Source organism: Hafnia alvei (assembly GCF_900095695.1).
GTDB lineage: Bacteria > Pseudomonadota > Gammaproteobacteria > Enterobacterales > Enterobacteriaceae > Hafnia > Hafnia alvei_B.
Window position 1 is genome coordinate 1 of the sequence record NZ_FMIQ01000082.1, and the last position, 57374, is coordinate 57374.

Sequence of the window (57374 nt, forward strand, 5' to 3'; positions counted from 1 at the left end):
CAATATTTCCCCTGCCTAGATCGACGTTTAAAGTCACTGTATAGCTCCACCTCCAAAAACTCTACCGGCGGCTTACTCAGATAGATATAAATCGGGGGCATATCCGTACCTAGGAAAATCAGGATGTAATCCTCAAAATCCCCTTCAGTCGGCGCGGGATAGCTCTCGATATCGCTTCCGACCTTCTCCGGTATCGGCAGTACCGTTATGGACGATGGTAAGCTTGGGCTGCCTTGATGCCCCGTATTCGAAGGAATATCTAACTCTAGCTTGTCAGGGTTCCAGTAAATCGTAACCGGCTTTACCCCCTCTGTCGTAAACTCATACAGCCCAGTCTTCGTGTTGAGCTTCATCTCACGCACGGGGACTTCAGATAAACCGCTTTCCGTTGGTGTGTGATAGCCTTTCGGGGATAAACTCCCATGCCCATCATCCTCCCAACGAAAACGCACCCGTGTTGGCGCTTTGCCACCGGACTCTGCCAACTGAGCTAATCTCATTTGGTCGATGAAATCCTGCTCTCCGCTGTTAAGCGTTCGAGGCATCATACCGATAAGAGCCACCGCAATCGGCGCTCCCGCACCGGCAGCGGCAATTTCACCAAACGGAACCACGGCGCGAACAGCCCATGATCCCGCCGTAATGAAACGACCACCGACCCACTCAAGCGCCGCCGAACCTGATGGAAACACTGTGCTAGCCGCTACAGGCACGGCGACTGCCGGTGCTGCGGATGATGCTCCGCCAAAGAGCTTTTTGTACCACGGTTTTTCCGGCTCGGGAGGCGGTGATGCGGGCCGTTTCGCACTCTGCGCATGTTGCTCAGGTTCAGGCAACGGCACCGCGCGAAAATACCCCATCAGCGCAAAGTTCTCGTGCGTCTCCGGCCCCGTTCCTGCCTCGGTATTTCCTTCACCACGCTCTTGTGATTTGGCAAATACAGGCATAGAACGTTTTGCCTGCTCTTTCGCCTTATTCTCAGCCCGTTCAGCCGCATCTGCTGCTATCTTTGCGGCCTGCTTTTCTGCAGATTGCTGTGCTGGCGATAACCCTGCGCCAAGCCACTGCCCAAACGGGGCAATGATCCGGTTACTGCCAGAGGGACAGCCGCACAGAACAATTGCACCATCTACCGCCAACACCTTACCCATGATAATAAAGCTGGGCTCGCCCTCAATGACGCGCCCACGTTTGCCGCATTTTGGGCATTCCGTCGTACTATCACCAACCCTGATAACCGCATGACCGTAGACCATATATTGGCTGGTAGGCAGTGAAGCAATCAACTTTGCTCCGGTTGTCGTTTTGTCACAGGATAATGCCTTACCCTTACCCATAATGTTCGGTCGGTAGCCCATTACCTAAGCTCCACCAGAAAATCATCGGGCATTGCCTCTCCTAAACGTTTGATAATCAGCAGGCTATCCTGAGGCGTATTGATAATTTCATCACCATTATCTAAACCGCTGCCCACCAGCGCGGCTTGAACCTGTCCAAAGCGATGCTCTTTACCCGCTCCACTTGAAATCAGTGTCGTCGTACCATCAGGATAAATTACGCTATCGCCCACTTTTGCTAGTTGTACCGATGAACCATTTTTCAGATTAATCAGCACCCCACTCGAGGCTATTTTGACCGTTCCGCCGCCTCTGGTCTGGCTACCTTCTGCTGCAAAGCGAAAAATCCCGATGGGAGGATGAGCGCGAATATAGGCTTCCTGCTCTTGGATAATTGCCATGCTATCGTCACTTAGGGTTGATAGCGCTTCGTCGCTAAACGGCGATACATCAAGGTTTGAGAGTATTTCAGGTGTGAGCTCATTCGTGTACATCTGGGGGAGTTTATTGGTCGTCATGCAGCAATAGCCCTTATTAATGAATGGTTATAAGTTAAACATTACATTAAGAAAACTATCGGTGACTACAACGGAAGATCTGAAATTGCAGCATTTATTCAGCGATACTGGACTTATCCCAACCCAGCAATGATTAAATATTTTGCAGTGTTTGAGTTTGTACTCTGCTGTTTTGTCTCTGTAGTATTCACGCTTGAGACAGGTTCGAGCGCTACGGCCCTGCTTTTCATTAGCAATAAGCCATAGAGTCAAACGAAACATTCTGGAATAATGAAGCCGACGCAACAGGAGGTCATATGAGTTTCAATCTGGCAAATCTTCCTCAAGAAGAGATGGACAAAGTCAATGTCGACTTAGCTGCAGGCGGCGTATCTTATAAAGAGCGCTATCACATGCCGGTTATTGCGGAACTGGTTGAGCGTGAGCAGCCTGAACATTTGCGGACCTATTTTCGTGAGCGCCTGGCTTATTATCGCACCCTACGCATTGATACCCTGCCATACGAACCGCCAATGAAATAATGTCTGTCTAAGCTATTTTCCACCGGCCAAATCAAGCAAGCTGCCGGTGGAATAAGACGCCTCATCCGACAATAGCCAAACGATGGCTGCGGCAACTTCTTCTGGCTGTCCACCACGCTGCATCGGTAATGAGGCTTTTATTCGATCGACACGATTGGCCTCGCCTCCATCCGCATGCATTTCCGTATAAATAAACCCTGGCCGTACGCCGTTAACGCGGATCCCTTCCCCCGCCACCTCTACTGATAACCCTTTCGTCAGCGTATCCATCGCGCCTTTGCTGGCCGCATAATCCAGATATTCGAAAGGAGCACCACTTTTGGCTGCCGCAGAAGAAACGTTCACAATCGCTCCACCGCGCCCTCCGTGGCGTTTTGCCATCCGCTTAACCGCTTCTCGGCAACACAAAAAAGTCCCGGTCACGTTAATACGCAGAATCTGGTTAATTCTTTCTGCCGTTAAGCTTTCTATTGTGGACTGGGTTTGCAAAATCCCAGCGTTATTCACCAGCGCATCCAACCGTCCCCAATGTCGATCAATTTGGTTAAACATATCGCAAACGGCCATTTCATCCTCAATATTGGCGCAGAGCAGCAAACACTCTTGCCCCAAAGCCGCTATTTCAAGCGCCAGCGTCTGTGCGGCTGCATGGTTTTGAGAGTAATTAATGCACACGCGATAGCCACGTTTAGCGAGTAATAATGCCGTAGCCCGCCCTATACCGCGGCTGGCACCGGTCACGAGAGCAACTGGAGATGAATTCACAGCGATTCCTTGTTAAATTAATGTTCATCGCCAGTGTAGCTGAGGTTGAAACGGCTTCAAGTATGATGGGTATTATCATGGGTATAGAGGTAAACGCCATGATGTCGTAATATGTAGTAGACGGCATGTTGCTAATGAGAACGATTACCGGAGAACGAATGACGCAGAACGAACGCAATATTGCCCTAGTATGTGCGCTAAGCGAGTGGATAGAGCAGCATCTAGGCCGCGATATTTATCTAGATGAGCTGGCCCGCTACTCTGGATATTCACTGTGGCATATGCAGAAAATTTTTCGTGAAACAACCGGCATGTCCTTAGGCCGCTATATTCGCGAACGTAAGTTGTCTGGTGCAGCAAAACGTTTACGCCACACCGAAGAGTCAATTATCGATATCGCGGTGTACTACGGCTTTGCCTCGCAGTCACATTTCACCTATATGTTCCGCAAGCATTTCGACATTACGCCAACCAACTATCGGCTTCAAACCGACATTCAACTGTCTACTATTCAGCCCCTGCACGTGATGTATAAACAAAGCGCCTGAACTCACTGAGAAACAGCATCATGCAAACCTCGTTACGTCACGTTCTCGGCGCTGTTTTGCGCGATCGTTTACTGCAATTTCTCCTGCTTGCTGGCGTAATATTGGCCTGTTTTACGTCTTCCCCGCTGCGCGATTATCCTCACTGGATCGATTGGCCCACCATTACCACCCTGCTCGGGCTGCTGCTGCTGACGAAAAGCGTTGAGATGAGCGGCTATTTCGATTGGCTGGGGCGAAAAATGATGGCTCGCCTCAGCAATGAACGCACCTTAGCGCTGTTTATGGTTGTGGCTTCTGCGCTGCTTTCCACATTTCTTACCAACGATGTGGCCCTTTTCATCGTGGTTCCACTCACGATAACGTTAAAAAAGCTCAGCGCCTTACCCGTGACCCGTTTAATCATCTTTGAAGCATTGGCGGTCAACGTAGGTTCTTTGCTGACGCCGATTGGCAATCCACAAAACATTTTGCTGTGGAATCATAGCGGCCTGTCGTTCAGCGCCTTTATTGGACAAATGCTGCCTTTGTCTGGCGTGCTGCTGTTTCTGCTATTGCTGTTCACGCTGATGTTTTTCCCAAACAAAACCATTCGCCCTCTAGCCGATCGCCAAGACAGCTCACGCAAGCGCGGGCTATTGCTGGCCTGTGCGGTGCTCTATGGGGTGTTTCTCGTTAGCGTTGATTTAGGCTTGCCCTATCTCGGACTGTTAATCGTGCTGGTCGCCTTACTGTGTTTGTCTCCCAAAGTTATTTTGCTGGTCGATTGGGCGCTTATTTTCATTTTCATGGCGATGTTTATTGATGTGAAATTACTCACTCAGTTACCGGCGCTATTACCGCTAACTGAAAACATGCAGCATCTTTCAACGTTTGGCACTTACACGATCGGCATTCTGCTCTCTCAGGTTATCAGTAACGTGCCGGCTACCATTTTGCTGCTGGGTTTTATTCCTGCCACCACCACGCTGGCCTACGCCGTGAATATTGGTGGATTTGGGTTTGCGCTGGGATCAATGGCCAACCTCATCGCCTTACGCATGGCAAATGAAAAGCGCATCTGGCTGACGTTTCATCTATTTTCTATTCCCGCTCTTATCATCTCTGCGGCGCTTGGCTGGTGGTTAATCTAAACTGATAAGCACTGCGTGATTTTTAGGCTTTATTCCATTTGGTTATTGATAATCGCAGAATGTGATTTAGCAAACCGCAGACAATGGTTTAGCTTCATCATCAATAACGGAGCGCAATTACCTGCGTTTTTTTAAACAAATAATTAAAGTAAGACATTGGGATACCTATGAAAAAAATGACCTTGGCTCTGCTTGCAACCTCATTATTTGCTACCTCCGCACTGGCTCAAGCAGCCGATGATCTGGCGGCAATTAAGTCTGCTGGCGTGATGAAATTCGGAACAGAAGGCACCTATGCGCCTTATACCTACCATGACAAAAGCGGCAAGCTGGTTGGTTTTGACGTGGATGTCGCCCGAGCCGTGGCAGAAAAAATGGGCGTTAAGCCTGAGTTTGTCGAAGGTCGTTGGGATGGTTTGATTGCGGGCTTAAGCGCTAAACGCTACGACGCGGTCATTAACCAAGTCGGCGTTACCGACGAGCGTAAAGCCAAGTTTGATTTCTCTCAGCCTTATATCGGTTCTAAAGCGGTGCTGGTTGTCCGTGATGACAACACCACCATCAAAAGCTTTGCTGATTTAAAAGGCCAGAAAGCGGCTCAAAGCCTGACCAGTAACTATTCAAAACTGGCGACTAAAAACGGCGCAGATTTAGTGCCAACCGATGGATTCAACCAATCATTGGATCTGGTGTTAAGCGGCCGTGCAGCGGCAACGTTAAACGACAACCTGTCATTCTTGGATTTCAAAAAGCATAAGCCAGACGCGAAAGTTAAAATCGTCGCAACCGATGAAAATACCGAGAACTCAGCGATTCTGCTGCGTAAAGATCAGCCTGAATTAGTGAAAGCGGTAAATAAAGCGCTGGATGAAATGAAAGCTGATGGCACTTATAAAACGATTTCTGTACGCTACTTCGGTCAGGACGTTTCTCAGTAATCGTCTTTAACACTATAGCCAAAATAGTGACAAGCCTGCCTCTGTGAATCCTTAACTGGGTATCACTTCATGAGGCGGGCTGTTGTATTTAGGAAGACCGCTTTTGGACATACTGTTTTTAGACATATCGTTTTAAGGCATATTTTTTAGACTTACTGTATTAGGAGTACGGCATATGGCATGGCTACACAGCCTGACTGACTATATTCACGGCCTTGCCTGGCTACAGCTGATGATGGATTCGTTTTGGAGTCTGCTGTCTGCAGGACTGCAATTCACGCTGCCTTTAGCAATCCTCTCTTTTATTGGCGGGATTATTCTCGGCTTTATTACCGCATTGGTGCGCTTATACGCCCCAAAACCGGTCAAGTGGATTTTTGATTTCTACGTATGGGTTATTCGTGGCACGCCGCTGTTAGTACAGTTGTTCTTAATCTTTTATGGTTTACCGAGTGCGGGGATCACTCTCGATGCGTTTCCGGCGGCGCTGATTGGTTTCACGCTCAGCGTGGGTGCCTATACCTCTGAAATCATCCGTGGGGCGATTATCTCAGTGCCTAAAGGCCAGTGGGAAGCGTCTTATTCTATCGGCATGAGCAGTTCACAGGCCATGCACCGCGTGATCCTGCCACAGTCGGTATTCGTATCGCTACCGCCGCTGTCTAACTCATTTATCTCGCTTATCAAAGATACGTCACTGGCCGCGGTTATCACCGTACCTGAGATGTTCTTGGCGGCGCAGCGCATTGTTTCTGTCACTTACGAGCCGCTGATTTTATATGTAGAAGCGGCGCTGATTTATCTGGTATTCAGCACGGTGCTGGGAAAACTGCAAAACAAGCTTGAAGTGTATTACCGCCGCTACGAGTAAGTTTTTGTTATCAGCCCTACGCTTCCCAATTTCTGATTACGTTCATTCCGCATCACCTACCCCAAAGAAATAACAATTTTCTTTGGGGTATATTTTTTTCCTTTGCTTACATGATAAAAACTGAATGCCCCCTAATACGTCATGCAGTGGACGAAGATCCCGTCAGTAGCGCTTTGCAAACATTGCTAATAAATATCTATCAGATGAAATCCCTTCTATTTGTGTGTATAAAGAAACCTTACTTTTATCACTAATTGGAAAGAAGTTAGATGTTTTTTTTAAAAAACGGGATCGAGGGTTACAGGAAGGCATTTTGCTACAAAGGCGTAGCCAGTCGCCGGGCTTATTTCTTTTTTGCATTGTTTCAGTTGCCGATGTTTTGTCTGCTCGTACTGGCTTCATTTTATCTGAGCAGCATTTTTATGGTTAATTCAAACTTACAGATCATGCCAGGGACGGTAATACTGGCTGTCATCGGTTTTTTTATCGTCCTCGCTATTGGGATTTATACCTGGCTGGCCGGGCTTGCGTTCTGTGTCCGTCGACTGCATGACATTGGTTTGAGCGGATGGGTATTACTTATCCCAATTATTATTGCTTTTGCTATTGAGACTATCGGAGAAGGAGTAGGACCTATCGTTAACGGTGTTTTCCTCCTAGGGCTGATGCTGGCGAAGTCAAAAACAGATAATAATAAATACCAGTTTGATACAACTTCAAGGGCTAGAGATATTCCAAGTTGATACAATCATAAACTGCTTAATATATAGGCTATAAACTTGGCAAATCAGGTGCTGAACTACTAGGTGATAAGGTTGGGGGCTTATGATAAATAGTATCTTTAGTACCATTGAAGAACTCATTATGGCCGTACTTGCGACAATTGCTTTGCTATCGACATTACTTTGCTTTATCCAAAATCTGTCATCAAAAGAAACTTCCAAGAAACGTGTGCTTTATTTATGGCTAGATTCAATAAACTCCCTACTCAAGTATTGATCTATCGGGATGGCGGATTCCTTTTTCATAATAGCGTTGCTGGCAAGAGAAAGTGGGTTCTACACAAGAGATATGAACAAGGATGAGGTAAGATTCATCAAATCCCATCCTAAGGAGCAAACAAGATGGCTAAAACTGAAAGTGATTTTAGTCACAATGAGTTTTGCTTCATATGTTGCAGCCTTCGCTTTCTATTTGATGGTAATAAAAAAATGAATGTAGTAGCGCAATTATAAAAGGATCATGCAATGTCAATTAAGGGGGTAATTCGATGGGGTAGCATATTCATCATTATGTTCATATACATATGTGCTTTAGCGCTTATAATCATGGACTACGGCGTAACCTTAAAGTACGCAGACATAGATCAATATGAAAAAATTACAGCAATCAGATGCAATGCCATCGTTGAACAAGTATCTATAACTTTTGTTGAGATTACATATGTTGCATTTTTTGGGTATTTAATCTCCATCGCGTTAATTCTGCTTATTTTTAAAAAAGTACGTTAGATGTACAAAGACTACCAAGATTTCTGGCGGCCTTCACCTCTGTCACCCTAAGCCGTTTATCTTTTTCCGCTTTTAGAACACCTTAAAGTAGTATCAAACAGCAGCAAGAAAGTCACCTTCAACAAGGTGGCTAGGATAGAAACCCTCGAAACACCATGCCGCAGCAACAAAAAGAAAACCCGCCGTCATTTACCGAAAAGTCAGCAAACGAATCAAGCGGGTGCAAATGCATGAGAAACTCTATGTCGAAGTTATTCAACAAATGGATAATATCATTACACATTTAATTAACAATTTATCTTCATGATTTTGTGAGCAGGATCATCAAATTAAGCATTTGTGCCGTGCTAGAGCGGCTCTCTTTAGTCCGAATTAATATGTTCCTTACAGTAGCGGCGCTTATATGCCACCGGTGTGAGCCCAATCTGCTTACGAAAGATCTGCCTAAAATAGCCTACATCGTTAAACCCGCTACGTTCAGCCACTTCGGTTAATGAACACATATCATTTAACAGCAGCCTCTCTGCGCTGCTCACACGCTGCCGATGAATCGCCTCTGTTAAGGTCACACCAAACGTTTTACGAAATACTCGTCCCAAATAGTCAGGGTTACAAAACAGCTGCTCAGCTAATGATGCTGTGCTCATCGGTAAATGATACTGGGTTTTAATCAGCTGCCTAGCCTTATAGGCTAAGGCAACGCCTGAGTGGGTTATATTGGCATCATCCGGTAGCCCAGCCGATATTTGTTGTAGCATAAGCAATAATATAAGCGCTAATGCTGGGGATTGTTTTCTATTTTCTTGCTCACTAAGAAATTGGCGAAATAAAGAACTAATATATTGTGGTTCATGAGCCTTACAATGTTGAGGAATAGACAACAACGTCGCCGTTGAGCTATTACATCCATGTTTCATAGCCGTTTCGTTAATATCAAATGAATAGATATCAAAATGCAGCCAATAAAATTTTAGATCAAGCGGAAACGTCTCTAATCCGACATGGTGACACAGTGGTCTTAGCAGGAGAATTTCGCCAGCAGAAACATAAAAATCGGCATCGCCTTCACGAATGGCCAGCGTTCCACTCTCAACAAAAATCAACTCCCATGAGGAGAGTGTCCTTGCCGGATGAGCGCCCACGCCGCGTGAAATAAACAACCCACCGTTTTGTACCGTAAGTGGAAAATCAACAGTGACCTCAAGCATTGGCAGTTACCTGTGGATAAATTTGGCTTAGTCTAGCCTACAAAGACGCCACCCTCGTGTTTTAAAAATAGACTAACCGATCGCCTTCACACTTTTCTTATTAAGTCGGAATCGTCATCTTTTTATACTTTTCCCTCCCCTTGTTGCTCCCTATGCTCTGTGCCAGATTAATAACCGTCGACACCAGAAATAAACATAAAAAATAATGAACTCCCTAAAGTGAATAAATAAATTTATACCCAACATAATTCGAGTTGTATTGAGCAGCAAGTGAGCGCATCCCAATGAATCTTACTCAGGTAAGTCATTCAGGTGCACAAACACAGCGAACAAAAATGCAGCTTGAAGTATGGCGGGTATATTCACTTCGGCATGATTACGTCGCCAATATGCGAGGATTCAACATGACCGCTACGCCCATTAATCAAACTGATTTTGTCGCTAAAAATAATAAAGAATCACTGAGTATTCGGGAAAAAATTGGCTATGGCTTAGGCGATGCCGGCGGCACCGTCATTACCTGCCTCATCATGAATTTTCTCACCTTTTTTTATACCGATATTTTTGGCCTGACGCCGGCCTTGGTCGGCACGTTGTTCATTGCCCTACGCGTGATTGACGCCATCTCAGATCCGCTGATGGGGATTCTCGCCGATCGAACCCACAGCCGCTGGGGGCGTTTTCGTCCGTGGCAGCTGTGGATTGCTTTACCCATCGGCATCGTCGGCATACTGACCTTTACGGTGCCTGACGTCAGTATGAACATGAAAATACTGTGGGCGTTCATAACCTATTTTTTGCTCTCCATTAGCTACACCGCGATTAATGTGCCCTATTGTGCGCTGATAAACACCATGACGACCCGCCATAGCGAAGTCATTTCCTGCCAATCATGGCGCTTTGTGTTGTGTGGCGTCGCCGGTTTTCTGGTATCGGTTGGGTTACCTTGGCTGGTTAAGGTATTGGGGCAAGGCGATCAGGCGGCGGGTTATCAGTTAGGCGTCGGCGTACTGTGTGCCGTGGCCGTTGTCATGTTCCTATGCTGCTTCTTCTGGGTGAGAGAGCGGATCCCGCTGGCGTTGATGGGAAAATTTACCCTGCGCGAGCATCTGTCCGGGCTGCGCCGTAACGATCAAATGCTGCTGGTGCTCGTGATGTCATTCCTGCTGATCAACGTATTTAACCTACGTGGCGGCGGCTATATGTATTTCATCACTTACGTATTACAAGGCAGCACCGGATTTGCATCGCTCTTCTTCACCATGGTCACCGTTGCCTCCATACTTGGCGCGATTATTGTCAGCCCGCTGTCGCGCAAGTTTGACACCGTCCGCCTGTACTACGTCACCAATCTTATCCTCGCGCTACTGGCCGTTATTATGTGGTTTATCCCAACCGGCCCGCAATTTCAAACGCTGTGGCTCGCGGTGATCCTGGGGAACGGGATTATTCTCGGGTTCACCCTGCCGCTGCATTTCTCCATCATGGCTTTCGCCGACGACTACGGCGAATGGAAAAATGGGATCCGTTCTTCCGGCATGAACTTCGCTTTCAATCTGTTCTTTATCAAGCTTGCATGGGCATCCAGCGCCGGTGTTTTGAGCTTGGTATTCATCTGGGTTGCCTATCAACCGGGGATGGAGAATCAAACGCCTGCCTCGCTAAACGGCATGACTTCGCTCGAAACCTTGCTACCCGCTTTTTTCCATTTAGCGCTGGCTTTCGCTATTCGATTCTGCCGCCTGAATAACCCAATGATGAGCCGCATTGCTCACGATCTACACCTTCGCCATGCGGGTTAGACCTAATTTGCCATCTTTTTAGGAGCCGTAAATATGAGTTTTTTAGAAACCATTCAGTCCAACGCCACCGCGCCAAGTGTCTTAGTACAGGCTCAAGAACTGGATTTAAACCATGTGCACGTTAACGATCCATTTTTAGGCCAGTATCAACGGCTGGTTCGCGACGTGGTGATCCCTTACCAGTGGGATGCACTCAACGACCGTATCAGCGACGCAGAACCCAGCCACGCTATCGAAAATTTCCGCATCGCCGCTGGGCTAGAAAAAGGTGAGTTTTACGGCATGGTTTTTCAAGACAGCGACGTCGCCAAGTGGCTAGAGGCCGTTGCGTGGTCCTTGTGCCAAAAAGCCGACCGCGAATTAGAGCGCACCGCCGAGCATGTTATTGAACTGATTGAAGCAGCTCAGTGCGAGGATGGTTATCTCAATACTTACTTCACCGTGAAAGCGCCACAGGAGCGCTGGACGAACCTTGCCGAGTGCCATGAACTTTACTGCGCAGGGCATATGATTGAGGCCGGTGTGGCGTGGTTTCAGGCCACGGGCAAACGTCGCCTGCTTAACGTAGTTTGTCGACTAGCTGATCATATCGATAGCGTTTTCGGCCCCAATGAAAACCAACTGCATGGTTATCCTGGGCATCCTGAAATTGAGCTGGCCTTAATGCGTTTGTATGAAGTTACCGGCCATTCGCGTTACATGAAGCTCACTCAGTATTTTGTTGAGCAGCGAGGTGCTCAGCCACCACACCAGCCGCAACACTATTACGATCAAGAATATGAAAAACGTGGGAAAACCTCTTATTGGAATACCTACGGCCCCGCGTGGATGGTCAAAGACAAGGCCTATAGCCAAGCACACCAGCCGCTAGCGCTACAAGAAAGCGCCATTGGGCATGCGGTACGTTTTGTTTATTTATTGGCTGGCGTCGCGCATTTGGCCCGCTTAAATCACGACGAAGAAAAACGCCAAATTTGTTTACGCCTGTGGAACAACATGGTGCAACGCCAGCTGTACATTACCGGAGGCATTGGCTCGCAGAGCAGTGGTGAAGCCTTTAGTTCCGATTACGATTTGCCTAACGATACGGTATACGCCGAAAGCTGCGCGTCGATTGGTCTGATGATGTTTGCCAACCGCATGCTGCAAATGGAAGGCGATAGCCAATATGCCGATGTTATGGAACGCGCCCTTTACAATACGGTGCTCGGCGGTATGGCGCTCGATGGACGCCATTTTTTCTACGTCAATCCACTGGAAGTTCATCCGAAAAGCATTCCGTTTAACCACATCTACGATCACGTAAAACCGATCCGCCAGCGCTGGTTTGGCTGCGCCTGCTGCCCACCCAACATTGCGCGCATTTTAACCTCTATCGGCCATTACATTTACACCCAGCGCGACGATGCTTTGTATATCAATTTATATGTCGGCAATGAAACCACATTGGATAATGGGCTAAAAATATCGATAGCCGGCAACTATCCTTGGGATGAACATGTCAGCCTGAAAATCCGCACCACAAAGCCTGTTCGCCAAGCCTTAGCGTTACGGCTGCCTGAATGGTGCGCCTCTCCACTAGTTTTATTGAACGGTGCTCCCTGCGACGGAATGATTAAACGTGGTTATCTGCACATCTCGCGAGAATGGCAAAATAACGATCATATTGAGATGATCTTGCCGATGCCGGTACGCCGCGTATATGGCAATCCGCTCCTGCGCCACGTTGCGGGGAAAGTGGCGATCCAGCGCGGTCCGTTGGTTTACTGCTTAGAACAAGCCGACAACGGTGCTGAATTACATAATCTTTCCCTTCCCATCGATAGCACATTTACCCTGCTGGAAGGCCAAGGTATTTTCGCCCATAAAATGCTGATTCAGACGATGGGAACTCGCGTGGTGAGTGATAATGCCGCCCATCAGCCGCTGTATCGCTATGACTCTGCACCGGAGAAACAAGAACAGCAGAAGCTGACCTTTATCCCGTGGTTTAGCTGGGCTAATCGCGGTGAGGGGGAGATGAGGATATGGGTGGGGGAAAGATAGTTTATAGATGGTTAAGGGTTTTGACCGCTGATGCTGCTTATGTGCTTATGTGTTTATGTGTTTATGTGTTTATGTGTTTATGTGTTTATGTGCTTGCGGTGTAAGGTTTCGACCGCCTCTTAGCAACGGTATTCACATATAAATTAAGTCGAAGGCGTCCGATGAGAGCCCCGTTGCGCGGGGGCTCTCAACTCGCGCGCTTTTATCCGAGATGCCATCTCCGCTCCGGTTTGGTATCGCCCATCCCGGGCGCCCCAAACTCCACCGGTACATCCCTGTACCGGCGGCTCGTTCTACCAAAACCTAAACAGTTAAAAGAAAATAGAAAGATAGAAAGATAGAAAGATAGAAAGATAGAAAGATAGAAAATATCTTTGGTCTTTTTATCTTTGTTGCCTTTTTTTATGTTTAAAGAATGCATTTTAGAGCCGCCAGCAGGGATGCTGGTGGCAGGTTGAGGGCGCACAGGACGTGCGCTCCGAGACCGGTCGGACAAACGACTCGGTAAAAAGCGCGAGAGTCGAGAGGTTGCGCGCTGGCAACCTTTCGTCGGACGCCTACGCCAGCCGTCTCATAGAAACGCAAATGCTCACGGGCGGACGAAATCTTTCACCGCTCTCACATTAAAGATTCTATATACAAGGCGGCGTTGCTTGAGCCGCCTCACTCGAACGCCTACGCCAGCGGTTTCATGGAAACACATTTGCGCATGGGCGTTCGAAACCCTTCACTTCTCTCACATTAAAGATTCGGAATAGAAGTCGTACCACACCTTACCGTTAGTGCGCCTGTTCCTGCTGAGCAAACTTCAACTCAATCAGCGCAATCGCCTTTTGCACGCCGCGCTTGGTGACAGGGTCAATGCTGGCCTTGTCAAAATTAATGCTCTTCAGCTGGCTGGCCATTTTTTCGCGCACTTCGGTAGGCGCAATCACATCAATAACGTCTAAAATCTGCTTAATTACCAGCTGGCAGGCAACCAGATCGGACGCCAGTTCTTCACTCTCAGTCAGCATCTGAGACATACATTTTCCTTTTTAAATTCAAATTTGCTCGTGTGAAAATCAGCAGGAATTTTATTCCTGCGGGTTATTACATAAATGGCTTCGGATCGCCCGCGCCAACGCGCACCACTTCCGGCGAATCTTCGGTCAGATCAATCACCGTGGTTGGCTGCTGGCCTAAGAAACCACCGTGGATAACCAAGTCCACCACTTTACCCAATGAATCTTGGATCTCTTCCGGATCGGACTCCGCAAAATCATTGCCCGGCAGCATCAGCGTAGTCGACATTAACGGCTCGCCGAGCGCGGCCAACAGGTCCAGCGCAATCGGGTTAGACGGCACACGTAAGCCAATCGTCTTGCGCTTTTCGCTCATCAAGCGACGCGGCACTTCTTTCGTGGCCTTCAGAATAAAGGTGTAGTTGCCCGGCGTATTATTCTTGATGAGACGAAATGCGGTGTTATCGACAAACGCATAGGTCGAGATCTCAGACAGGTCGCGGCACACCAAGGTGAAATTATGGTTACTGTCTAACTGACGGATACGACAAATACGCTCCATCGCGTTTTTCTCACCCAGCATACAACCCAGCGCATAGCCGGAGTCCGTTGGATAGACGATAACGCCGCCCTTGCGCAGAACTTCCACACACTGACTAATCAGGCGCGGCTGAGGGTTATCCGGGTGAATATAAAAAAGCTGACTCATTGTAATTCCTCATTATTCAGGACGTTGTCGATAGCTCAGAACGATGAATTGTCTAAGTTACCAATCTCGCCATACAGGCTCAACGCCCGTCGGGAGCCACAATTTGCGGCCCAACTCAATCCACGCGCAGGGCTGATGAAAATCAGAGCCCTGCGAAGCTAATAGCGTAAACTGCAACGCGTAGGCAGCCAACTGCGAACGCTCATTCGGGGCTTGCTGGCACTGTGCGACTTCCATCGCATCGCCGCCCCAGCTTTTAAAATCAGCCAGCAGTCGTTTCAACCACTTATTGCTCAACTGATAGCGGCCCGGATGGGCCACCACGGCCAGTCCACCCGCATGGTGAATCGCAACGATGGCCTCTTCAATTGTACACCACTGAGGCGGAGCGTAACCGGTTTTACCGCGCGCCAGATAATGTTTAAAAACACCACCGACGTTGGTTGCATAGCCTTGCTCCACTAAATAGCGGGCAAAATGACCGCGCGTGATCTCAGCGCCATCGGCAATGCGCATAGCGCCCTCAAGCGCTCCGGGGATACGCGCTTTCTCAAGCCGCAGCGCGATCTCTTTCGCCCGCGCCTGACGGCGAGTCACCTGTTCGCTCAGCAGCGTTTGTAGCTCAGCGCTGTCAATATCGACGTTGAGCCCAACAATGTGGATTTCATGATTCTCCCACAGCGTTGAAATCTCCACGCCCGCAATCAGTTCAAGCTCAAGCCCTTGCTCAGCAATAGCTTGGCGCGCAGCAGGAATACCTGCCGTGGTGTCGTGATCGGTGATGGCCAACGTGGTCACCCCCATTTCTACAGCGCGAGACACCAACTCTGCGCTAGAGAGCAAACCATCAGATGCCGTCGTGTGGCTGTGCAGGTCAAACAGGGGTTGAGGTGACGGTGTCACATCTTCTGATTCAAGCAGTGTATCTTGCAAAATAGCCATCCTATTGCGGTATCTGGCGCTATCATACCTAGGATGCCTAGCCGAGCGCTAACCTATTCACCTAATTCCTAAATCATTCACTGACGCTACGCCCTTTTCTCGCATTTCACATGATTGAAATTTATTCATTTAAAAGGTGTTGACACATAACCATGAAACTAGTTTACTAGTACGCAGGTTCGGTGCTGCCCCATTCTTTTGTAGTACCAACAGCAAGTACCAGCAGAAAAGTACCGACAGAAAATTAAGGTGAATGAGATGCGTAAGATTTCTTTAAACAGTCAGTTTCTAAATCAGGTGCAGGCGTCCGCAATGACCCTTTCTGCACGTTGGTGGCGCGACTCATTCGGTTGGGCGGAGTAACTGTGTTACGGATATGAAATCCAGCACAATCCCGCCCGCACCCTGCGGGCTTTTTTATAGCCAAAATTCAGCAAAAAACGTTTTTAAACAACACTAGCGAACAAGCGGACATAATAATGAATTCGACAAAACCCACTTTGACCTTGTTAACGCAAACGGCGGCCTATCGTAACGATCCCACGGCGCTGTTTCACCTGCTGTGTGGCGCGCGCCCCGCTACGTTACTGTTAGAATCCGCCGAGATCGACAACAAACAAGATCTGAAAAGCCTTTTAGTTATCGATAGCGCCCTGCGTATCACCGCGATGGGCCGCAGCGTCACCCTTCAGGCGCTGACCGAAAACGGTCGTGGCCTGCTTCCGTTGTTAGACGCAGCATTGCCCGCAGACGTTGAGAACGAAATATCCCCAAACCAGCGCGTTCTGCATTTCCCTGCTATCGATACTTTGCAGGATGAAGATGCGCGTTTGAAATCACGCTCGGTGTTTGACGCACTGCGTACCCTGCTCACGCTGGTTATCGTGCCTGAACAGGAACGTGAGGCCATGTTTATCGGGGGGCTGTTCGCCTATGACTTGGTGGCGGGCTTTGAAAATCTCGCGGCGTTAAACAGCGATCAGCGCTGCCCAGATTTTTGCTTCTATCTGGCAGAAACCTTGTTGGTGCTCGATCACCAGCACCGCAGCGCTCGCCTGCAAGCCTCGGTATTTACCGAGAATGCCGCTGAGGCACAGCGTTTGCAGGCTCGTTTAGAGCAGCTAACCCAGCAAATGACGCAGGAGGCTGCGCCCATTACCCATCCTCGCATTGAAAATATGCAGCTGAGCTGCAATTTGAGCGACGACGCTTTTGGTGCCGTGGTCAGCCAAATGCAACAGGCCATCCGTATCGGCGAAATTTTCCAAGTGGTGCCTTCACGCCGTTTCAGCCTGCCGTGCCCTTCTCCACTGGCGGCATACCATACGCTGAAACACAGCAATCCAAGCCCGTATATGTTCTTCATGCAGGATAACGATTTCTCTCTGTTTGGCGCCTCGCCGGAAAGCGCGTTGAAATATGACGCAACCAACCGCCAGATTGAAATCTATCCGATTGCAGGCACTCGCCCACGCGGACGCCGCGCCGATGGCGAATTAGACCGCGATTTAGACAGCCGTATCGAGCTTGAAATGCGTACCGACCATAAAGAACTGGCGGAGCATTTGATGTTAGTCGATTTGGCACGCAACGATCTGGCGCGCATCTGTGAACCGGGCTCACGCTATGTTGCAGACCTGACCAAAGTCGACCGTTACTCGTTCGTCATGCACTTAGTTTCTCGCGTGGTGGGCACCTTGCGCCAAGATCTGGATGTGCTGCACGCCTATCAGGCCTGCATGAACATGGGCACCCTGAGCGGCGCACCAAAAATTCGCGCCATGCAATTAATTTCACAGGCGGAACAAACTCGCCGTGGCAGCTACGGTGGTGCGGTGGGCTATTTCACCGCACACGGTGATTTAGATACCTGCATCGTGATCCGCTCAGCCTACGTAGAAGACGGCATTGCCACCGTTCAAGCCGGTGCTGGTGTGGTTTTAGATTCTGTTCCACAGGCTGAAGCCGACGAAACCCGTAATAAAGCCCGTGCCGTGCTGCGAGCCATCGCCACCGCTCATCACGTGAAAGAGGTGTTCTAATGGCTGACATTCTTCTGCTCGACAATATCGACTCATTTACTTACAACTTGGTCGATCAGCTGCGCTCTAGCGGTCACCGCGTGGTGATTTACCGTAATCAAATTCCTGCCGATGTGATTATCAGCAAACTGGCTGAAATGGAGAATCCGGTCCTGATGCTCTCTCCAGGCCCAGGCACGCCGTCTGAGGCGGGATGTATGCCTGAGCTATTAACCAAGCTGCGCGGCAAATTGCCCATCATCGGTATTTGTCTGGGCCACCAAGCCATTGTGGAAACCTACGGCGGTCACGTGGGTCAAGCGGGTGAGATCCTGCATGGCAAAGCATCGCAGGTTGAACACGACGGCGAAGGCATGTTTGCCGGTTTGCCTTCTCCGCTGCCGGTTGCACGCTACCACTCACTGGTCGGCAGCCAGATCCCGCAAGGATTAACGGTCAATGCCACCTTTAACGGCATGGTGATGGCTGTTCGTCAGGATGAAGATCGCGTGTGTGGTTTCCAGTTCCACCCAGAATCCATTCTTACCACTCAAGGCGCTCGTTTGTTAGAGCAGACGTTGGCTTGGGCATTAGTCTAAATACGATAAATATAAACAAAATCAAAAGACTAACTTATAAAGAATTGACGGAGTAAACACCATGCAAGCCACATTGATCAAACCAACCATTTTTACGCATCAGCCTATTTTAGAAAAACTGTTCAAATCGCAGTCGATGACGCAAGAAGAAAGCCACCAGCTATTTGCCGCCATCGTGCGCGGTGAATTAGAAGACAGCCAGCTGGCAGCGGCGCTGATTAGCATGAAAATGCGCGGTGAACGTCCTGAAGAAATCGCGGGGGCCGCTAGCGCCCTATTGGCTGATGCTCAACCGTTCCCGCGCCCAGACTATGACTTTGCGGATATCGTAGGCACCGGCGGCGACGGCACCAACAGCATCAATATCTCTACCGCTAGCGCTTTTGTCGCGGCCAGCTGCGGCGCTAAAGTGGCTAAACACGGCAACCGCAGCGTTTCCAGCCGTTCAGGATCGTCTGATTTATTGCAAGCCTTCGGCATTCGCTTAGACATGAGCGCCGAAGATTCACGCCAAGCGTTGGATGATTTAAATGTCTGCTTCCTGTTTGCACCGCAGTATCACACTGGTTTTCGCCACGCGATGCCGGTTCGCCAACAGCTGAAAACCCGCACCATTTTTAACGTGCTCGGCCCACTGATTAACCCAGCGCGCCCGCCTAAGGCCCTGATCGGCGTTTACAGCCCTGAATTGGTATTGCCGATTGCTCAGGCGCTAAAAGTTCTGGGTTATAAGAATGCCGCCGTGGTTCACGGTGGCGGGATGGACGAAGTTGCCATTCACGCACCGACGCAGGTGGCTGAGTTAAACAACGGTGAAATCGAAAGCTATCAGCTTTCTCCGCAAGATTTTGGCTTACCGAGCTATTCGCTGAATGCGTTACAAGGTGGAACCCCAGAAGAAAACCGTGACATTCTGGCGCGCTTATTACAAGGTAAAGGTGATGCAGCGCACGCTGCGGCAGTCGCCGCTAACGTTGCTTTGCTGCTGAAATTGTTCGGTCAGGATAATCTGCGCCACAACGCGCAACTGGCACTGGAAACCATCCAAAGCGGAACAGCATTTGAGCGAGTGACCGCATTGGCAGCACGAGGCTGAGTATGTTGCAAGGTAATCTTTCCCCACAGAAGCAAGAAACCGTATTAAATCGCATCGTTCGCGATAAAGCCGTCTGGGTTGAAGCACGTCAATCCCAGCAGCCTCTGGAGAGTTTCCGCGGGAGCATTGGGCCGTCATCGCGTTCGTTTTACGACGCGCTAGCAGGCAACCGAACCGCGTTCATTCTGGAATGCAAAAAAGCCTCGCCGTCAAAAGGCGTGATCCGTGAAAACTTTAATCCGGTTGAAATCGCCACCTTATACCGTGACTTTGCTTCGGCAATCTCGGTGCTAACTGACGAAAAGTATTTTCAGGGCGACTTCGACTACCTGCGTCAGGTCAGCGCCACCGTTCATCAACCGGTATTGTGTAAAGACTTTGTGATTTCCGAGTATCAAATCTATCTGGCCCGCCATTACCAGGCCGATGCGATTTTACTCATGCTCTCGGTATTAGACGATGAGCAGTATCAACATCTGGCCGCCGTGGCTCACAGCTTAAACATGGGCGTATTAACAGAAGCCAGCAATGAAGAAGAGCTGGATCGCGCTATCGCCTTGAAGGCCAAAGTCGTCGGTATCAATAACCGCGACCTACGCGATCTGTCAATTGATTTAAACCGCACGCGCCAAATGGCACCGCGTCTGCCGCAGGGTGTTACCGTGATTAGCGAATCAGGCATCCATACCTACAGCCAGATCCGCGAACTCAGCCACTTTGCCAACGGATTCTTGATTGGCAGCGCGTTGATGTCTGAGCCTGATTTAAGTTTGGCGTTACGCCGCGTGCTGCTGGGTGATAACAAAGTCTGCGGCCTCACTCGCGCCGAAGATGCCGCCACTGCCTACAACGCCGGAGCCGTATACGGCGGTTTGATTTTCGTTGGCAGCTCGCCGCGCTACGTTGACATCACTCAGGCACGTGAAGTGATTGCCGCTGCGCCATTGAAATACGTTGGCGTGTTCCGCAACGCCAAACTGGAAACGGTGCGTCTCACCGTAGAGCGTCTCGCGCTGCATGCCGTTCAGCTTCACGGGGATGAATCACAGGAGTATATCCGCGAGCTTCGTCAGCTGTTGCCGGTTAACTGCCAGATTTGGAAGGCCATCAGCATCAGCGACCACATTCCTGCGCGTAATTTGCTGCATGTCGATCGCTATGTCTTCGATAACGGCAACGGCGGCACCGGCGAACCGTTTGATTGGAACCTGTTAGCCGGGAAAACGCTGGATAACGTCATGCTCGCAGGGGGTCTTAACGCCAGCAACTGCGTTCTTGCCGCGAAGCTCGGCAGTGCGGGACTTGATTTCAACTCTGGCGTAGAAACTGCACCCGGCATTAAAGATCAGCAAAAACTAGAAGCCGTATTTCAAACGCTGCGCGCTTATTAATTAAATCAATAATTAGGTTGGGACATACCATGACATTACTAAACCCCTATTTTGGCGAATTTGGCGGGATGTACGTTCCCCAGATCTTGATGCCAGCACTGAAGCAATTGGAAGAAGCCTTTGTCAGTGCTCAGAAAGATCCTGAGTTCCAAGCACAGTTCATCGATTTATTGAAAAACTATGCAGGTCGCCCTACTGCATTAACGCTGTGTCGTAACTTAACCAAAGGTACTAAAACCAAGCTATACCTGAAACGTGAAGACCTGCTGCACGGCGGCGCACATAAAACTAACCAAGTGCTGGGCCAAGCACTGTTGGCTAAGCGCATGGGTAAAACAGAAATTATCGCCGAGACAGGTGCTGGGCAACACGGCGTGGCTTCTGCGCTGGCCTGTGCCCTGCTCGGCCTAAAATGCCGCGTATACATGGGCGCTAAAGATATTGAGCGTCAATCGCCAAACGTCTTCCGTATGCGTTTAATGGGCGCTGAGGTTATCTCGGTGACCAGCGGTTCCGCTACGCTGAAAGACGCCTGCAACGAGGCGCTGCGCGATTGGTCTGGTTCGTACGACAAAGCGCACTACATGCTCGGCACGGCGGCTGGCCCACACCCATATCCAACCATCGTGCGCGAATTCCAGCGCATGATTGGGGAAGAAACCAAGGCGCAGATTTTAGGCTTTGAAGACCGTTTGCCTGATGCGGTTCTCGCCTGTGTCGGCGGCGGTTCGAACGCTATCGGCATGTTTGCAGATTTTATCGTCGAAGAATCAGTGCGTTTGATCGGCGTTGAGCCCGGTGGATTAGGCATTGAAACCGGACAGCACGGCGCACCGCTCAAGCATGGCAAAGTCGGGATCTACTTTGGTATGAAGTCACCGATGATGCAGACCGAAGAAGGCCAAATCGAAGAGTCTTACTCCATCTCTGCGGGCTTAGACTTCCCTTCTGTCGGCCCACAGCATGCTTATCTGAACAGCATTGGGCGCGCTGATTACGTGTCCATTACCGATGATGAGGCTCTGGATGCCTTCAAACGCTTGTCGCGTGAAGAAGGTATCATTCCGGCGCTGGAGTCTTCACACGCCTTGGCGCACGCATTAAAAATGATTGAGCAGGATCCAGATAAAGAACAACTGCTGGTGGTGAACCTTTCAGGCCGCGGCGATAAAGACATTTTTACCGTTAACGATATTTTGACTGCGCGGGGAGAAATCTAATGGAACGCTATCAACAACTGTTCGCTGAACTAAAGACCCGCAATGAAGGTGCTTTCGTTCCTTTCGTTACCCTTGGCGATCCCACTCCCGCGCTCTCTCTGGAGATCGTAAACACCTTAATCGACGCCGGTGCCGATGCGTTAGAACTGGGCATACCATTCTCCGATCCGCTGGCAGACGGCCCAACCATTCAGGACGCAACGCTACGTGCTTTTGCCGCTGGCGTGACGCCGACGCTCTGCTTTGAGCTGTTGGCTGAAATTCGTAAAAAACACCCGCAGATCCCAATTGGCTTACTGATGTATGCCAACTTGGTATTCCATAACGGAATTGACGAGTTTTATCAGCGCTGTGCCGAAGTGGGCGTTGATTCCGTACTGGTTGCCGACGTACCGATCGAAGAATCCATGCCGTTCCGTCAGGCCGCGTTACGCCACGGCATTGCCCCTATCTTTATCTGCCCACCGAACGCCGATGATGATTTGCTGCAAGGCATTTCCGCGCAGGGACAAGGCTACACATACCTGCTTTCTCGCGCCGGCGTTACTGGGGCAGAAACCAGGGCTCAACTGCCGCTGCATCATTTAGTGGCGCGTTTAGATGAGCTGAAGGCGCCTCCTGCGCTGCAAGGTTTTGGCATATCTGAACCTTCGCAGGTGAAAGAGGCTCTCGATGCCGGTGCCGCGGGGGCGATTTCTGGCTCCGCCATTGTTAAAATCATTGAGAAGAATCAGCACCAGCCCGATGTGATGCTGAAAAAATTACATGATTTCGTCAGTGGAATGAAAGCCGCGACTCGGCGTTAAGATAGCCGTATATAAACGCCGTATATAAACATAGCCTCAACAACCGTGCCGTATTCGTACCGCACGGTTTTTTTGTATTAGTAACGCTTACATATTGATAAGCCTGTTTTTTAAAAATGGATTATAGTAATTACGGATGACATGACGGCTAATCATTGGATTAGGTATTAAATCGGTCATTCTCACTATAAACAGCAAGGAGAGACATTGATGAAATGGGTTAAAGCGATTACCACTTTTTGCGCAGCGGCGATTTTTTCCGTTGCGTTGGCTGGCTGTGCGCCAACGGCCAAACAGGAAGGCACCGGCGGTTATATTGATGATACCGTTATTACAACTAAGGTGAAGTCTGCGCTATTGGCGGAGAAATCTCTCAAATCAACCGAAATCAGCGTTGAAACCTTCAAAGGCCGCGTTCAGCTGAGCGGTTTCGTTTCTTCTTCTGCTGACGCCAACCGTGCGGTTTCTGTCGCCAAAACGGTGAAAGGCGTTCGCGTTGTTGAAAACGATATGCGGGTTAAGTAACCGTTTTCGCGATCAAAAAAGGCGCTTAACGCGCCTTTTTATTGTCTGTAACTTTTGTCTGCTATCTGCGTCTGTAAAACTGACCGTTTTATTGACCCTGCTATACCCGTGATACTTCAAGCTGCCTACCCGTTGATTGCCCCCGTTCAAGTCGCTTGAAATATCTTGGGTATATACGCTTCTCGTTAGAAGCGATAGCCAACGGCAAACATAAATACAAATGGGTCGATGTGTGTATCGATGCTTTGCTTTTGGTTATTTCCATCTCTGAATTTGATGGTTGTATCAATATCCATGTACCACAGTGATGCGTTTATCATCCAGTCTTTATCAACCAAATAGTCCAAGCCCACCTGACCTGCTGCGCCCCAGGAATTATCCACGCTCAGATCGTGTAAACCTAAACTTTTGCCCGTGTTATTAAACTTCGCATCGTAGAAATTGGTGTAGTTAATACCTACACCGACATAAGGACGCAGCTTGTCTTCGGCCTTACCGAAATACCACTGAGCCATCAACGTCGGTGGCAATTGACGCGTCGACGCGATGTCACCCGTCGCCTGCAATCCCACCTTATGCTGGAACGGCGTTGCGCCCAGCAATTCAACACCAATGTTATCCGTGATTAAGTAGCTAAACGTTAATCCTAACTGGGTATCGTTATCGATCTTAAATCCGCCCAGTCCCATCACGTTATCACTGCTTTCCGTTGGACGTACCGTCGCGGTACCGGCACGAACAATAATATCACCCGCCTGATGAGCCATAGCGAAAGATGGTGCCAGCGTTGCTGCCACACATAGCGCAAGTGTAATTTTTTTCATCATCCCTTCCCTTTATATGGTTATCACTGCGTGCGGAAATATAACCAAAAAGGATGATGCGTGATCTAACACAGATCACATCAACGACATTGTTTTTCACAAAATGACATATATTAAACATGCATTAATTATATGATTTTACGTAAATTGATATGGATCAATTTTAACGAGTTATAAACATATCTCACGCATCTCAGCTAAGTTGATTGACGTAAAATTAACCTCGGGGTAGTTTTTCTGTTCCGATTGTTTTGGTTCGAAACCATAAGGAGTGGTGGGAAATCAAGATGAGTGACATGCCAACAATTCCAGCGATCTCACAGCATAATCCCTGCATCTCATGTGGTGCATGCTGCGGTTATTTCCGAGTGTCATTTTATTGGGCCGAAGCGGATGATGCCGGAGGCCTTGTACCGGCTTCGCTGACCGAACAGGTCAGCCCTTATATGCGCTGTATGCAGGGCACCAATACTAAAAAACCGCGCTGTGTGAACTTGCGCGGTGAAATTGGCCAACACGTCACGTGTTCTATGTATGAGAGCCGGCCCTCACCCTGCCGAGAATTTTCTCAATCCTAGGAGTTTGGAGAACGTAACGAAGCCTGCGAACGCGCCCGCGCCGCCTATGGGCTTGCCCCTCTGCCCTCAGCAAACGCCGAAGAAATCGCCAGTAAAATAGCGACGGGGTGCCACTTCCCCGGTTAACAGGGTACAATCGGCGCACATTGATTATTCTAAATCCCCTAATAATCTAAGACGGCTCCGATCCTGTAGCCGTTTTCTGTGAATTAGGGCGTCGTTGCAAATGCCAAGGAGCGCCTGCATGCCAATCACGGCCCGTACATTGTACCGTGACAGTTTTAACTTTTTCCGTCATCAGATAAGCACGCTGTGCCTGTTAGCGCTATTAACCGCATTTATTTCAGTGATCCTGAATCAGGCATTCACGCCGGGCGCAGACGATCTGAGTATTTTAGCCGGTGCCGACGGCACGCTAACGTCAGGTATGGGACTGCAAGAAATGGTGCAGCAGATGACACCAGAGCAACAAATGGTGCTGCTGAAAGTATCCGCTGCGGCCAGTTTCTCCGCGCTAATTGGTAATGTGCTGCTGCTTGGCGGCATGTTGGCGTTAATTCCATTGGTCTCCCAAGGACAGCGCCTTAGCGCACTGCGTGCGATTGGTACCTCTGCACCGATGCTGCCACGTCTGTTACTGTTAATGTTCCTGTGTACGCTAATGGTTCAGCTTGGTATTACCGCCTTTATCGTGCCGGGTATCGTATTGGCCGTTGGGCTGGCGTTAGCGCCGATGATTATGTCCGAAGAAAAAGTCGGCGTAATCAGAGCGATTCGCAGTAGCTTCCGCTTATCGTTCGCCAATGTGCGTTTAATTAGCCCAGCCATCATGCTATGGCTGGCGGCAAAACTGGCGCTGCTACTGCTGGTTGGCGTGCTCTCTGCGCTGCACCCAACCGTGGGTATGGTGATTATGGGTGCGCTGAGCAATCTGGTTTCCGCCATGCTGATTATCTATCTGTCTCGTCTTTATATGCTGGTGAGACAACCCGCTTAATCAATAACTGCTTAATCAATAACTGCTTAATCAATAACTGATAGCAAAATGGGAGCCACTGGCTCCCATTTTTTATGATGATGGTTTAGGGTTCTATTGGCGGTTGATATGGCATGCTCTTATCTTCAAGCGCCAGCACCTTAGTTTCGCTTGGCGGCGATGGTTCGCAGTTAACGCATTCGCTACTCTGAATAAACTTCAGCGCTAAATAGAGATCGGAAACAAACAACAGCCCTTTCTCTTCGCCCTTCGCTCGGTTTGCGCTGAACCAGCGTTTAAGATCGGTTCTTCTACCCGCTAAGACTAATTTGACGTTGCGCTGTTTTAAATCTCGTTTCAGTTCATCGATAGCTGAAATCACGCTGATATCGGGATAGGTAAAGCTAGCGACCGCATCAATTACCACCCAGCGCGGCTGGAAAGGCATGCCGTCAACCAAATTGAGGACTCGCCTTTTAAAATAGCTGACGTTGAAATAGGTTAGCGGCGAGTTAAAACGGTACATCAGCACGCCTTCGACGGCTTTAACCTGAGCCCCGTTGCCTAACGAATGGATCATGCCCTCTTCGTTCACGCCCAGTAGCTGTTCGGTTGGGCGAAACACGGTACGTAAAAACTGCAGCAGACCGAGTAAAACCGCCAGACCGATCCCCGGCATAACGCCGACTAACATCACGCTAGCAAAGGTAAACAGCGCCAAACGAAACGCCGGTGGATTGCGGCGACGCAGTTGAATAATCGTGCGGAAGTCCAGCAACGACCACGACGCATAAACTAACACCACGCCAAGAGCAGAAACTGGAATGTATTGCAGCGGAGAGGTAAAGAATAAAACTACCACGCCGATAACAATCGCCGCCACGATGGACACCAGCTGGCTTTTGCCACCGTTGGCATCGTTCACCGCCGTACGCGAGCTGGTGCCACTGATAGCAAAACCCTGAGACAAACCCGAGACTATGTTAGCTACGCCAAGCGCGCGGAACTCGGCATCGGCGTTAACCTCATAATTGTTTTTAGCGGCAAAGCTGCGCGCGGTCAGCATCAAACTCACAAAGCTAATCAGCGCTAGGTTAAGTGAAGGGATCACCAAGTCACGCAGCAAACCGGGTTGGAAGCTTGGCCATTGCACAATCGGCAAGCCGTCGCTGAATCCGCCAATCGTACGTATGCCGTGACGCGGTAATTCAAAGAGCCAAACCAGCAACATTGCGAGGCACATAGCGATGAGCGGCCCTGGCCAACTGGGGCGTAGTCGCCTCACGCCGATCAACACCGCCAACGTGAGCAGTGACAACAGCATGGTCGGCCAATGGCTTCCCAGCAAATCATACGGCAGCGAAAGCAAGCGTTCGATAAGCTCACGCGCTTTAGTTTGGAAGCCAAAAATTTTGCCTAACTGATCGACGATAATCGTTATTGTCAGACCGTTTAATAACCCGGTGAGAATGGGCCGCGACAGTAAATCAGCCAGCGCGCCAAGACGAAAACGGCTGGCGATCAAGCACCAACCGCCGGTCATCAGCGTCATCATGATGCACAGCTGCCATTGAAGCTCAGAGTTACCGGCGGCGAGCGGCGTCACAACCGCCGCGATCACCGCACAGGTAGCCGTATCCGGCCCCACGATGACCTGACGCGAGGAACCGAAAAGCGCATAGGCAATCATGGGGAACACGCAGGAATAGAGCCCAACGATAGCCCCAACGCCTGCTAAATCGGCGTAGGCAATCGCCACCGGCAAAGCCACGGCGGCAACCGAAAGCCCGGCACGAATATCACTTGTCAGCCACTCCCGCTGATAACCCATCAAGAGGGCTAAACCCGGCATCCAGCCGTTAATAAATTTCCATTTCATGTCGCTTACCTTCTTTACACGCCTGCTACATCATGCGTGTAAGCAACAAACTTATCAAGGTGATAGCAAGCATTATGCCATCTTGTAAGTATTTGCAAAAATAGCCGTCGTTGCATCCCACTCGGCGGCATTATGCGCGATAATGAAGGCAGGTACGCGTTAGGGTTTTAATGCCTCACCGCACTGAATCGGGTATAGTCGCTCGGTTAACTGATTTATGGACAGGTATATGAAGCAGCTTTTAGATTTTCTGCCCCTAGTAGTATTTTTTGTCTGTTACAAGCTTTATGACATTTACGTGGCCTCTGGCGCGTTGATCGCAGCCACTGCGGTAGCGCTAATCGTGACCTGGCTTAAATATCGTAAAGTAGAAAAAATGACGCTTATCACCTTCGTGATGGTCGCTATTTTCGGTACGCTGACGTTGGTATTCCATAACGATTTGTTTATCAAATGGAAAGTGACCGTTATCTATGCACTGTTCTCCATCGCGCTGCTGGTAAGCCAAATCGTACTGAAAAAACCGTTGATCCAACGCATGCTTGGCAAAGAAATTTCGCTGCCCGATATCGTGTGGTCACGTCTGAACGCGGCGTGGGCGCTGTTCTTTATGGCCTGTGGTATCGCTAACCTGTATGTGGCGTTCTGGATGCCGCAAAGCGTTTGGGTTGATTTTAAAGTCTTCGGACTCACAGCACTGACGCTGGTCTTCACGTTATTAAGCGGCGTATATATCTACCGTCATATGACTGAAGAACAAAAGCTCGGCAAATAAGGTTTTTCCTGAACGCAATCGGCTTCAGGGAAGTGGTAACTGAAAAGAATAAGACTGACATTTATGAACGAAAAACATCGTTTCCCTGAGGGAGAGCTTGTCCTTCGTACTTTGGCAATGCCAGCCGACACTAACGCCAATGGTGATATTTTCGGTGGCTGGATTATGTCGCAGATGGACATCGGCGGCGCAATTCTGGCAAAAGAAGTGGCTGAAGGACGTGTTGTTACCGTGGCGGTTAACGGTATCACCTTTTTAAAACCGGTCGCCGTGGGCGATGTGGTGTGTTGTTATGCACGCTGTATCCGCACCGGCCGCAGTTCCATTACTGTCAATATCGAGGTGTGGGTGAAAAAGGTGTCCTCTGACCCTATTGGACAACGTTACTGCGTCACTGAAGCCGTCTTTACCTACGTTGCAGTTGATGATGACAACAAGTCACGCACCTTGCCTGCGGGCAAAGAGAACTTCCGCGTTGGCTTCGACGATTAAGATCTTCGCGGCGATTTAAGCCTACAAAAAAGCCAGCCACACTGTGACTGGCTTTTTTATTGACCCTGAATCGATTATTGGATTTCAGTTTCACCCGACATGCGGAAGATAATCGTCTTAGTCAGTCCCTTCCCTTCACGACCCGTCGCAAAACGCCATTTCTTCAGCGCCTGTTTCACATCACGTTCAAACAAGTTGCGTGGCTCTGCGGAGATGATCTCCACGTTTGTCGTCCGCCCGTTACTATCAACGTCATAACGAACAACAACCTTACCTTCTAGTTTCAACGCAACGGCACGCGCTGGGTATATTGGCCTGACAATGCTTAGCGCCTGTGGGCCACTAGGTACTGCGGCAACCGCGGGTGCACTGGCGGTGTTGTTGCTCGCTTTCGTCGTTGATGTGCTGCTGTGCGTCGACGTGCTAGAGGCCGACGTTTCAGGCGACGTCACCGTGCGGGTTGGCGTCTCTTCACGCGGCTTTTCTTCAACCACTTTTTTCGGCTGAGGTTTAACGACCTCTTTCTTCACCGGTTTTGGTTTTGGCTTAATGACAGGTTTAGGCTCGGGCTTTGGTTCCGGCTTTGGCTCAGGCTCGGGTTTAGGCTCTGGCTTCGGCTCTTCTTTTGGCGGTGGCGGCGGAGCAGCCTCCGGTTTGGCATCAGGCTGAGGGATCGCGACAGGCGCCGGAGCGGCAAACATCGCAGGGTTAACCATTACCACATTGATCGGTTCCGGCTCCTCAGCGGGCATATGCAGCATTTCCTGCGCAGAGGCATACAGCAAACCAGCGATTAGCGTTGAATGCAACCCGATGGACAGCGTCGTTGGCCATGAAAGACGACGTGTCAGGAAAAACTTCTTCAGTGGTGATGTTTTCAGCGACAAAGTGTTAGCAACCTGGTTTGACGGATTGATTTAACCCAAATGTTCTTTACTCAATAAGCCGCAAGTTTAAATGCAAATAGCAATCATGTGCAATGTGCAAAGGCGCCCAGAGCGAAAGAAAACACCCAATTGGCGGATAAAACATCAACCGCACAAACTCCTTAACAGCAGGATAACAGCCTTATTGCACGCTACGCCCAGATGCCGTAACGTGATGTTGTTTGTATCACACTCTTTATACCAACAATCAGGATAGCCTCATGTTATATCTCATTTTCTCTCAGGATGTTCCCGACGCACTGGATAAGCGAATGACCGCACGCCCTGATCATTTGGCTCGCTTGCAGGTCTTACGTGATGAAGGACGTCTGCTGACCGCCGGTCCACTTCCTGCCATTGACTCTAACGACCCTGGTGCTGCCGGTTTCTTAGGTTCAGCCATCATTGCCGAATTTGAATCGTTAGAGCATGCCAAAGAATGGGCCGATGCTGACCCGTACGTCGCCGCTGGCGTGTATCAGGCGGTTACCGTGGTTCCATATAAGAAAGTATTTTAAAACAGAACGTTATTGCCAAATTCTGGATATAAAAAAGGCCTGCTTGCGCAGGCCTTCCTTAATTCAGAGAAGTGCATTTAGCGGGGCTACATGGAGATTCCATTGATAATGCTAAATGCGCTTTTCTGTCACAATCAAGTGATGCTGCGCAGTCTACCCTTAAACCTCGAGCCCCGCAACATCCTGATAATTAGTACTTATGAGTTATACAAATCGCTGATTCAAAAATGATGATTAAACCGTCAAAACGCTGAAAAAACGGGGTCTAATCGATGATAAAAGCAGCGTTTATCACTAGGATTTATCTATTTGTTTACAGCCTATTGCAGCTATTGATAAAAATGCCCGCCGGAGCCTAGACCTCAAACCACAACTCTGGCAGGATAGAACTCAAGGAAACACGGATAACTTATTGTTTATATAAGCCTGTTTTTTAGGTTGGATGATCCGGCGCGATGCTGGCAACCTTCTCCACCGCGCTAAGAGTCAAAAAATCGATATCGATTTATTACGGATGTTTCACTTTCACCGAATAATGAGGAATTCACGATTATGGCGACAACGAAAAAAGCGACAAAATCCCACATTGGTCTCGATACCAAACAATCTGCCAAACTGGCAGAAGACCTCAATAGCCTGCTCGGTAACTATCAAATTTTGTACATGAACGTACGCGGCTATCATTGGAATATCACCGGACCACAGTTCTTTGAACTGCACGTGAAATTTGAAGAAACCTACAACGATCTGCTGCTGAAGGTCGATGAGATTGCCGAACGTATCCTGACGCTGGGTTATCAACCGCGTCACGCGTTCAGTGAATATCTGAAAACAGCGGATATTAAAGAAGATACCAATGTGACCGACGATAAAGGTACGTTGAAAGGTCTACTGTCAGGTTATTCAATTCTGCTGACGCAGCAGCGTGAAATTCTGGCGTTGGCAAGCGAAGCCGGTGACGAAGGGACGTCTTCTTTGATGAGCGATTACATCAAAGAGCAGGAAAAACAGGTTTGGATGTTAAACGCCTATCTGGGCAAATAATCCCGCGTTAAGTTTTGCTCCAGCCCCGCAATGCGGGGCTGAATTTTTTCTACCACTCATAAGCCACAGAATACAGCAATGAACGATGATGCTGAATTTTGTGTAAGCGGCGAACACTATAGATGTGTCGGTTTCTGCGGGATTGGCCTTCTAACCAGCAACTGCGTCGACGGTGTACCTGACGCAACATACGCCAGCGCCCTACTTCATTTCTACTACGTCGCATGACAAACGTCTCTCTGGGTAAGTGCGCGGGCATTATAAACCTATAGTGATATTTGTCACACAATCGATTTGCTTTCTTCGTTTTAACCCGTCAGCACATGACAGACAAAAATTTGTCTCAATGTTACAACCTGTAAATTAATACGAAATTTAAATCGATGACTTTTATCCGCGAAAAGGTTTTACCTTTCAACAACAGTGCGTAAACTCAATAGAGATAACGCTTTTTTGCGAAAGGACAACTCGCCTTTATGACAACGTTTTATACCGTAATTAGCTGGCTTACGATTTTTGGCTACTGGTTACTCATTGCCAGCGTGACACTTCGCATTTTGATGAAGCGCCGTGCGGTTCCCTCCGCCATGGCTTGGTTGCTCATCATCTATATTCTGCCACTGGTGGGGATCATCGCTTACCTGTCATTCGGAGAACTTCACTTAGGGAAAAGACGTGCCGAACGTGCTAAAGCGATGTGGCCCTCTACGGCGCATTGGCTTGCCGACCTTAAAAGTTGTAAATCCATTTTTGCGACAGGCAACAGTGAAGTCGCCGCGCCGCTGTTTCAGCTGTGTGAGCGCCGTCAGGGAATTGCCGGCGTTAAGGGCAACCAGCTACAGTTACTGACCACCAGCGACGATACGCTCAAGGCCTTAATTCGTGATATCGAGCTGGCGCGCAGCAATATTGAGATGGTGTTTTATATTTGGCAACCCGGTGGATTAGCCGATCAGGTTGCCGAGTCGTTGATGGCAGCGGCGAGACGCGGCGTACATTGCCGATTGCTGCTCGACTCCGCTGGCAGTGTGACCTTCTTCCGCAGCCCTTATCCTGCCATGATGCGTAATGCAGGCGTTGAAGTTGTCGAAGCGCTGAAAGTTAATCTTATGCGCGTTTTCTTGCGACGCATGGATTTACGCCAGCACCGGAAAGTGGTTTTGATTGATAATTTTATCGCTTATACCGGCAGCATGAACTTGGTTGACCCGCGTTTCTTTAAACAAGATGCCGGCGTTGGGCAATGGATTGACGTAATGGCGAGAATGGAAGGCCCGGTAGCCACTACCATGGGCATCATTTTCTCCTGTGATTGGGAGATTGAAACCGGCAAACGTATTTTGCCACCGGAGCCTGAATATCATTCTCTGCCGTTCGAAGAGGAATCAGGACATACCATTCAGGTTATTGCTTCCGGTCCGGGTTTCCCTGATGAACTGATCCATCAAGCGCTGCTGACCTCGGTCTATTCCGCCCGTGAACAACTCATCATGACCACGCCTTATTTCGTGCCGAGCGATGATTTGCTGCATGCGATTTGCACCGCGGCACAGCGTGGCGTTGATGTCTCTATCATCGTACCAAAGAAAAACGACTCTATGATGGTAGGCTGGGCCAGCCGCTCATTCTTCACAGAACTGCTGGAGGCGGGCGTTAAAATTTACCAGTTTGAAGGTGGTCTGCTGCACACCAAGAGCGTATTGGTAGATGGCCAGCTTAGTCTGGTTGGCACGGTCAATCTGGATATGCGTAGCCTGTGGCTGAATTTTGAAATCACCTTAGTGATTGACGACGATGGCTTTGGCGCTGACTTAGCCTGTGTACAAGACGATTATATTGCCCGTTCTACTCTGCTTGACCACGCTGGCTGGCTAAAACGCCCGCTGTGGCAGCGCGTGGTTGAACGACTGTTTTACTTTTTCAGCCCATTGCTGTAAATAGCTTGGCTAATTGATGATGAGACAGTACAGGACACTCTTATGATGGATTTAGACAACCGACTCACCGAAGATGAAGCCTTAGATCAGGCCTACGATATTTTTCTTGAACTGGCCGTCGACAACCTCGACCCTGCTGACGTTATTCTGTTTAACCTGCAGTTTGAAGAGCGCGGCGCGGCTGAATTATTTGATCCTGCCGAAGATTGGAAAGATCACGTTGATTTCGACTTGAACCCTGATTTCTTCGTGGAAGTAGTGATTGGTCTAACCGATGGCGAATCAGAAGACATCACCGACGTGTTTGCTCGCGTACTAATTTGCCGCGAGAAAGATCACAAACTTTGCCATATTTTGTGGAAAGAGTAAGTTTCCACTGCACCACGCCAGTTAAAACGCACAGCTGAAGCTGTGCGTTTTTGTTTTAATCATGAGGCTGCTTGCTAAGCCGTTTACTGCAAAACTTGCAATACACCGCATCGTCGTCATGGCCCGACTTATGGCAGTGTTCACAATGACGTACGGTACGTCGACGCTGCAATACTTCGGTCATATGGGCCGTTAACACCCCGGTGGGGATAGCGATAATAGAGTAGCCGATCAAGATTAATACCGAAGCCAGAATGCGCCCCGCCGGCGTATGAGGGGTTATGTCGCCATAGCCAACCGTCGTCATGGTCACCACGGCCCAATAAACTGATACAGGAAGACTGGTAAAACCGTGCTCGGGGCCTTCGATCACATACATCACCCCACCAAATAAACACAACAGGATCATCACAAAGGTAAAAAACACCAATAGTTTTTTGCGTACGCCAACGATGCTGTCCCACAACAACGTCGCGGAGCCCATATAACGCAGCATTTTAAAGATGCGCAACACCCTTAAAACACGCATTAGGCGCAGCAACGTGACATATTCAACGGCCATGTGTGGGAAAAGAAGTAAACAATAGAGCGGCAGCGTAGTCAGCAGATCGACAATGCCCAAAAAACTCGACGCATATTTTTTAGACTTGGGCGTAGTCAGCAAACGAAGCAGATATTCAGCGGTAAATACCACCGTAAAAAACACTTCTAACTTTAGGCCTAAATCCTCACGCGCCACCAGCACACGCAAGGGTTTTGGATCGCCTGATTCCATAAACACCAGCACGACGCTGGCGACAGCCATGGTGATCCAAAAGAACTCCATTTTGCGCCCAAAGGCGGTGTGGGTATCGAATAAACTGCTATATAAACTCTGCCGCCAAGTGCTTTTTTCATGCCCGTCATGCTGACCTCAAAAGAGTTATTTGAGCGTAATCCCCCCACTTTAGCACCACAATATAACGCGATGGCTTTATATAAGTGTCACTAATGGTAAAACATTTCAGCATCCCGCCACACTTTGATGCCGCTATCAGAATAGATAGCGGCACGTTGCATGCTTAGCGGCCTAAAGCATGTTTCTGATTACATAGTGCAAAATGCCGTCGTTGCGGTAATAGGCCAGTTCGTTTCCGGTATCAATTCGGCAACGCGTTGGCACCACTTCACGTCGCCCATCGGCATAGGTGATCGTGACGTTAATCGTTTGTCCGGTCGTCAGATGTTGTAATCCACTGATATCCAGCGTTTCATCTCCGGCTAGGTTAAGCGTTTTGCGCGTTACCCCTTGCGGGAATTCTAACGGCAGAATGCCCATACCAATCAGGTTCGAACGGTGAATTCGCTCAAATGACTCGGCAATCACTACGCGAACACCTAACAGACGCGGGCCTTTTGCCGCCCAGTCACGACTCGAACCCGAGCCATACTCTTTACCGGCGATCACCGCGAGCGGCACGTTTTCCTCTTGATACTTCATCGCCGCATCATAGATCGCCATCTGCTGTTGGGTGGGAATATGACGAGTCACACCACCTTCTACGTCGGGCACCATTTCGTTGCGGATACGAATATTGGCGAAAGTTCCCCGCATCATCACTTCATGGTTGCCACGTCGTGAACCGTAAGAGTTAAAGTCTTTACGTTCCACACCGAGTCCCAGCAGGTAGCGTCCCGCTGGACTTTCCGCTTTGATATTGCCGGCAGGCGAAATATGATCGGTGGTCACCGAGTCGCCTAGCATCGCTAACACTCGAGCGCCGTGGATATCTTTCACCGGCTCAGGTTCTGCCTGCATGCTGCTGAAAAATGGCGGATGGCGTATATAGGTAGAGTCATCTTGCCAACCATAGGTCGCAGAACCCTGTACCTGAATCCCCTGCCATACCGCATCGCCGTCAAAGACCTGCGCGTACTCCTTGCGGAACATATCGGTTTTCACCATCTCAACCGCATTGGCGATCTCTTGACCGCTTGGCCAGATGTCCTTCAGATAGACCGGCTTACCCTGTGCGTCGTGCCCTAATGGATCGACGGAGAGATTCACGTTCATATTCCCCGCCAGCGCATAGGCCACCACCAGCGGAGGAGACGCCAGCCAGTTGGTTTTCACCAGCGGATGAATGCGCCCTTCAAAGTTGCGGTTGCCAGACAGCACCGCACCAACGGTGAGATCGCCCGCTTTAATTGCCATTTCTATCGGCTCAGGCAGCGGGCCTGAGTTGCCAATACAGGTGGTGCAACCATAGCCAACCAAATTGAAACCGAGGCGTTCAAGATAAGGGGTCAAACCCGCCGCATCCAGATAATCAGTCACCACTTTCGAGCCCGGCGCCAGCGACGTTTTCACCCATGGCTGCCGTGCTAATCCCTTCTCAACCGCTTTTTTCGCCAACAATCCGGCGGCCATCAGCACGCTAGGATTCGATGTATTGGTACATGAGGTAATCGCAGCAATCACCACCGCGCCATGCGCTAAGCGATGTTTCTCTCCCGCCAGCGTAAACTCTTCGAATTCCACGCGATTTTTTTGGCTGCTAATCTCAAGTTCTGTCGCCGCCTGAAAAGCCTGTGGAACCTTAGGTAACGGAACACGATCTTGTGGGCGCTTTGGCCCAGCCAAACTTGATTCAACCGTATTCATATCCAGCGACAGTGTACTGGTAAATACCGGCTCATCGCCGGCGTGACGCCATAGGCCTTGTGCTTTGCAATAGGCTTCAACCAGCGCAATCTGTTCTTCACTGCGCCCGCTCAGGCGCATATAACCTAAAGTCACCTCATCAACGGGGAAAAATCCGCAGGTAGCGCCAAATTCAGGCGACATATTACCGATCGTGGCGCGGTCAGCCAGCGGCAAATCGGCTAAGCCGTCACCATAAAACTCAACGAATTTGCCTACCACGCCATGTTTGCGCAGCATTTGCGTGACGGTCAGCACCAAATCGGTGGCGGTAATGCCTTCACGCAGTTTTCCTGTGAGCTTAAAACCGACCACGTCGGGGATTAGCATCGATACCGGCTGCCCTAACATGGCCGCCTCGGCTTCGATTCCGCCCACGCCCCAGCCTAACACCCCAAGACCGTTAATCATTGTGGTGTGGGAATCAGTCCCAACGAGCGTATCAGGGTACGCCATTCGCTGGCCATTTTGCTCTTCATGCCAAACCGCTTGCCCCAAATACTCAAGGTTAACCTGATGGCAAATACCGGTTCCCGGTGGAACCACACGAAAACGATCAAACGCTTTTTGTCCCCAGCGCAGGAAAATATAGCGCTCGTGGTTACGCTCCATCTCCAACTCAACGTTTTCACTAAAGGCTTGCTGATGACCAAAATGATCAACGGTAACAGAGTGGTCGATGACCAGATCAACGGGCGATAGCGGATTAACTCGCTCAACGTTGCCACCCAAGCGAGCCACAGCTTCGCGCATCGCCGCAAGGTCAACCACGGCGGGTACGCCGGTAAAATCTTGCATCAGAACGCGTGCTGGCCGATAGGCAATCTCTTTGTCGGCATGGCCGGTTTTCACCCAATCGACGATTGCCTGTAAATCCTCCAGCACCACGCTTTCGCCATCAAGGTGGCGCAGCAGGTTTTCCAGCAGAACTTTCATTGATTTAGGGAGTTGGCGGATATCGCCCAGCTGCTTTTCAAGCTCAGGCAAGCTGTAATAGTGATACTCGATATTCAGGGCACTCAGTGTTTTCTGACATTGCTGCGCGAGATGTGGCTGGCTCAGACGATGTTGAAGATCGGATGACATTGGCTTCTCCTTCCTTATCATGCTTTAAGCGGTGTTTCTCGGCGCTGGATACAATCGATGCGGTTTCATCTGGGAACGACACGCATGGCCGGAAACAATCTCCTGATAACGCTGTGGCTATCTTTAAAGATAACACAAAGAGATGGTAACGTTTTAGCAACATCATCCCATTGCTGCGATAGACGATGAAAAGGAAGAAATACGATTTTGATCACGAAAGGCAATTTAATGCTGATATCTAGCTAAATATTCAATAATAAGAAAAAAAAAGCCTCCACAAGGGAGGCTCTATATTTAGCATTGTCGCTGTTTAAAAATTATTGCTCACCGGCAACCATTGCCGCGTGACGCTGTTCCATTTTTTCGATGCGTTTTTCGAAATTCTGGTTAAATTCTTTTTTCTGTTCTGGGGTCAGAACATTATACATTTTGTTTTCCATCTTCATGCGTTCCAGCATCATATCGTTGCGCTCTTTGCTGTTAGCTTCGATTTGTGCACGCGCAGCGCTTTCATCAAATTTGTCGCTGGCGACCAGCTTATGCATATCTTTGAAATGATCGCCCATCATTGGTTTTTTGTGCTCGGAACGGAACTCTTTAGCGATGGTTTTCATTTGCTCACGCTGCTGGTCTGTCAGCTTCAAGCCTTCAAACATGCCGCCGTGGCGTGGGCCCTGCTTGCCCATCTGATGATGCATCATCATCGGTGCGCCGTCAGCCTTGGTTGCCACTGGAGCCGCAGGGGTAGTTGGTGTTGCGGTGGTTTCAGCGGCGTTTGCCATTGAAGCGCCAAAAGCCAGAGATGATGCCAACATTAAAGCAGTTAATTTACGCATAATTATGATTCCTCAAATAGTGTGTTCGTTGTTGCGTTGATGGAATTAAGTCTATAGGTCTAAATATATAGTAGTTACACGCTGAGTAAATAAACGAAAGGAGAAAAACCAAAAAAAAGGCAATTATGGAGAGAGTGTGAAGATTGAGGGTTTATTTTAAACACAACGCTAAGATAAACCTTAAAATAACAAATTCCGGCGTTTTATTCTAGCTCAGATTAATATTTACAGCCTCTGCGATGTTCTTTAAAGCGATGTTTATTATTGTTCAGAGCAACATAACGCTTTCACTTTTATCCCGTAGCACGCTTCTCTATGCAAATATTTTGCTACAGGCATGAATGGCTCTCCTCCCCCAGATATCGCGCTTTGTGATCCAGTAGCCAAATTCACAACACCGAATCCATAAAAACAAAACAATGTTTCATTTTTAATTGAATTACGTATCAGAAGGATCTAACATGCCTCCATCGACACGAACAGAGCCCCAGACTGTTCATGCCTGCCAAACACTCAAACGAATATCGACGAGGTGAAAGATGGAAGTCCGTCAAAGCATTCATAGCGACCATGCCAAGCAGCTCGACACCGAGGGTCTGCGCCGCGAGTTTTTAGTTGAAACCATTTTTGATGCCGATCAGTACACCATGGTGTATAGCCATATTGACCGCATCATTGTCGGCGGCGTTATGCCGGTGCAAAAAACCGTCGCTATCGGCGCTGAAGTGGGTAAACAACTCGGCGTGAGCTATTTCCTAGAACGCCGCGAACTCGGCGTTATCAACATCGGCGGTCCAGGCACCATCACCATTGACGGCGAATGCTATGAAATCGGCCATCGTGAAGCTCTCTACGTTGGTAAAGGCGCACGCGATATTGCTTTCGCCAGCGTAAACGCCAGCCAACCTGCAAAGTTCTACTACAACTGTGCACCGGCTCACACCACGTTCCCAACCAAAAAGATCACGCCCGCTGACGCCTCACCGCAAACGCTCGGCGATGCAAAAACCAGTAACCGCCGCACCATCAACAAATATATGGTTCCTGACGTGCTGCAAACCTGCCAGCTGTCAATGGGGCTAACCGAGTTAGAAGAAGGCAATCTATGGAACACCATGCCGTGCCATACCCACGAGCGTCGCATGGAGGTCTATTTCTATTTCAACATGGATGATGATTCCTGCGTTTTCCACATGATGGGTCAACCGCAGGAAACCCGCCACATTGTGATGCACAACGAACAGGCCGTCATTTCACCAAGCTGGTCAATTCATTCCGGCGTGGGCACCAAGGCATATACCTTTATTTGGGGAATGGTTGGCGAAAATCAGGTCTTCGACGATATGGACCACGTTGCTGTTAAAGATATTCGCTAAGCCCTAGCTCACTCATTTCTGCGGCTGCTTAATGACAACCAGCCGCCCTCAAAGGATATAAAACATGATTCTTGATGCATTTTCGTTGCAGGGTAAAGTGGCGCTGGTTACAGGCTGTGATACCGGTCTTGGTCAGGGAATGGCCGTTGGTTTAGCACAGGCTGGCTGCGATATTATTGGTATTAACATCGTTGAGCCAACTGAAACCATTAAACAGATCGCTGCGCTAGGCCGTCGTTTTTTAAGCCTTACCGCGGATTTGCGCGATACGTCGGTTATTTCCGATCTGGTCGCTCGCGCAGCCAGTGAGTTTGGCCATATTGATATTTTGGTCAATAACGCCGGTATTATCCGCCGTCAGGATGCACTGGAATTCAGTGAAAAAGATTGGGACGACGTGATGAATTTGAACATTAAGACCGTGTTCTTTATGTCTCAGGCCGTTGCCCGTCAGTTTATCGCTCAGGGCAAAGGCGGCAAGATCATCAACATCGCCTCAATGCTCTCTTTCCAAGGCGGAATTCGCGTGCCGTCTTATACCGCCTCTAAAAGCGCGGTGATGGGCGTGACCCGCTTGCTGGCCAACGAATGGGCGAAGCATCAGATTAACGTTAATGCCATTGCTCCCGGTTACATGGCCACTAACAATACGCAGCAGTTGCGTGCCGATGAAGCGCGTAGCGAAGAGATTTTAGACCGCATTCCTGCAGGTCGTTGGGGATTACCAGAAGATTTAATGGGCCCCGCGGTGTTCTTGGCATCACCGGCATCAGACTACATCAATGGCTACACGATCGCCGTCGATGGCGGCTGGTTAGCGCGTTAATTAATGCGTTTTCACTACGCTGGCGCCCTGCCAGCGTGGTTATTCTGTTTCATCCTGCATTGACACTCCCCGCGCCACGCCGTAACGTCCGCCTCAGCCTAAAGAATAATTGATAATCATCAGCGTGGGATCAATGTGAATACTCGTAACGCCTCTTTAACCGTATTAGCCGCAGGCAGTTTGCGTCGAGCGCTAACCCCTATTTTGTCTCAGTTTAGCCAGCGACATCATGTGAGCATCCATGCGCAATTTGGCCCAGCCGGATTGCTACGGGAACAGATTGAAAGCGGCGCTCAGTGGGATCTGTTTGCTTCTGCTAATCAAGAACATCCACAAACGTTGCTCGACCACGGATTAGCAAATAGCGTGATGCCTTTTCTGCGCAACAAGCTATGTTTAACCACCCACCGAGCCAGAGTATCGCAGACCACAAACTGGCTCGATTTGCTGACCGACCCGAGCATGATCGTCGGCACTTCTACGCCCGGCAGCGATCCTTCCGGCGACTATACGTGGCAATTATTTGATCGCGTCGAACAGCGCCGTCCCGGCGCAGGTGAGTTTTTGAAATCGCACGCCAAACAATTAGTTGGAGGGAAAGCAGGGTTGCAAGTCCCAGAGACGGAAATCGCTTCTGCATGGCTGATTCACCAAGGTCTGGCTGATGTTTTCGTCGGTTACGCACACTATGCACAATGGTTAGAGCACGACGCCGATATTGCGGCGGTCACCATCTCCGAGGCTGACAATATATTCGCCACTTACGCGCTGGCGCTGCGCAGTGACGCCGCTCAGCCACTGGCGACCTATCTATTATCAAGTGATATTCAGCAACAGTTTGTGAGCGCAGGGTTTGCGCTGCGTTAGTCCAAAGAAAGATCGAATATCGGGGTTAGCACCGACCGAGCTCCTACGGCAGATGGCACAGCCGCCAGCTCGACTCTGACCCCATAGGCCTTATGTAAATTATCTTCGGTGAGCATTTCCCTGCTGTCGCCATATACCCACCGCTGATTATCCAGCAATAAAAGGCACTTTTGCGCCACCAGCTGCGCATGTGCAGGATCGTGAGTGGTAAACAGAACGCTTATCTGACGCTTTTTCGCTAGTTGGTGGATCAAGCGTAATACCGCCTGTTGATTGAATAGATCCAAGGCCGAAGTGGGTTCATCTAAGATCAACATTTCACAGCCGGTGGCTAACGCACGGGCAATCATCACCAGTTGACGCTGCCCACCGGACAACGTTTGAAAGCTGAAATCGGCCAAATGCGCAATCCCCAGCGTACCTAACGCATCGAGTGCAATGCCTTCGTCTTTGGCCGTTGGCTGTTGTAGCAAACCAACGTTGCTCACTCTGCCCATCAAGACGATCTCAATAACCCGATAGGCAAAGGCGGAGGAAAACGACTGAGCAACAAAACCGATCGGCGCTCTGCGTGAAATGCCCCCGGCCAGAGGGGGAATAACGCCGGACAGCGTATTCAATAACGAGGTTTTTCCGCGCCCGTTGGCCCCAAGAATGGCCGATACTTCGCCACGGCGACAACAAAAACTCAGCGCGTCAAACAACGCCTTCTGATGGCCGAATTCAAGTTCATTCACGCTGAGCGCTATCTCATTCACCGTGCGATCTCCGTCGAGAGTGAATCAACAGCACGGCAAACAGCGGTGCCCCAATTAATGCGGTAATAATCCCCAACGGAATTTCGGCCGCGCTCAATGTGCGTGCTACATCATCAACCAAAACCATAAACCCACCGCCGAGCCAGAATGCTGCCGGAAGTAAGCGTCGATGGTCTGCTCCAACTAACAAGCGCGCAAGGTGCGGGATCACCAATCCTATCCAGCCAATCCCCCCGCTCACCGCAACCTGAGCGGCAACCAGCAATGCGCAGAGCAATAACACCCACCGACGCAAACCCGCAACCGAAACGCCTAGGGTGCGCGCATCCGCATCGCCAAGAGACAAAATGTTTATCCGCCAGCGCAGACGAAACAGTAAAAAACTGGCCACAGCGAGCGGGATAGCCATCATCAAAAGCTTGTGCCAATTAGCGGTAGCAAAGCTGCCCAGCAGCCAGAACACAATGCTCGGCAGCTTTTCTTCGGTATCCGCCATGTATTGCAACAGGCTCACCAGCGCAGAGAAAAAGCCACTGAGAATAATCCCGGAGAGAATCAGCATCAGGCGATTCTCATTACCGAGCGTTGACGCTATTGCATACACCAACACCAGAGCCAACAAACCAAAGGCAAAGGTCGAACTCATCAGCCAAAGCGGTGAAAGACCCAACAAAATGGCCAGCGTGCCGCCGAAGGCTGCGCCGGAGCTCACGCCGATAATATGCGGATCAACCAACGGGTTATGAAACACACCCTGTAAGCAGGCGCCGCACAGCGCTAATGCCCCACCCGCACAGCACGCCATCAAGATACGCGGCATGCGCACCGTCCAGATAATTTGCCCAGCCAGATCATGAGTTTGTAGCGGAGACATTAACGCATGCCAAACATTCACCGGTGAGATTGAATATTGCCCTACCCCCAATGAAAAGAAGGCGACAATCAATGTCGCCATCGGCAATAGCAGATTGATGCGTGGTTTATTCAGCAGAAGCATGTGGCGCAGCAACCCACGAAGTCCGGTAAAAACGCTGGTAATAGCCGTTGGCGGCTTTATTCATATCAATATCGGTGAAACGAGTCGGATAAAGCTTCTTAGCCATCCAAAGCTCTCCGATAGCTAACGCTTCAGGCATCGGATATCCCCACGCTTTGGCATATTCCGGCATGAGATACACCCGCTGATTTTTCACGGCATCAATGCCCTGCCATGCCGGATCGTTACGGATTTTATTAATCTCATCAGGATAGCGATCCTGCACAAAGATAACCTGCGGGTTCCAAGACAAAACCTGTTCAATCGAAACTTGCTTATAGCCCTTGATACTGGCTGCCGCGACGTTCATCGCCCCCGCATGCTGCATCATTAAGCCGGTATATTTTCCTGAACCATAGGTGGTTAAATCAGGATTTGCCATATAGACGCGCACTCGCTGGCTTTCAGGAATATCCTTCAAACGCTGAGCCACTTTTTCACGCTGAACGAAAGTGTAATCAATCAGTGCCTCACCCTGCGACTCACGATTAACGACGTTAGCGATAAGACGAATGCCATCCTGAAGCCCTTGGTTATAGGTCTGTTCTTCATTGGCCATCTTTGGATTCAGTTTATCCTGCTCACCCTGCGGATCACGGCGTAAAGAAACCGCCACCACCGGTATTCCCGCGTTCTCAATCTGGTTGATCATTTCCGACGGTGCATAGTTAGCTACGAAAACAACCTGAGGATGTTCCGCCAGCAGGCTTTCAATATTGACCTGCGTCAGATCGCCAGGCATCGGCAACGTGGCTAAACGTGAGGAAAAACGCGCAAACTCAGGGCCAAGCTGTTTTTTCCAGCTCGATAAAATCCCAACCACATCATCGGTGGCATCGAGCTGAACCAACAAATTAAGCGTTTGGTGTTGCAGAACCACCACCCGATTAACGTGATCGGGAATCGTTACCTGACGACCTAATTGATCGGTAACGGTACGGTCTGCTAAGGATGAAAAAGAAACCAGCAGCAACGATAGGCCACTGAATAGCGCACGGCTACATTTAGGCAATAAGAGGTTCATAGTTGAAGGCTAAAATAATGTTATATAACGAACTATATAACGAACCACTCTCTGCAAACAAGTTATCCCTTGGTTAGCCAAAACTTTGGCGCTTCATTTCACCGAACAATTCACGGTTGGTTTACTGAAAAATCATCTAATTTTCATATTGATATAAAACCTGAACAATAAAATAAATTTGTTCAGTTTTAGTTCATCTTTAAACATCCTACGATGGTTTTATCGGCGCTAGGAGGTTAAATATGAAGCAGATTTATAGATACTTAAACGAATTGAAAGCCAGCTACCAGCAAGAACATCCGCCCTATCAATTACCGTACGGGTTCTACCTCACACCGGAACAACGGCTGGAGATCTTGAAAGATATCTTGGCACCCTACAGCGAAGAAGAAGAGAAGTTATCAAAACAGAAGTTATCGGAAGAGAATAAATAAGGAAGGAAAGTGCTGTATCGAGAAAATCTAAAACCATAACCAAGCCGCAACGATGGAACGGTGCGGTTTGGCAATTAAGCTCACGCTAAACTACAGACGCTTACGTATTGCATTTTCTGCGCTAAACATCCACAGCTCAGGCTGCCGGTTAGGTGAAAATCGTACTTCATAACGATCTTTCAGCGGTGTTAAACGCCAGCTCATCAGCTTTTGATCGCGTTTCGGTTTCAGGAATCGACGCCAGCCTAATGAACGGGTTGCCTGACGATCGAGCATCCATGCCGCCGTTGGCGATAACGGCAAACGTATAAAGGTATCTTCAACGCTGATATCACAAATACACATACGACTCTTCCATAACGTAATAATTTTTCACTGATGATTTAATACCATCACTTGAACGAATTATCCCGTCAGGCCGCCTATAAGCCAAAGAGATAACCCATGAAATATGATACGGATCACAAATAACGAGAGGTGAAATTAACATCTCCGTAACCAACCACTCCCCAGCTCGACAACTCAACGCTAGATAAACCTTTCACTCACATATCGCTCACGGCGAATCATTGAACCGCTGTTGTATAGATTTGCAGAAAACGATGCATTTGAATGCATATAGGTCAATTCATTGATTAACACCGAGTATCATTTGGCATTTAATAACGCATCGCAACTATAACTATTTTAGTTATAACTGTTACTTATAATACAAAAGAGGACCTATGCATAAACAAATGATTAGTGCCGCCCTGCTGTTATGTTCAGCCACACTGGCTCACGCTAGCCCCAGCATTATTGCGCATCGAGGGGGAACGGGTGACGCACCAGAAAATACGATAGTCGCCATTAGCCAATCATTAAAAAACAACGCTGACGCCATTTGGATCACGGTTCAAATGAGTAAAGATGGGGTTATTGTGCTTTACAGACCGTCAGATCTCAAAAGTCTGACAAATTTGCAGGGGCCTATTTCATCACATACCGCAGCTCAGTTAAGCAAAGCAGATGCCGGTTATTTCTTTGAACAACCTTCATATCCGTTCCGCCATAAAGGAATTGGAATACCAACGTTAGAACAGGTGTTAAAAAAATGGCCGAGCACATTTTTCTATATTGATATCAAATCTCCAGATGCAGATCCTAACAAGCTGGCTCAAGCCTTAGAGGCTGTTTTACAAAAAACCAATAGCCTAACGCGCACCCGGGTCTATTCCACCGATGAAAAATACATTGATGCACTTCCTAGTGATATTGCTAAGTTTGTCAGTCGAGATAAAACCCGCACGATATTGGCAAACGTCACCATGAGTCACCAGTGCGATATCAATAAAAACGAGACTCAAGAACGCTGGTATGGTCTTGAATTAAAACGCGATGTCGAAGTGATTGAAAAGTATACTCTTGGCGAGGGCCGTTCCAAATCACGCCTAGAGTGGGATGAAGAGGCCATGAGATGTTTTCGTAGTGCTGGAGGTGCTCATATCATTTTCTTCGATATAAACACGCCAGATGACTATCGTAAGTCGATGCAATTAGGTGCTGATGGTGTTTTGGTTAACTCTCCAGCGAACTTCAACAAAATCAAACAAAATTAACCATCGGCAACCGCACTGGCGCTTTGCATTCGACCCAATGTCAACGGCCTAGCAAGAGCGCTAAGTACAGACGAAAAAAAGCCACCCATTGGGTGGCTTTTTTACAGAATTATGGTGCCGACTACCGGAATCGAACTGGTGACCTACTGATTACAAGTCAGTTGCTCTACCTACTGAGCTAAGTCGGCAAGTCTAGCGGAGCAACACTCCGCTTCCTTGGGGCGCAATATAGTATAACCGCGCAGAAACAATCAAGTATTATCAAAAGATTATTTACCAAGTGCTCTAAAAAAAGCCAACACGATGAATGCTTAATCAAACATGCCGATTATATCGCCACTTGTGCCAAAAATATTAAGCGGAAACTCCATGAGAACGCAGCGTAGCTATCTAAGAAGTGAAGGGCTGCACGCCCCAACGAACACCTCTCGCCCACACCCGTCGAACGCGGCCTTCCTTTTCTAACAGCGTCAGCCAATATCTCGCAACATATACTGAATCATCGCACTCATCAGCAATGTCTCGAGTCTTAGGCCACTCCATCACTGATAACGGCAGAGCTTCACTCCAGCTTTCCTTTGTATAGGTACTGGGACGACACATTTTCATTAATATATTAAAAACTGTTTCTTTTTTATTTTGGTTGGCTACTTTTATCGGCGCTGATTTCTGCACGGCTCTCTCTTTAACCCTGACGGTATGGGGACCGCTGTCAATGGATACTTCTTTTTTCCTCACAGGCAACTTCTTTTTACGATAATCCATAATATGCGACTCTTTTTGAGCAATATTGGGCGCCCAATGGTGCATTATATGAATGAGCTCCGCGCTGCTGGCCAAATTAAGCTTATTCATTACCGCTCGTTTATGGGCGCTAACCGTTTTCACATGCATTCCGCGAATATTGGCAATTTGCCCAAGTGAAAAGCCTCGATAGAAATACGTTGCCACACGCTCTTCAACATCCGTTAGCCTAACGGGAAAGCAAGAGAGACACATTTTCTCATCGGTTTCAGCTACATAGTTTTTATTACTTAGGATCGCCCACTGATGCTCAATTTTGTCTCGAATGCTCTCAATCGATTCAGTGCGACGAACAAAAACACACCCGCGTAAGCAATGAGGTAAATTTTTAACTTTAGGTTCATTCAAGCCATTACACACCGCAATGAGCAAACTTTTTGCTTTGCGTGATTTCATCTGAGGACGGCAAATTAGCTCTTCACCAGCATTAAAGCTGCTCACATAAATATCAGATAATTGTAGAGCCAAATCTTTAGGTATTTCATAGTTTCTATTCAGAGTTATACTCTTTTGTTGAGTGAATATATCCTTCAGAAGCTGCCATAAGCCCTCACTAAACACCTGATTATCGTCATCAAAAGCCACCTGCAATTCCATAAGTTCATTATTCATCATGCATTCCCACCTAATCTTAATCCATCGACCTTATTGTTATGACTGCTGAGTTCCGGCCAGAAATACCCTTGAAGAAAATCAGCGCCGGCTTCAATGGCTTGTTCACAGTGCAAAGCCGTTTCAATCCCTTCAATTAACGTGAGGGAGCAAATTTGTTTGCACCGAGCAATAAAACGCTTAAGTTCTGAGGGACGATCGGCCAAATGCCAAAACGTCTCTTTATCAATTTTTATTCCGTCCACCGCCCCGGCTAGATGTTCCATTGATGGCAGTAACGCTTGGGTGACATCATCAATCCAAACCGATACTGATTGATCACGCAAAGCCGATAAATGGGTATTTAAATGACGTCGTGACCTTTCACTAAGCCGTGGAATAACTTCAGGGTCTTGTAGCTCTACAACGCAGCGATTAAATAAAATATCCGGTGATTCACTTTCCTGAGTGGAATGAAATACATCTAGGTCAAGCATTAGTTTGCTGCATAAATCGACATTTTTAAGTATCTCTACAGGCAAATTACAAAAATAACGGTGAGGTGAATCCGTTTGCAGCCCAACCCACTCCTGTTGAGATTCAAATAACATCATCACGTCTTCCGACGTCGCCTGGCGAAAATAGCTTTCTGCTTGCGAGGGCGACAAAAAACGCGTCAACATCTCATAGCCAAAGACCTCCCCACTTTGCGCATCAATAATGGGCTGTAAACGCCAATTATCGTTCACAAACGAAAAATCCGTGGATTCTATTAAATTACTCATAATCAATTATCCTTAGACTATGGGGAAAAACGTTTATCTTTCGGATAAAGAAAATGAACCTCGGTAGATAAACGCGCCACTTCACTCTGCTCCCCAATAGCAGATAAAATAAGCATTCGGCTTTTATAGACATTTGGATCAATGCCATACTCTAAGTATTTTGATGACCACTCTAAATAATCAAACAATAAATGTGTTTTTTTCGTTGTGTTAAATTTAATCAAGTTATTAACCTGACGATCAAATTCAAGTCGCTCTCTAAACACCCATGGATTCAATAACGCCTGAGCGACTTTATCTATATTGATACGCGCCACCTCTTGCGGAGGCTGTGTGATTTGTACATTTTCGAACATCGTTAAAAGCAGCCCGCTTTGCAGCGCGGTGGTCATAAATAGCGCGGTGAGTCCTGCGATGACACCAACAGCTAATGTACCTAAACGCAGGAGCCACAACGATATCGTATAATCGGCGTGCTCAATTTTATGAAATGAATTTACTTCCTGAGGGTTAACCTCATTTATTTGTTTTTCATCAGTTCTGCAATAGCTCGCTTGGTCACATAGCGCAAGCAACAACAAAAAAACCATCCAAAGCGCGGCTGAAAGATAAAATGGATATTCGACTAAAGAATGCAATAATAAAGGAAGCAGTAATAACCACAGCCCCCGACAATGAAAAGAAGCATGAATCCTGTCGCTCAGCACGCTCTGCTGCCATAGCTTCCAGCCTGCAAATGCCAGAATACCGTAGGCTATGAGCATAACTATTCCCCCTTCCGCCCAACCGAACAAAATCTCATTGTGAGGATGGTTAATAACAACCGACTCCAATGATGTAACACCGGTTCGAATAAGGAAGTGGGCATACTCATAGCTAAAACTGCCTAACCCCCAGCCTTTAAGTGGATGAGTAAAGATCATATTGAGTGTTTCACTGAGCATCTGTACGCGATAGCTCGTCGAGTTTTCATGCAGCAGATCTAAACTCGCCGCCGGAGAGAGCCAAATCACCAGATTGGCCGTGGTGACCCCGGTAAATATCCATATTAAAGCGCGTAAATAACGGCGAGAATAAGAACGCCAATACAAGAGTCCAAACCCGCCAACAATGACAATTCCGTTAATAACGCCGATACGCGATTGTAAAAATATCAGCATAAATGGAACAGCGGTCATAACTACAGGGATATAAACGCGCCATCCCAGCGACAAAATGGCTGACACCTTAGGAAATACCGTCTGGTTATGCAGTTTTTTAGTATCAGTAGGTTCTAGCCATAAAAGGAGAGAAGCACCTAACCCAATATTCAAGCATGTTGCCGCGATATTGCGCTGAGCAAGAACGCCGATAGCTTCCGTACCATAATGAAACCACTCACCTGGCTGAGGCAAAATAATAAATAAATATACAATACCGACTATTGTTTGAATTAACGCAGCGGCAGACAAACCCAATAACACCACGCGCTGGTATAAAACACTCAGTTTTATCTGCAGGATTGAAAAATAGAAGACTAGCCCTGCCGCCACACCAAGCCACTGAGTAAAACCGCTCATCAACCAGTGTTCCGGCGTATAAAGCAACGGAATTCCCATTAACAGCGTTGCAGCACATAATGCATAGCTCAGCGGTGATATATATAGGTGAGAACTAGAATAACGAGAAATACATACAACCAGCACTAAAATTGCCATTACCGCCCACGCAATTTGATTACTCGGCAATAGCAATCCACTTCCCCCTTGAGAAGGGAAACGGATATGCATGATCAATGCTAAATACAATAAAATAAAGAATATCAAGATCTGACTTGCTTTTATTCTGAACATATTTTTACTCTGCATAAGATACTCAGCATATACATAATGTATACACAGGCCACTTAAATCCTCTTTTCATCGTTAGATGCAAAAAAATAAAATCGTGAAATAGCACCATTCTTTTAATTATGTGCATTCTTTTTAGGGGCTATTTTTCCTATATCATGAATATGACAATGCGTGTTTTCGCATAAAAAATTAAGCGACCGCTGCTCACCATAATCGGTAACAAAGACTAAAGATATTTTGTTTCCGGTAGTACTTACATTATCGGGAATAAACCCTCTTGATTTTGGTGAATACATCACGGATTCAAATGATATTGGTTTAGCGCTTTGACTCTCTCTGGCCTCAACGACAGTCAAGTAATAAGGAGTGACATTGTTAATTTCATACTTTTCCTTATTTTTATCAAGCGTTATATTTTCTAATCCTGGTAGAATTTCTTGCATTTTATCAACAACGATAGACTCAGGGCGGTAAAAAACTTTAAGTTTACTTTCCACTGCCAACATTACGCTATTGGGTTTGTTTGTTTTAGGTGGAATTTCCCTAAAATAAAAATAAAAAAGGCTCTCCTTATCGGTTGGTAATCCCACCGGCATTTCAGAAAATTGCAGCCGCACCTTCGTTTCACTGCCCGCCTCAATTCGCTGAATCGGTGGAAGAGATACAAGTGGCATGTTTATTTTTTTCCCAGAGGCATCTTCTATCCATGATTGAGCTAAATAAGGGGATTTATTATTCTGATTTGTAACCCGCAAACTAACCGCTTTATTTCCTTGATTAAATACAATCCGCGTACGATCAAGTGATAATGCAGCCTCAGCTTTATAAGTGAACATAGTTAATAAAAATGCACATAAAAAACAGGGGTAATTGTGACTCATAGCTTCACCTACACAATGACAGATAAAACAGGTTATCTATTTTTACGATGGAAATAATATGCTGCATGTCAAACACGTATGAAACTGTTTTTACGGGTAGCTCACGGATAAGATGCTGGTACCAGAAAAGTCTCCGCCATCCTGAGGAGGAGTGCCGGTTAGCTCCGCTTCTAAAGCCACGATATTACTTACTGCCGTGCCTTCTAAGGTTTCCCCTAATGGTTTTCCATCAGCAGTAAACTTGGCATTCATTCCGTTGTTGAGAGCAATAAAATCCAAGCCTCTCAGTTTAAGAACATATTTCATACCGGCTACTGAACAATCAATCTGTATATTTTCCTTACGCTTCGCGCCCTTAGCATCGGCCAGTTGTAGCGTGCCGAAATCAAACGTTATTAATGGATCATGCAATGCACACCATTGATTAACGGGTGGCAACCCCAGACAACTTACGGCAAAATTAGGCGGTGTAGCACGGGCCCCCTGCCACTCACTCCACAAATGTGATACGCCAGAAGATCCTCGATAAACACTCGGAGCTAAAGCTGCATCAACGCATTCCTGACCATTTACGCCACCAAAATGCTTCACCGTAAACGAACTCACGCCGAAATTTGTTGTGTCTTTTAAAATATTTCGCCACTCCGTTCCCCTTTTCCACTCGCTAACATAGGAAGAAGGGATATCATTCGGGTTTGCGGTAATGGTTCCCGCGCCGTCATTATGGCGATGGGTAACAATAAACACGCATGAGCCAGATTCGCATGCCGTAGGAATTTGATCTAGTGTTGAATTGTCAGGTATTGTTGGATAACCAAAATGAAGCACATAGGTCGCCGAATCGCTACCGGTTATCGTCACATCGGCGCTTTCTATTACTGGCCATTTGTAGCTGACAGCATTCACGCCTAAGTTTGCTAGCCCCAGAAATATAACAAACACCCTGCTTATTATTTTAATATTTTTCATCTTCTTCACTCGTACTCCAACTGAAACTCGGCGATGGCGGTAAAGTCGCCCTCAACTATTGTTCTGTTCTCAATACGTTTTGAATTACCTTTTAAATACGCTTGAAAGGTTAAAACGTTGTCGCTCTGATCGTGCAAAAAATATGTCATCCCGGTATTAATCGGCATTGCAACGGCGGTGCCATCTTGAGTGGAGGCTAAACCAATTGCGACCCCCTCAGCCTGGCCTTTTATGCGCAGATAGCCGGGGTCCTCAGGATCATCATCTCCGATAAGTGATACTTTTACCTTTGTACCTAATGAGAGATCGCACTCTTTTAGTATGAGATTAAAAGCGATTGGCGCCGTCACCGGGTTATCCGAGTGTATATAGAAAAATGTCTTCTCGCGCTGTCCGAACTCTACGTCTTGTGTTTCACTTTCGGTGGAAACAACACAAGGATCTTCTACCAGTTCTCCGTGGAATACGGCATTCACCGGAGATGCATCAGACTCCGCAGTGCGACGTGTTATTTTATCCATAAATGATAAATCATTGTTCGCCTGAAGGTCTGTTACATTAAATGCCGCCATAGCAATGAATATTGTGCTCAGCATGAATTGTAAAACACGTTGGTATGTCAGATTATTCATAGTACGCAACCATAGTCGCCATGACGGTAAATGGTTTAGCCTCTAACGTCTTATTGGGGTCTTCTTTCACGGGTACGGCTTTAATACGAAAAGTCTGTGTTTTATCTATTTCAACCTCAGTATTCAGCGGTAGCTCTTTATTTTGATGTTCATCAAATAGCGCAATATTCAGGTTGTCCACATCTGTTTTTATTACATGAGATTGAGTCGCGCTAACGGCCTGACTTCTAATTTTCAAGAACAAGCGCGCATTAATATCTTTGTCACACTGAATTGGAATGTCTAGACTCACCGCATAGCGGATACCGTCAATACGCTTGATCCCCATCCGCTGAAAGTTAAAATCCAACGCGGTTTTATTGTTAATATAACAAGGTACAGAAATGATCTTACCGTGCAGATGAGCTTTGGTACTATCCGCCCGAGCGCCCCCCGTTAACAAACAATAGAATATCATTAAAAATATTACTTTTACGACCGGCATCAGATTTTCCTTTTCATTCCTTTACTCGTATTTAGCACTCAGCACCAGATCCGTCGAAAAATCCCCAGCATCTAATGTGGCATTATTCGTAGAGTTATTTATTAGTGTTGCTTTCAAAATAAAGCTCATTGAATTGGCCCCAGCAACACCTATATCTTTAATCGGCTGTCCTAAAGGAAGTTCGTTGCCGTTGATACTATTCGTTAACGCAATGCCTAGGTTGGGTAAACCGCTATCGACAATGTTGTCGGCGGCGCCAGCAAGGTGCGAGCCGTTAATCGTCAGCGAGAGTAACTGAGTAGGTAGCGTCGCTGAGGCATAACAGCTAACGTCTACCCGTTGCTCAACCGCGTGATTGATTCCATCAACCTCTTGAGCCACAACGTCCTTAAAGTCAAAATCAAGATCTGCACTATTGCTAAACGTGCAGGGAATTTCAATCAGCTCGCCAGAAAATGATGCCGTAATAGCATTGACCGATGAGCTAAATATTAAAACAATAAAGCAAATCGCTATTCTCTGGCAGAAATTAAGTTGAGGTCTTAATCTATTCATCATGAGTACACCTCTAATACTTTATGGGAAACTCGTTTCTAGAATGACACTGGCAGAGAACGCCCCGGTCTTAAGCTCCGTGCCTGGCTTATAGTTTATCAATTGGGCAGTTAATGACATTATGGTGCCATCTGTAATTTTGATGGGCGAATTTATATCCACTTCCGTATCATTGTAACTTGCATTAAAAAATGCGACACCTAGCCCTGAATCATTAACAGCTATCGCATTTGTGATAGAAGGAACAGGGTTTTGGCTTGTCACGGTTAAAAATAGCTGTGCCGTTGGTGAATAGTCGCAAACAAATTTTAAATCATGTGCTATTTTCGTTTTATCTGTTCCCACATCACTCACCACAACCTTGCCAAACTCATATTTTATGTCTTTATCATTATTGATATGGCACGGTGGCTGGACAAAAATCTTCCCCTTAACTTCAACAGTAGCGGTGTCTCCCTCGTCGGCATATCCGAAGATAGGCGCTAATAGCAAATTTAATATCAACATCGTAGAAAATACTTTTGCATATTTTGTATTTCGTTTCACTTGGCCCTCCCTTTGATATATTAATGGTATCCCAGCGTAAAATTCATCAGTACATTGAACTTGCCTTCTTTTAAAGGCATTTCCGTTCGCTCAAGCATTGCGTATAGCACCATATCGGTATTTCCCTGCGACATGATCAGACCGCGACTATGCTCACCGACTCGCAGCTGTTGATGTTTACTATCCTCTAACCGAAGTGCTACGCCTTTCGCCTCACCTTTGACCTGTAATAAATGCAGGCTATTGTCAGCCTCATTACCGTTAATTGTCATAAATGCCACCTGCTGGTCCGGTAGGCTATATAGCGTCTCGTCATGTTCATCGTCTTGCACATGATTTGACACCATGCCACAGTCTTTCAGTTGAATATGAACAGCAATCTCAGGTGCACGGTCGCCTATTTTCTGTAGGCGATATCGCGGAATAGTACCCAAATTCACCGTCTGTTCCGCTGACTCCATACTGAGATAACAAGGCGATTCGGTTAATTCGCCGCTGACGTCAATCTCACCATGCATGCCTTCTACGAACCAACCATCAATCGGCGCAGACTCTTTTGCTTGAACGGGCTGATTATTAAAGCCACATGCTAAAAAACACAGCAGTAATCCCATTCTTAAACCGGAATGATTATGTTGCCATCCCATTGTTATATCCTTGGCTGATACTCATGTTTAATTCTGAAGGACAGCAGCAAGCGTTATTCGCTGTTTTCAGCGGGTCATTATCGCTTTTATTCTTGATGCGGTTCCGCATGGCAAACATCACCCTGACACCGATATTTCAGCGTTGGTCGTCCGCCATAATCGTTGATATACGTCATGTAAGGAGAATCATAATGATGCGCCTGAACTTTCACCGTGGATTTTGGTGCAATCATTACCGCTTTGAAATCTTTAACTAACCCTTTCGGCGTGCCGGATAATCCAATAACCGTTACGTAAAACGGCGTCGGATTGTCAACTTGATAACCACTATTTATCTTGGTCAGTACCAATTTATCTTGCCAAACATCGCCAGATTTCGGCGTTATACTGCTCGGCCGATAAAATAATTTAATCTTAGTTTGTAGCGCTACCTGCATAACATTCGGCTTGTCGCTGCGCGGTGGTATCTCTCGTACATTGAAATAAAACGCAGACTCACGATCTTGTGGCAAGGCACTTACACTCGGCAAACTGCTAATGCTGATTTGGCTTTTTGTTGCTGGTTCTACTCGCTGAACCGGCGGCACAGCAATCAGTGGCCCAGTGATACGGTGACCCTCCAGATCCTCCAGCCAAGCCTGCGCTAAATAAGGTAAACGTGGATTGTCGTTACGGATTGTCAAAGCAATCGCTTTTTCGCTTCCATCAAGAATGGCCCGAGTACGATCTAACGCTATTGCGGCGTAACCTGCTTGAACGCTCAGCATTAAAGCCCCGCCCAGTGCTACGCTATACATTATTTTCATGCTTCATTACTCTTTTTCAATTTGTGCAGGCTAGACAACTCACCTGTTATTTCACCACGAGTACACAGGTACTCACTTGTTCGCATTGATAATTTCACTATTTTTTTCAGACCAGTATTTCTCTATGCCACTGGAGTTCATCTCGTCTGGTACTACTTCACTTCTTCATTCTTACCAACTGCTTGGCACGGCAATAACAGACTAGATAGCGTGTCCAATTTATTGGGCAACGTGACCTGGCACTGTGTCTGGCCATCCCATTTCACGTCTAACGTTTCATTGGCCTGTAAACCGGTCAACCATGCCTGACCGCTATCCGCCACCACCGCTATTTCGCGCCCTTCGCGGCTAAAAACGCTCGCGCCAAACGGTGGATGACGGCCATCTTCCATGGCCAACACCACCATCGCTTTCGCACCTTGAACCACAGAAAACTTGCGATAACCTATCGCTCCGTCGGTTAGTGAAGACTCAACCACGGATTGATTGGCCTCAATATCGTCTGGCATCGTCGTGAGATCTAAGCTGGTTGTATTTCGGTAGAAACTGCCAACATCAGCGATAACACCAAGGCCAAACATATTGGTATGAACGCGGCCGTTATTGACCGGAACACCGGAAACTTTGCCGGTATCAACCATCAAACGCGTTGAGCCATTGCCGCCGTCCGCGTGGAGCGCCGCACCTTTCGCCGTGGCAGTCAGCCCTCCCTGCAGGGAGAGTCCAAGGGAGGTATAGTTATTTTGGCTATAGCTGGCATTCGCCGTCATCTCTGCGGCATCGCCGTGGTGGGTAAAATAGCCACTCCCTTGTGTACTGGTGCCATTCGCGCCCCCCATCGAGTTACCCGCAGAAAGGCGATAATTATTATTGTTGTCTATACGGTCGTAATAACTCGCGGATTGGGTATAGGTTTTATCGTTATACTGTCCGGTATAGCTTACTGAGGCCGTGCCCCACGGGATGCTCATGCTCAGATAGATCACATCATCATTGTTACCTTCGTATTGACTACGGGTCGCCGAAATCATGAGTGATGTGCTTTTCAGTGGGCCTAAATCAAAATACGTACTCGCCGACAGGCTATAGCGATCGTCAGCCGACTGATCCCAATAAGTCTGATGGCTATATGATCCATAGAGACTTAAACGCAAATCATCAAAGCCCTTACTGGCTGTAATGGTGTAAAGCTCTTTATTATTGCCAGTGCTGCCGTCACGATATTTAGCGTCAAGAAATTCCCCCATCGACATAAAGTTACGTTCGGAAAAACGGTACCCAGCAAAAGTAATTTCGCTGTTAGTGCTATCAAAGCGTTTGGAATAACTCACTCTCCAAGATTTACCCTGTTTTTTTACTTGGTTCGGAAGTTGGGCAAAGGATTGCGTAATATCCGCTGATAGTGCGCCTAGAGAATAGAGATCGCGACCAATCCCCAACGCCGCTGAGTTATAATCACCAGCAATAATTGAGCCGCCATATAATGACCAGC

The 57374-nt window shown here is 48.1% G+C and carries 56 protein-coding genes, 1 tRNA gene and 3 pseudogenes (1 of these 60 running past the window's edge); 28 read left to right on the plus strand and 32 right to left on the minus strand.

Annotated features, from left to right (window positions below):
• Positions 1-1358: S-type pyocin domain-containing protein (locus BN1044_RS21845; protein WP_072310459.1), on the minus strand; the 1358-nt coding region annotated here is incomplete at its 3' end.
• The gene (locus BN1044_RS21850) at positions 1358-1855 is read right to left on the minus strand and encodes a PAAR domain-containing protein (RefSeq protein ID WP_072310460.1); all 498 of its coding nucleotides are present in this window, start codon (positions 1853-1855) and stop codon (positions 1358-1360) included. The genes BN1044_RS21845 and BN1044_RS21850, both read right to left, overlap by 1 nt.
• A gap of 296 nt (positions 1856-2151) precedes the next feature.
• Here BN1044_RS21850 and BN1044_RS21855 point away from each other — a divergent pair, with 296 nt between their 5' ends.
• Positions 2152-2376 (plus strand): DNA polymerase III subunit theta, encoded by a 225-nt coding sequence (locus tag BN1044_RS21855; protein WP_072310461.1) that lies wholly within the window; start codon positions 2152-2154, stop codon positions 2374-2376.
• A 12-nt stretch (positions 2377-2388) separates the two neighbouring features.
• Here BN1044_RS21855 and BN1044_RS21860 read toward each other — a convergent pair whose 3' ends face one another.
• The gene (locus tag BN1044_RS21860) at positions 2389-3141 is read right to left on the minus strand and encodes an SDR family oxidoreductase (protein WP_072310462.1); all 753 of its coding nucleotides are present in this window, start codon (positions 3139-3141) and stop codon (positions 2389-2391) included.
• A gap of 158 nt (positions 3142-3299) precedes the next feature.
• On the opposite strand from BN1044_RS21860, the gene BN1044_RS21865 reads away from it, so the two are divergent.
• The 5 genes from BN1044_RS21865 to BN1044_RS21885 all read left to right on the plus strand — a co-directional run bounded on the left by BN1044_RS21865 (position 3300) and on the right by BN1044_RS21885 (position 7371).
• A complete protein-coding gene (locus BN1044_RS21865; RefSeq protein WP_025796861.1) occupies positions 3300-3689 on the plus strand; it encodes a helix-turn-helix domain-containing protein in 390 nt (129 codons plus the stop codon).
• A 20-nt stretch (positions 3690-3709) separates the two neighbouring features.
• Positions 3710-4819: an SLC13 family permease gene (locus BN1044_RS21870; protein WP_072310463.1), complete on the plus strand. Its 1110-nt coding sequence runs from the start codon at positions 3710-3712 to the stop codon at positions 4817-4819.
• Positions 4820-4986: 167 nt separating this feature from the next.
• Entirely contained in the window at positions 4987-5757 is a 771-nt protein-coding gene (locus tag BN1044_RS21875; protein ID WP_040044839.1) for an amino acid ABC transporter substrate-binding protein, read from the plus strand.
• A gap of 175 nt (positions 5758-5932) precedes the next feature.
• The gene (locus BN1044_RS21880; protein WP_072310464.1) at positions 5933-6628 is read left to right on the plus strand and encodes an amino acid ABC transporter permease; all 696 of its coding nucleotides are present in this window, start codon (positions 5933-5935) and stop codon (positions 6626-6628) included.
• Between the two features lie 269 nt (positions 6629-6897).
• Positions 6898-7371, plus strand: coding sequence for a DUF805 domain-containing protein (locus BN1044_RS21885; RefSeq protein ID WP_072310465.1), 474 nt, complete (start codon positions 6898-6900; stop codon positions 7369-7371).
• A 1130-nt stretch (positions 7372-8501) separates the two neighbouring features.
• On the opposite strand, the gene BN1044_RS21900 is transcribed toward BN1044_RS21885, so the two are convergent.
• Positions 8502-9347 carry a helix-turn-helix domain-containing protein gene (locus BN1044_RS21900; protein ID WP_072310468.1) on the minus strand — a complete coding sequence of 282 codons (846 nt, stop codon included), beginning with the start codon at positions 9345-9347 and terminating at the stop codon, positions 8502-8504.
• Positions 9348-9751: 404 nt separating this feature from the next.
• On the opposite strand from BN1044_RS21900, the gene BN1044_RS21905 reads away from it, so the two are divergent.
• Together BN1044_RS21905 and BN1044_RS21910 are read left to right on the plus strand one after the other, a co-directional pair.
• Complete coding sequence (locus BN1044_RS21905; protein ID WP_072310469.1) at positions 9752-11149, plus strand: MFS transporter; 1398 nt, start codon at positions 9752-9754, stop codon at positions 11147-11149.
• A 33-nt stretch (positions 11150-11182) separates the two neighbouring features.
• Positions 11183-13195 carry a glycoside hydrolase family 127 protein gene (locus BN1044_RS21910; protein WP_081329649.1) on the plus strand — a complete coding sequence of 671 codons (2013 nt, stop codon included), beginning with the start codon at positions 11183-11185 and terminating at the stop codon, positions 13193-13195.
• 202 nt (positions 13196-13397) lie between these two features.
• Here the strand turns inward: BN1044_RS21910 and BN1044_RS23640 are convergent, their stop codons facing one another.
• From BN1044_RS23640 to rnm, 4 genes are all read right to left on the minus strand, one after another.
• Entirely contained in the window at positions 13398-13661 is a 264-nt protein-coding gene (locus BN1044_RS23640) for a hypothetical protein (RefSeq protein WP_168780280.1), read from the minus strand.
• A 313-nt stretch (positions 13662-13974) separates the two neighbouring features.
• The gene (locus tag BN1044_RS21920) at positions 13975-14220 is read right to left on the minus strand and encodes a DUF2766 family protein (RefSeq protein WP_004093204.1); all 246 of its coding nucleotides are present in this window, start codon (positions 14218-14220) and stop codon (positions 13975-13977) included.
• A gap of 67 nt (positions 14221-14287) precedes the next feature.
• Positions 14288-14908 (minus strand): L-threonylcarbamoyladenylate synthase, encoded by a 621-nt coding sequence (locus BN1044_RS21925; protein WP_040044834.1) that lies wholly within the window; start codon positions 14906-14908, stop codon positions 14288-14290.
• Positions 14909-14965: 57 nt separating this feature from the next.
• Positions 14966-15850 (minus strand): RNase RNM, encoded by an 885-nt coding sequence (rnm, locus tag BN1044_RS21930; protein ID WP_072310470.1) that lies wholly within the window; start codon positions 15848-15850, stop codon positions 14966-14968.
• Between the two features lie 479 nt (positions 15851-16329).
• On the opposite strand from rnm, the gene BN1044_RS21935 reads away from it, so the two are divergent.
• The 7 genes and pseudogenes from BN1044_RS21935 to BN1044_RS21965 all read left to right on the plus strand — a co-directional run bounded on the left by BN1044_RS21935 (position 16330) and on the right by BN1044_RS21965 (position 23508).
• Positions 16330-17892, plus strand: a complete 1563-nt coding sequence (locus tag BN1044_RS21935; protein ID WP_072310471.1) for an anthranilate synthase component 1 — start codon at positions 16330-16332, stop codon at positions 17890-17892.
• Positions 17892-18465: pseudogene (locus tag BN1044_RS24330) on the plus strand (glutamine amidotransferase-related protein); the annotation flags it as partial. The gene BN1044_RS21935 and the pseudogene BN1044_RS24330, both read left to right, overlap by 1 nt.
• Before the next feature lie 105 nt (positions 18466-18570).
• Positions 18571-19566 (plus strand): annotated as a pseudogene (trpD, locus tag BN1044_RS24335) (anthranilate phosphoribosyltransferase); the annotation flags it as partial.
• Positions 19567-19568: 2 nt separating this feature from the next.
• Positions 19569-20957, plus strand: coding sequence for a bifunctional indole-3-glycerol-phosphate synthase TrpC/phosphoribosylanthranilate isomerase TrpF (gene trpCF, locus BN1044_RS21950; protein ID WP_072310473.1), 1389 nt, complete (start codon positions 19569-19571; stop codon positions 20955-20957).
• A 29-nt stretch (positions 20958-20986) separates the two neighbouring features.
• Positions 20987-22177: a tryptophan synthase subunit beta gene (gene trpB, locus BN1044_RS21955; protein WP_072310474.1), complete on the plus strand. Its 1191-nt coding sequence runs from the start codon at positions 20987-20989 to the stop codon at positions 22175-22177.
• Positions 22177-22983 (plus strand): tryptophan synthase subunit alpha, encoded by an 807-nt coding sequence (gene trpA, locus BN1044_RS21960; protein ID WP_040044829.1) that lies wholly within the window; start codon positions 22177-22179, stop codon positions 22981-22983. The genes trpB and trpA overlap by 1 nt, the downstream gene beginning before the upstream one ends.
• A gap of 210 nt (positions 22984-23193) precedes the next feature.
• The gene (locus BN1044_RS21965; protein ID WP_025796889.1) at positions 23194-23508 is read left to right on the plus strand and encodes a BON domain-containing protein; all 315 of its coding nucleotides are present in this window, start codon (positions 23194-23196) and stop codon (positions 23506-23508) included.
• 185 nt (positions 23509-23693) lie between these two features.
• Here the strand turns inward: BN1044_RS21965 and ompW are convergent, their stop codons facing one another.
• Positions 23694-24332 carry an outer membrane protein OmpW gene (gene ompW / locus BN1044_RS21970; RefSeq protein WP_072310475.1) on the minus strand — a complete coding sequence of 213 codons (639 nt, stop codon included), beginning with the start codon at positions 24330-24332 and terminating at the stop codon, positions 23694-23696.
• Positions 24333-24628: 296 nt separating this feature from the next.
• On the opposite strand from ompW, the pseudogene BN1044_RS21975 reads away from it, so the two are divergent.
• Both BN1044_RS21975 and BN1044_RS21980 read left to right on the plus strand, forming a co-directional pair.
• A pseudogene (locus BN1044_RS21975) lies at positions 24629-25036 on the plus strand (YkgJ family cysteine cluster protein).
• Between the two features lie 118 nt (positions 25037-25154).
• Positions 25155-25907 (plus strand): YciC family protein, encoded by a 753-nt coding sequence (locus BN1044_RS21980; protein WP_025796895.1) that lies wholly within the window; start codon positions 25155-25157, stop codon positions 25905-25907.
• A gap of 85 nt (positions 25908-25992) precedes the next feature.
• Here BN1044_RS21980 and BN1044_RS21985 read toward each other — a convergent pair whose 3' ends face one another.
• Positions 25993-27765, minus strand: coding sequence for a SulP family inorganic anion transporter (locus BN1044_RS21985; protein WP_072310476.1), 1773 nt, complete (start codon positions 27763-27765; stop codon positions 25993-25995).
• A 229-nt stretch (positions 27766-27994) separates the two neighbouring features.
• Between BN1044_RS21985 and BN1044_RS21990 the strand changes: the two genes are divergently transcribed.
• On the plus strand, positions 27995-28540 hold the full coding sequence (locus tag BN1044_RS21990; protein WP_072310477.1) for a septation protein A: 546 nt from the start codon (positions 27995-27997) through the stop codon (positions 28538-28540).
• Between the two features lie 63 nt (positions 28541-28603).
• Positions 28604-29032 carry an acyl-CoA thioester hydrolase YciA gene (yciA, locus tag BN1044_RS21995; protein ID WP_072310478.1) on the plus strand — a complete coding sequence of 143 codons (429 nt, stop codon included), beginning with the start codon at positions 28604-28606 and terminating at the stop codon, positions 29030-29032.
• A 74-nt stretch (positions 29033-29106) separates the two neighbouring features.
• On the opposite strand, the gene BN1044_RS22000 is transcribed toward yciA, so the two are convergent.
• The gene (locus tag BN1044_RS22000; RefSeq protein ID WP_072310520.1) at positions 29107-29784 is read right to left on the minus strand and encodes a TonB family protein; all 678 of its coding nucleotides are present in this window, start codon (positions 29782-29784) and stop codon (positions 29107-29109) included.
• Positions 29785-30179: 395 nt separating this feature from the next.
• Here BN1044_RS22000 and BN1044_RS22005 point away from each other — a divergent pair, with 395 nt between their 5' ends.
• Both BN1044_RS22005 and BN1044_RS22010 read left to right on the plus strand, forming a co-directional pair.
• Positions 30180-30476, plus strand: a complete 297-nt coding sequence (locus BN1044_RS22005) for a YciI family protein (RefSeq protein WP_025796906.1) — start codon at positions 30180-30182, stop codon at positions 30474-30476.
• Positions 30477-31028: 552 nt separating this feature from the next.
• Positions 31029-31520: a Dps family protein gene (locus tag BN1044_RS22010; RefSeq protein ID WP_072310479.1), complete on the plus strand. Its 492-nt coding sequence runs from the start codon at positions 31029-31031 to the stop codon at positions 31518-31520.
• Between the two features lie 49 nt (positions 31521-31569).
• Here the strand turns inward: BN1044_RS22010 and BN1044_RS22015 are convergent, their stop codons facing one another.
• On the minus strand, positions 31570-31746 hold the full coding sequence (locus tag BN1044_RS22015; protein WP_071603101.1) for a YciY family protein: 177 nt from the start codon (positions 31744-31746) through the stop codon (positions 31570-31572).
• Positions 31747-31996: 250 nt separating this feature from the next.
• On the opposite strand from BN1044_RS22015, the gene cls reads away from it, so the two are divergent.
• A complete protein-coding gene (gene cls / locus BN1044_RS22020; protein ID WP_072310480.1) occupies positions 31997-33457 on the plus strand; it encodes a cardiolipin synthase in 1461 nt (486 codons plus the stop codon).
• Between the two features lie 45 nt (positions 33458-33502).
• The gene (locus BN1044_RS22025) at positions 33503-33826 is read left to right on the plus strand and encodes an HI1450 family dsDNA-mimic protein (RefSeq protein WP_035502449.1); all 324 of its coding nucleotides are present in this window, start codon (positions 33503-33505) and stop codon (positions 33824-33826) included.
• Between the two features lie 55 nt (positions 33827-33881).
• Here the strand turns inward: BN1044_RS22025 and BN1044_RS22030 are convergent, their stop codons facing one another.
• The 3 genes from BN1044_RS22030 to spy form a co-directional block, all read right to left on the minus strand.
• Positions 33882-34652 carry an ion transporter gene (locus tag BN1044_RS22030; RefSeq protein ID WP_072310481.1) on the minus strand — a complete coding sequence of 257 codons (771 nt, stop codon included), beginning with the start codon at positions 34650-34652 and terminating at the stop codon, positions 33882-33884.
• A 243-nt stretch (positions 34653-34895) separates the two neighbouring features.
• A complete protein-coding gene (acnA, locus tag BN1044_RS22035) occupies positions 34896-37595 on the minus strand; it encodes an aconitate hydratase AcnA (protein ID WP_072310482.1) in 2700 nt (899 codons plus the stop codon).
• Between the two features lie 317 nt (positions 37596-37912).
• Entirely contained in the window at positions 37913-38431 is a 519-nt protein-coding gene (gene spy, locus BN1044_RS22040) for an ATP-independent periplasmic protein-refolding chaperone Spy (RefSeq protein ID WP_072310483.1), read from the minus strand.
• 539 nt (positions 38432-38970) lie between these two features.
• Here spy and kduI point away from each other — a divergent pair.
• The 3 genes from kduI to modA all read left to right on the plus strand — a co-directional run bounded on the left by kduI (position 38971) and on the right by modA (position 41500).
• Positions 38971-39807, plus strand: a complete 837-nt coding sequence (gene kduI / locus BN1044_RS22045) for a 5-dehydro-4-deoxy-D-glucuronate isomerase (RefSeq protein ID WP_072310484.1) — start codon at positions 38971-38973, stop codon at positions 39805-39807.
• A gap of 64 nt (positions 39808-39871) precedes the next feature.
• Positions 39872-40633 (plus strand): 2-dehydro-3-deoxy-D-gluconate 5-dehydrogenase KduD, encoded by a 762-nt coding sequence (kduD, locus tag BN1044_RS22050; protein WP_072310485.1) that lies wholly within the window; start codon positions 39872-39874, stop codon positions 40631-40633.
• A gap of 135 nt (positions 40634-40768) precedes the next feature.
• Positions 40769-41500 carry a molybdate ABC transporter substrate-binding protein gene (gene modA, locus BN1044_RS22055; RefSeq protein WP_072310486.1) on the plus strand — a complete coding sequence of 244 codons (732 nt, stop codon included), beginning with the start codon at positions 40769-40771 and terminating at the stop codon, positions 41498-41500.
• On the opposite strand, the gene BN1044_RS22060 is transcribed toward modA, so the two are convergent.
• The 3 genes from BN1044_RS22060 to BN1044_RS22070 are packed head-to-tail and all read right to left on the minus strand — an operon-like array spanning position 41497 to position 44318.
• Entirely contained in the window at positions 41497-42258 is a 762-nt protein-coding gene (locus BN1044_RS22060; protein ID WP_072310487.1) for an ABC transporter ATP-binding protein, read from the minus strand. The genes modA and BN1044_RS22060 overlap by 4 nt on opposite strands.
• Positions 42251-43255: a FecCD family ABC transporter permease gene (locus BN1044_RS22065; protein ID WP_072310488.1), complete on the minus strand. Its 1005-nt coding sequence runs from the start codon at positions 43253-43255 to the stop codon at positions 42251-42253. Before BN1044_RS22065 ends, BN1044_RS22060 begins: the two co-directional genes overlap by 8 nt.
• A complete protein-coding gene (locus BN1044_RS22070) occupies positions 43239-44318 on the minus strand; it encodes an ABC transporter substrate-binding protein (protein WP_072310489.1) in 1080 nt (359 codons plus the stop codon). Before BN1044_RS22070 ends, BN1044_RS22065 begins: the two co-directional genes overlap by 17 nt.
• A 242-nt stretch (positions 44319-44560) precedes the next feature.
• On the opposite strand from BN1044_RS22070, the gene BN1044_RS22075 reads away from it, so the two are divergent.
• Positions 44561-44752, plus strand: coding sequence for a hypothetical protein (locus BN1044_RS22075; protein WP_072310490.1), 192 nt, complete (start codon positions 44561-44563; stop codon positions 44750-44752).
• A gap of 90 nt (positions 44753-44842) precedes the next feature.
• On the opposite strand, the gene BN1044_RS22080 is transcribed toward BN1044_RS22075, so the two are convergent.
• Entirely contained in the window at positions 44843-45097 is a 255-nt protein-coding gene (locus BN1044_RS22080) for a hypothetical protein (protein ID WP_025796933.1), read from the minus strand.
• A gap of 380 nt (positions 45098-45477) precedes the next feature.
• Between BN1044_RS22080 and BN1044_RS22085 the strand changes: the two genes are divergently transcribed.
• Entirely contained in the window at positions 45478-46350 is an 873-nt protein-coding gene (locus tag BN1044_RS22085; RefSeq protein WP_072310491.1) for a glycerophosphodiester phosphodiesterase family protein, read from the plus strand.
• 112 nt (positions 46351-46462) lie between these two features.
• Here the strand turns inward: BN1044_RS22085 and BN1044_RS22090 are convergent.
• The 13 genes from BN1044_RS22090 to BN1044_RS22150 all read right to left on the minus strand — a co-directional run.
• Positions 46463-46538 (minus strand) — tRNA-Thr (locus BN1044_RS22090).
• 202 nt (positions 46539-46740) lie between these two features.
• Positions 46741-47769 (minus strand): LuxR C-terminal-related transcriptional regulator, encoded by a 1029-nt coding sequence (locus BN1044_RS22095; RefSeq protein WP_072310492.1) that lies wholly within the window; start codon positions 47767-47769, stop codon positions 46741-46743.
• Entirely contained in the window at positions 47766-48530 is a 765-nt protein-coding gene (locus BN1044_RS22100) for an EAL domain-containing protein (RefSeq protein ID WP_072310493.1), read from the minus strand. Before BN1044_RS22100 ends, BN1044_RS22095 begins: the two co-directional genes overlap by 4 nt.
• A gap of 17 nt (positions 48531-48547) precedes the next feature.
• Positions 48548-50377: a PglL family O-oligosaccharyltransferase gene (locus BN1044_RS22105; protein WP_072310494.1), complete on the minus strand. Its 1830-nt coding sequence runs from the start codon at positions 50375-50377 to the stop codon at positions 48548-48550.
• Between the two features lie 98 nt (positions 50378-50475).
• Entirely contained in the window at positions 50476-51243 is a 768-nt protein-coding gene (locus tag BN1044_RS22110; RefSeq protein ID WP_072310495.1) for a fimbrial biogenesis chaperone, read from the minus strand.
• A 90-nt stretch (positions 51244-51333) separates the two neighbouring features.
• Positions 51334-52221, minus strand: a complete 888-nt coding sequence (locus BN1044_RS22115) for a hypothetical protein (protein ID WP_072310496.1) — start codon at positions 52219-52221, stop codon at positions 51334-51336.
• On the minus strand, positions 52218-52844 hold the full coding sequence (locus tag BN1044_RS22120) for a fimbrial protein (RefSeq protein ID WP_072310497.1): 627 nt from the start codon (positions 52842-52844) through the stop codon (positions 52218-52220). The genes BN1044_RS22115 and BN1044_RS22120 overlap by 4 nt, the downstream gene beginning before the upstream one ends.
• A complete protein-coding gene (locus BN1044_RS22125) occupies positions 52837-53328 on the minus strand; it encodes a fimbrial protein (protein ID WP_072310498.1) in 492 nt (163 codons plus the stop codon). Before BN1044_RS22125 ends, BN1044_RS22120 begins: the two co-directional genes overlap by 8 nt.
• Before the next feature lie 21 nt (positions 53329-53349).
• Positions 53350-53886: a fimbrial protein gene (locus BN1044_RS22130; protein ID WP_072310499.1), complete on the minus strand. Its 537-nt coding sequence runs from the start codon at positions 53884-53886 to the stop codon at positions 53350-53352.
• 18 nt (positions 53887-53904) lie between these two features.
• Positions 53905-54429 carry a fimbrial protein gene (locus BN1044_RS22135; RefSeq protein WP_072310500.1) on the minus strand — a complete coding sequence of 175 codons (525 nt, stop codon included), beginning with the start codon at positions 54427-54429 and terminating at the stop codon, positions 53905-53907.
• Positions 54430-54449: 20 nt separating this feature from the next.
• A complete protein-coding gene (locus BN1044_RS22140) occupies positions 54450-55076 on the minus strand; it encodes a fimbrial protein (RefSeq protein ID WP_072310501.1) in 627 nt (208 codons plus the stop codon).
• Between the two features lie 86 nt (positions 55077-55162).
• Positions 55163-55882: a fimbria/pilus periplasmic chaperone gene (locus tag BN1044_RS22145; protein WP_072310502.1), complete on the minus strand. Its 720-nt coding sequence runs from the start codon at positions 55880-55882 to the stop codon at positions 55163-55165.
• A gap of 152 nt (positions 55883-56034) precedes the next feature.
• Positions 56035-57374: the 3' portion of a fimbria/pilus outer membrane usher protein gene (locus tag BN1044_RS22150; protein ID WP_081329650.1), read on the minus strand. Its footprint extends 1195 nt past the window's final position; the window shows 1340 of its 2535 coding nt (coding positions 1196-2535); its start codon lies off the right edge, out of view — the gene reads right to left on this strand; the stop codon is at positions 56035-56037.

What these genes read in the sequence shown, in the direction of transcription:
- BN1044_RS21850 (WP_072310460.1), bottom strand. Translation starts at nt 1,855, where the DNA reads ATGACGACCAATAAACTCCCCCAGATGTACACGAATGAGCTCACACCT.
- BN1044_RS21855 (WP_072310461.1), top strand. Translation starts at nt 2,152, where the DNA reads ATGAGTTTCAATCTGGCAAATCTTCCTCAAGAAGAGATGGACAAAGTC.
- BN1044_RS21865 (WP_025796861.1), top strand. Translation starts at nt 3,300, where the DNA reads ATGACGCAGAACGAACGCAATATTGCCCTAGTATGTGCGCTAAGCGAG.
- BN1044_RS21870 (WP_072310463.1), top strand. Translation starts at nt 3,710, where the DNA reads ATGCAAACCTCGTTACGTCACGTTCTCGGCGCTGTTTTGCGCGATCGT.
- BN1044_RS21875 (WP_040044839.1), top strand. Translation starts at nt 4,987, where the DNA reads ATGAAAAAAATGACCTTGGCTCTGCTTGCAACCTCATTATTTGCTACC.
- BN1044_RS21880 (WP_072310464.1), top strand. Translation starts at nt 5,933, where the DNA reads ATGGCATGGCTACACAGCCTGACTGACTATATTCACGGCCTTGCCTGG.
- BN1044_RS21885 (WP_072310465.1), top strand. Translation starts at nt 6,898, where the DNA reads ATGTTTTTTTTAAAAAACGGGATCGAGGGTTACAGGAAGGCATTTTGC.
- BN1044_RS21900 (WP_072310468.1), bottom strand. Translation starts at nt 9,347, where the DNA reads ATGCTTGAGGTCACTGTTGATTTTCCACTTACGGTACAAAACGGTGGG.
- BN1044_RS21905 (WP_072310469.1), top strand. Translation starts at nt 9,752, where the DNA reads ATGACCGCTACGCCCATTAATCAAACTGATTTTGTCGCTAAAAATAAT.
- BN1044_RS21910 (WP_081329649.1), top strand. Translation starts at nt 11,183, where the DNA reads ATGAGTTTTTTAGAAACCATTCAGTCCAACGCCACCGCGCCAAGTGTC.
- BN1044_RS21920 (WP_004093204.1), bottom strand. Translation starts at nt 14,220, where the DNA reads ATGTCTCAGATGCTGACTGAGAGTGAAGAACTGGCGTCCGATCTGGTT.
- BN1044_RS21925 (WP_040044834.1), bottom strand. Translation starts at nt 14,908, where the DNA reads ATGAGTCAGCTTTTTTATATTCACCCGGATAACCCTCAGCCGCGCCTG.
- rnm (WP_072310470.1), bottom strand. Translation starts at nt 15,850, where the DNA reads ATGGCTATTTTGCAAGATACACTGCTTGAATCAGAAGATGTGACACCG.
- BN1044_RS21935 (WP_072310471.1), top strand. Translation starts at nt 16,330, where the DNA reads ATGAATTCGACAAAACCCACTTTGACCTTGTTAACGCAAACGGCGGCC.
- trpCF (WP_072310473.1), top strand. Translation starts at nt 19,569, where the DNA reads ATGTTGCAAGGTAATCTTTCCCCACAGAAGCAAGAAACCGTATTAAAT.
- trpB (WP_072310474.1), top strand. Translation starts at nt 20,987, where the DNA reads ATGACATTACTAAACCCCTATTTTGGCGAATTTGGCGGGATGTACGTT.
- trpA (WP_040044829.1), top strand. Translation starts at nt 22,177, where the DNA reads ATGGAACGCTATCAACAACTGTTCGCTGAACTAAAGACCCGCAATGAA.
- BN1044_RS21965 (WP_025796889.1), top strand. Translation starts at nt 23,194, where the DNA reads ATGAAATGGGTTAAAGCGATTACCACTTTTTGCGCAGCGGCGATTTTT.
- ompW (WP_072310475.1), bottom strand. Translation starts at nt 24,332, where the DNA reads ATGAAAAAAATTACACTTGCGCTATGTGTGGCAGCAACGCTGGCACCA.
- BN1044_RS21980 (WP_025796895.1), top strand. Translation starts at nt 25,155, where the DNA reads ATGCCAATCACGGCCCGTACATTGTACCGTGACAGTTTTAACTTTTTC.
- BN1044_RS21985 (WP_072310476.1), bottom strand. Translation starts at nt 27,765, where the DNA reads ATGAAATGGAAATTTATTAACGGCTGGATGCCGGGTTTAGCCCTCTTG.
- BN1044_RS21990 (WP_072310477.1), top strand. Translation starts at nt 27,995, where the DNA reads ATGAAGCAGCTTTTAGATTTTCTGCCCCTAGTAGTATTTTTTGTCTGT.
- yciA (WP_072310478.1), top strand. Translation starts at nt 28,604, where the DNA reads ATGAACGAAAAACATCGTTTCCCTGAGGGAGAGCTTGTCCTTCGTACT.
- BN1044_RS22000 (WP_072310520.1), bottom strand. Translation starts at nt 29,784, where the DNA reads ATGCCCGCTGAGGAGCCGGAACCGATCAATGTGGTAATGGTTAACCCT.
- BN1044_RS22005 (WP_025796906.1), top strand. Translation starts at nt 30,180, where the DNA reads ATGTTATATCTCATTTTCTCTCAGGATGTTCCCGACGCACTGGATAAG.
- BN1044_RS22010 (WP_072310479.1), top strand. Translation starts at nt 31,029, where the DNA reads ATGGCGACAACGAAAAAAGCGACAAAATCCCACATTGGTCTCGATACC.
- BN1044_RS22015 (WP_071603101.1), bottom strand. Translation starts at nt 31,746, where the DNA reads ATGCGACGTAGTAGAAATGAAGTAGGGCGCTGGCGTATGTTGCGTCAG.
- cls (WP_072310480.1), top strand. Translation starts at nt 31,997, where the DNA reads ATGACAACGTTTTATACCGTAATTAGCTGGCTTACGATTTTTGGCTAC.
- BN1044_RS22025 (WP_035502449.1), top strand. Translation starts at nt 33,503, where the DNA reads ATGGATTTAGACAACCGACTCACCGAAGATGAAGCCTTAGATCAGGCC.
- BN1044_RS22030 (WP_072310481.1), bottom strand. Translation starts at nt 34,652, where the DNA reads ATGGAGTTCTTTTGGATCACCATGGCTGTCGCCAGCGTCGTGCTGGTG.
- acnA (WP_072310482.1), bottom strand. Translation starts at nt 37,595, where the DNA reads ATGTCATCCGATCTTCAACATCGTCTGAGCCAGCCACATCTCGCGCAG.
- spy (WP_072310483.1), bottom strand. Translation starts at nt 38,431, where the DNA reads ATGCGTAAATTAACTGCTTTAATGTTGGCATCATCTCTGGCTTTTGGC.
- kduI (WP_072310484.1), top strand. Translation starts at nt 38,971, where the DNA reads ATGGAAGTCCGTCAAAGCATTCATAGCGACCATGCCAAGCAGCTCGAC.
- kduD (WP_072310485.1), top strand. Translation starts at nt 39,872, where the DNA reads ATGATTCTTGATGCATTTTCGTTGCAGGGTAAAGTGGCGCTGGTTACA.
- BN1044_RS22065 (WP_072310488.1), bottom strand. Translation starts at nt 43,255, where the DNA reads ATGCTTCTGCTGAATAAACCACGCATCAATCTGCTATTGCCGATGGCG.
- BN1044_RS22070 (WP_072310489.1), bottom strand. Translation starts at nt 44,318, where the DNA reads ATGAACCTCTTATTGCCTAAATGTAGCCGTGCGCTATTCAGTGGCCTA.
- BN1044_RS22075 (WP_072310490.1), top strand. Translation starts at nt 44,561, where the DNA reads ATGAAGCAGATTTATAGATACTTAAACGAATTGAAAGCCAGCTACCAG.
- BN1044_RS22080 (WP_025796933.1), bottom strand. Translation starts at nt 45,097, where the DNA reads ATGTGTATTTGTGATATCAGCGTTGAAGATACCTTTATACGTTTGCCG.
- BN1044_RS22085 (WP_072310491.1), top strand. Translation starts at nt 45,478, where the DNA reads ATGCATAAACAAATGATTAGTGCCGCCCTGCTGTTATGTTCAGCCACA.
- BN1044_RS22095 (WP_072310492.1), bottom strand. Translation starts at nt 47,769, where the DNA reads ATGATGAATAATGAACTTATGGAATTGCAGGTGGCTTTTGATGACGAT.
- BN1044_RS22100 (WP_072310493.1), bottom strand. Translation starts at nt 48,530, where the DNA reads ATGAGTAATTTAATAGAATCCACGGATTTTTCGTTTGTGAACGATAAT.
- BN1044_RS22105 (WP_072310494.1), bottom strand. Translation starts at nt 50,377, where the DNA reads ATGCAGAGTAAAAATATGTTCAGAATAAAAGCAAGTCAGATCTTGATA.
- BN1044_RS22110 (WP_072310495.1), bottom strand. Translation starts at nt 51,243, where the DNA reads ATGAGTCACAATTACCCCTGTTTTTTATGTGCATTTTTATTAACTATG.
- BN1044_RS22120 (WP_072310497.1), bottom strand. Translation starts at nt 52,844, where the DNA reads ATGAATAATCTGACATACCAACGTGTTTTACAATTCATGCTGAGCACA.
- BN1044_RS22125 (WP_072310498.1), bottom strand. Translation starts at nt 53,328, where the DNA reads ATGCCGGTCGTAAAAGTAATATTTTTAATGATATTCTATTGTTTGTTA.
- BN1044_RS22130 (WP_072310499.1), bottom strand. Translation starts at nt 53,886, where the DNA reads ATGATGAATAGATTAAGACCTCAACTTAATTTCTGCCAGAGAATAGCG.
- BN1044_RS22140 (WP_072310501.1), bottom strand. Translation starts at nt 55,076, where the DNA reads ATGGGATGGCAACATAATCATTCCGGTTTAAGAATGGGATTACTGCTG.
- BN1044_RS22145 (WP_072310502.1), bottom strand. Translation starts at nt 55,882, where the DNA reads ATGAAAATAATGTATAGCGTAGCACTGGGCGGGGCTTTAATGCTGAGC.